The 57,671-nt window shown below is 56.2% G+C and carries 49 protein-coding genes and 1 pseudogene (2 of these 50 only partly in view); 27 read left to right on the forward strand and 23 right to left on the reverse strand.

Features of this window, described 5'->3' with window-relative positions; all coding sequences use genetic code 11:
- Nucleotides 1-51, forward strand: partial view of a glycosyltransferase family 4 protein gene (locus AC2T28_RS12045; protein WP_486749238.1) — the 3' portion only. It extends 993 nt beyond the left edge of the window; 51 of the gene's 1,044 nt are visible here — the last part of the coding sequence; its start codon lies beyond the left edge, outside the window; its stop codon occupies nucleotides 49-51.
- A gap of 91 nt (nucleotides 52-142) precedes the next feature.
- On the opposite strand, the gene AC2T28_RS12050 is transcribed toward AC2T28_RS12045, so the two are convergent.
- The 4 genes from AC2T28_RS12050 to AC2T28_RS12065 form a co-directional block, all read right to left on the reverse strand.
- Nucleotides 143-1,306 (reverse strand): M20 aminoacylase family protein, encoded by a 1,164-nt coding sequence (locus AC2T28_RS12050; RefSeq protein ID WP_486749239.1) that lies wholly within the window; start codon nucleotides 1,304-1,306, stop codon nucleotides 143-145.
- A gap of 16 nt (nucleotides 1,307-1,322) precedes the next feature.
- Nucleotides 1,323-2,489, reverse strand: coding sequence for a M20 aminoacylase family protein (locus AC2T28_RS12055; protein ID WP_486749240.1), 1,167 nt, complete (start codon nucleotides 2,487-2,489; stop codon nucleotides 1,323-1,325).
- Nucleotides 2,490-2,690: 201 nt separating this feature from the next.
- Complete coding sequence (argE, locus tag AC2T28_RS12060; RefSeq protein ID WP_486749241.1) at nucleotides 2,691-3,854, reverse strand: acetylornithine deacetylase; 1,164 nt, start codon at nucleotides 3,852-3,854, stop codon at nucleotides 2,691-2,693.
- A 2-nt stretch (nucleotides 3,855-3,856) separates the two neighbouring features.
- On the reverse strand, nucleotides 3,857-5,677 hold the full coding sequence (locus tag AC2T28_RS12065) for an ABC transporter ATP-binding protein (protein ID WP_486749242.1): 1,821 nt from the start codon (nucleotides 5,675-5,677) through the stop codon (nucleotides 3,857-3,859).
- Nucleotides 5,678-5,985: 308 nt separating this feature from the next.
- Here AC2T28_RS12065 and AC2T28_RS12070 point away from each other — a divergent pair, with 308 nt between their 5' ends.
- From AC2T28_RS12070 to AC2T28_RS12080, 3 genes are all read left to right on the forward strand, one after another.
- A complete protein-coding gene (locus AC2T28_RS12070; protein ID WP_486749243.1) occupies nucleotides 5,986-7,686 on the forward strand; it encodes a peptide ABC transporter substrate-binding protein in 1,701 nt (566 codons plus the stop codon).
- 147 nt (nucleotides 7,687-7,833) lie between these two features.
- Entirely contained in the window at nucleotides 7,834-8,841 is a 1,008-nt protein-coding gene (locus AC2T28_RS12075; RefSeq protein WP_486749244.1) for an ABC transporter permease, read from the forward strand.
- Nucleotides 8,834-9,781 (forward strand): ABC transporter permease, encoded by a 948-nt coding sequence (locus AC2T28_RS12080; RefSeq protein WP_486749245.1) that lies wholly within the window; start codon nucleotides 8,834-8,836, stop codon nucleotides 9,779-9,781. The genes AC2T28_RS12075 and AC2T28_RS12080 overlap by 8 nt, the downstream gene beginning before the upstream one ends.
- A gap of 81 nt (nucleotides 9,782-9,862) precedes the next feature.
- Here the strand turns inward: AC2T28_RS12080 and AC2T28_RS12085 are convergent, their stop codons facing one another.
- The 4 genes from AC2T28_RS12085 to AC2T28_RS12100 all read right to left on the reverse strand — a co-directional run bounded on the left by AC2T28_RS12085 (nucleotide 9,863) and on the right by AC2T28_RS12100 (nucleotide 15,004).
- A complete protein-coding gene (locus tag AC2T28_RS12085) occupies nucleotides 9,863-11,143 on the reverse strand; it encodes a DUF3422 family protein (RefSeq protein WP_486749246.1) in 1,281 nt (426 codons plus the stop codon).
- Between the two features lie 254 nt (nucleotides 11,144-11,397).
- Nucleotides 11,398-12,831, reverse strand: coding sequence for an NAD(P)(+) transhydrogenase (Re/Si-specific) subunit beta (locus AC2T28_RS12090; protein WP_486749247.1), 1,434 nt, complete (start codon nucleotides 12,829-12,831; stop codon nucleotides 11,398-11,400).
- Nucleotides 12,832-12,844: 13 nt separating this feature from the next.
- The gene (locus AC2T28_RS12095) at nucleotides 12,845-14,416 is read right to left on the reverse strand and encodes a Re/Si-specific NAD(P)(+) transhydrogenase subunit alpha (protein WP_486749248.1); all 1,572 of its coding nucleotides are present in this window, start codon (nucleotides 14,414-14,416) and stop codon (nucleotides 12,845-12,847) included.
- Nucleotides 14,417-14,554: 138 nt separating this feature from the next.
- Nucleotides 14,555-15,004, reverse strand: a complete 450-nt coding sequence (locus tag AC2T28_RS12100; RefSeq protein ID WP_486749249.1) for a methyltransferase family protein — start codon at nucleotides 15,002-15,004, stop codon at nucleotides 14,555-14,557.
- Nucleotides 15,005-15,337: 333 nt separating this feature from the next.
- Between AC2T28_RS12100 and AC2T28_RS12105 the strand changes: the two genes are divergently transcribed.
- Together AC2T28_RS12105 and AC2T28_RS12110 are read left to right on the forward strand one after the other, a co-directional pair.
- Entirely contained in the window at nucleotides 15,338-16,090 is a 753-nt protein-coding gene (locus AC2T28_RS12105) for an SDR family NAD(P)-dependent oxidoreductase (protein WP_486749250.1), read from the forward strand.
- Nucleotides 16,090-16,461, forward strand: coding sequence for an MmcQ/YjbR family DNA-binding protein (locus AC2T28_RS12110; protein WP_486749251.1), 372 nt, complete (start codon nucleotides 16,090-16,092; stop codon nucleotides 16,459-16,461). The genes AC2T28_RS12105 and AC2T28_RS12110 overlap by 1 nt, the downstream gene beginning before the upstream one ends.
- 46 nt (nucleotides 16,462-16,507) lie before the next feature.
- Here the strand turns inward: AC2T28_RS12110 and AC2T28_RS12115 are convergent, their stop codons facing one another.
- Nucleotides 16,508-16,726 carry a DUF1059 domain-containing protein gene (locus AC2T28_RS12115; RefSeq protein ID WP_486749252.1) on the reverse strand — a complete coding sequence of 73 codons (219 nt, stop codon included), beginning with the start codon at nucleotides 16,724-16,726 and terminating at the stop codon, nucleotides 16,508-16,510.
- A 145-nt stretch (nucleotides 16,727-16,871) separates the two neighbouring features.
- Here AC2T28_RS12115 and kynU point away from each other — a divergent pair, with 145 nt between their 5' ends.
- From kynU to kynA, 4 genes and pseudogenes are all read left to right on the forward strand, one after another.
- The gene (gene kynU, locus AC2T28_RS12120) at nucleotides 16,872-18,065 is read left to right on the forward strand and encodes a kynureninase (RefSeq protein WP_486749253.1); all 1,194 of its coding nucleotides are present in this window, start codon (nucleotides 16,872-16,874) and stop codon (nucleotides 18,063-18,065) included.
- Nucleotides 18,062-18,208, forward strand: coding sequence for a hypothetical protein (locus tag AC2T28_RS12125; protein WP_486749254.1), 147 nt, complete (start codon nucleotides 18,062-18,064; stop codon nucleotides 18,206-18,208). Before kynU ends, AC2T28_RS12125 begins: the two co-directional genes overlap by 4 nt.
- Before the next feature lie 33 nt (nucleotides 18,209-18,241).
- Nucleotides 18,242-18,553: pseudogene (locus AC2T28_RS12130) on the forward strand (GNAT family N-acetyltransferase); the annotation flags it as partial.
- Nucleotides 18,537-19,370: a tryptophan 2,3-dioxygenase gene (gene kynA / locus AC2T28_RS12135; RefSeq protein WP_486749255.1), complete on the forward strand. Its 834-nt coding sequence runs from the start codon at nucleotides 18,537-18,539 to the stop codon at nucleotides 19,368-19,370. The pseudogene AC2T28_RS12130 and the gene kynA, both read left to right, overlap by 17 nt.
- Nucleotides 19,371-19,521: 151 nt before the next feature.
- Here kynA and AC2T28_RS12140 read toward each other — a convergent pair whose 3' ends face one another.
- Nucleotides 19,522-20,103, reverse strand: coding sequence for a TetR/AcrR family transcriptional regulator (locus AC2T28_RS12140; RefSeq protein WP_486749256.1), 582 nt, complete (start codon nucleotides 20,101-20,103; stop codon nucleotides 19,522-19,524).
- A gap of 98 nt (nucleotides 20,104-20,201) precedes the next feature.
- On the opposite strand from AC2T28_RS12140, the gene AC2T28_RS12145 reads away from it, so the two are divergent.
- The 3 genes from AC2T28_RS12145 (at nucleotide 20,202) to AC2T28_RS12155 (ending at nucleotide 25,188) form a co-directional block, all read left to right on the forward strand.
- Nucleotides 20,202-20,666 carry a (2Fe-2S)-binding protein gene (locus tag AC2T28_RS12145; protein ID WP_486749257.1) on the forward strand — a complete coding sequence of 155 codons (465 nt, stop codon included), beginning with the start codon at nucleotides 20,202-20,204 and terminating at the stop codon, nucleotides 20,664-20,666.
- Between the two features lie 3 nt (nucleotides 20,667-20,669).
- Nucleotides 20,670-22,910: a xanthine dehydrogenase family protein molybdopterin-binding subunit gene (locus tag AC2T28_RS12150; protein WP_486749258.1), complete on the forward strand. Its 2,241-nt coding sequence runs from the start codon at nucleotides 20,670-20,672 to the stop codon at nucleotides 22,908-22,910.
- Between the two features lie 208 nt (nucleotides 22,911-23,118).
- Nucleotides 23,119-25,188 (forward strand): Hint domain-containing protein, encoded by a 2,070-nt coding sequence (locus AC2T28_RS12155; protein ID WP_486749259.1) that lies wholly within the window; start codon nucleotides 23,119-23,121, stop codon nucleotides 25,186-25,188.
- Between the two features lie 64 nt (nucleotides 25,189-25,252).
- On the opposite strand, the gene AC2T28_RS12160 is transcribed toward AC2T28_RS12155, so the two are convergent.
- Nucleotides 25,253-26,287, reverse strand: a complete 1,035-nt coding sequence (locus tag AC2T28_RS12160; RefSeq protein WP_486749260.1) for a fatty acid desaturase — start codon at nucleotides 26,285-26,287, stop codon at nucleotides 25,253-25,255.
- A 256-nt stretch (nucleotides 26,288-26,543) separates the two neighbouring features.
- Between AC2T28_RS12160 and AC2T28_RS12165 the strand changes: the two genes are divergently transcribed.
- Nucleotides 26,544-28,742, forward strand: a complete 2,199-nt coding sequence (locus AC2T28_RS12165; RefSeq protein ID WP_486749261.1) for an adenylate/guanylate cyclase domain-containing protein — start codon at nucleotides 26,544-26,546, stop codon at nucleotides 28,740-28,742.
- Between the two features lie 39 nt (nucleotides 28,743-28,781).
- Here AC2T28_RS12165 and AC2T28_RS12170 read toward each other — a convergent pair whose 3' ends face one another.
- The 4 genes from AC2T28_RS12170 to AC2T28_RS12185 all read right to left on the reverse strand — a co-directional run bounded on the left by AC2T28_RS12170 (nucleotide 28,782) and on the right by AC2T28_RS12185 (nucleotide 35,003).
- Entirely contained in the window at nucleotides 28,782-29,561 is a 780-nt protein-coding gene (locus AC2T28_RS12170) for a gamma-glutamyl-gamma-aminobutyrate hydrolase family protein (RefSeq protein WP_486749262.1), read from the reverse strand.
- Nucleotides 29,562-29,714: 153 nt separating this feature from the next.
- Nucleotides 29,715-32,174 carry an ATP-binding protein gene (locus tag AC2T28_RS12175; RefSeq protein WP_486749263.1) on the reverse strand — a complete coding sequence of 820 codons (2,460 nt, stop codon included), beginning with the start codon at nucleotides 32,172-32,174 and terminating at the stop codon, nucleotides 29,715-29,717.
- A gap of 176 nt (nucleotides 32,175-32,350) precedes the next feature.
- Nucleotides 32,351-32,779: a GlcG/HbpS family heme-binding protein gene (locus AC2T28_RS12180; protein WP_486749264.1), complete on the reverse strand. Its 429-nt coding sequence runs from the start codon at nucleotides 32,777-32,779 to the stop codon at nucleotides 32,351-32,353.
- A gap of 91 nt (nucleotides 32,780-32,870) precedes the next feature.
- Nucleotides 32,871-35,003, reverse strand: a complete 2,133-nt coding sequence (locus AC2T28_RS12185; RefSeq protein ID WP_486749265.1) for a malate synthase G — start codon at nucleotides 35,001-35,003, stop codon at nucleotides 32,871-32,873.
- A 253-nt stretch (nucleotides 35,004-35,256) separates the two neighbouring features.
- Between AC2T28_RS12185 and pepN the strand changes: the two genes are divergently transcribed.
- The 4 genes from pepN (at nucleotide 35,257) to AC2T28_RS12205 (ending at nucleotide 40,315) form a co-directional block, all read left to right on the forward strand.
- Complete coding sequence (gene pepN / locus AC2T28_RS12190) at nucleotides 35,257-37,809, forward strand: aminopeptidase N (protein WP_486749266.1); 2,553 nt, start codon at nucleotides 35,257-35,259, stop codon at nucleotides 37,807-37,809.
- 65 nt (nucleotides 37,810-37,874) lie between these two features.
- Nucleotides 37,875-38,405 carry a hypothetical protein gene (locus AC2T28_RS12195; protein ID WP_486749267.1) on the forward strand — a complete coding sequence of 177 codons (531 nt, stop codon included), beginning with the start codon at nucleotides 37,875-37,877 and terminating at the stop codon, nucleotides 38,403-38,405.
- 36 nt (nucleotides 38,406-38,441) lie between these two features.
- Nucleotides 38,442-38,876, forward strand: coding sequence for a hypothetical protein (locus AC2T28_RS12200; protein WP_486749268.1), 435 nt, complete (start codon nucleotides 38,442-38,444; stop codon nucleotides 38,874-38,876).
- Between the two features lie 146 nt (nucleotides 38,877-39,022).
- Nucleotides 39,023-40,315 (forward strand): hypothetical protein, encoded by a 1,293-nt coding sequence (locus AC2T28_RS12205; protein ID WP_486749269.1) that lies wholly within the window; start codon nucleotides 39,023-39,025, stop codon nucleotides 40,313-40,315.
- Nucleotides 40,316-40,702: 387 nt separating this feature from the next.
- Here the strand turns inward: AC2T28_RS12205 and AC2T28_RS12210 are convergent, their stop codons facing one another.
- Nucleotides 40,703-43,054: a Tex family protein gene (locus AC2T28_RS12210; RefSeq protein ID WP_486749270.1), complete on the reverse strand. Its 2,352-nt coding sequence runs from the start codon at nucleotides 43,052-43,054 to the stop codon at nucleotides 40,703-40,705.
- Nucleotides 43,055-43,164: 110 nt separating this feature from the next.
- Complete coding sequence (locus AC2T28_RS12215; protein ID WP_486749271.1) at nucleotides 43,165-43,605, reverse strand: winged helix-turn-helix transcriptional regulator; 441 nt, start codon at nucleotides 43,603-43,605, stop codon at nucleotides 43,165-43,167.
- Between the two features lie 91 nt (nucleotides 43,606-43,696).
- On the opposite strand from AC2T28_RS12215, the gene AC2T28_RS12220 reads away from it, so the two are divergent.
- Both AC2T28_RS12220 and AC2T28_RS12225 read left to right on the forward strand, forming a co-directional pair.
- Nucleotides 43,697-44,050 (forward strand): VOC family protein, encoded by a 354-nt coding sequence (locus AC2T28_RS12220; RefSeq protein WP_486749272.1) that lies wholly within the window; start codon nucleotides 43,697-43,699, stop codon nucleotides 44,048-44,050.
- Entirely contained in the window at nucleotides 44,047-44,445 is a 399-nt protein-coding gene (locus tag AC2T28_RS12225) for a hypothetical protein (protein WP_486749273.1), read from the forward strand. Before AC2T28_RS12220 ends, AC2T28_RS12225 begins: the two co-directional genes overlap by 4 nt.
- Before the next feature lie 68 nt (nucleotides 44,446-44,513).
- On the opposite strand, the gene AC2T28_RS12230 is transcribed toward AC2T28_RS12225, so the two are convergent.
- Nucleotides 44,514-44,840 carry a winged helix-turn-helix transcriptional regulator gene (locus AC2T28_RS12230; protein ID WP_157022060.1) on the reverse strand — a complete coding sequence of 109 codons (327 nt, stop codon included), beginning with the start codon at nucleotides 44,838-44,840 and terminating at the stop codon, nucleotides 44,514-44,516.
- A 91-nt stretch (nucleotides 44,841-44,931) separates the two neighbouring features.
- On the opposite strand from AC2T28_RS12230, the gene AC2T28_RS12235 reads away from it, so the two are divergent.
- The 3 genes from AC2T28_RS12235 to pepT all read left to right on the forward strand — a co-directional run bounded on the left by AC2T28_RS12235 (nucleotide 44,932) and on the right by pepT (nucleotide 48,630).
- A complete protein-coding gene (locus AC2T28_RS12235; protein ID WP_486749274.1) occupies nucleotides 44,932-45,666 on the forward strand; it encodes a hypothetical protein in 735 nt (244 codons plus the stop codon).
- 95 nt (nucleotides 45,667-45,761) lie between these two features.
- Nucleotides 45,762-47,273, forward strand: a complete 1,512-nt coding sequence (gene gatB / locus AC2T28_RS12240) for an Asp-tRNA(Asn)/Glu-tRNA(Gln) amidotransferase subunit GatB (protein ID WP_486749275.1) — start codon at nucleotides 45,762-45,764, stop codon at nucleotides 47,271-47,273.
- Nucleotides 47,274-47,391: 118 nt separating this feature from the next.
- Nucleotides 47,392-48,630, forward strand: coding sequence for a peptidase T (gene pepT, locus AC2T28_RS12245; RefSeq protein ID WP_486749276.1), 1,239 nt, complete (start codon nucleotides 47,392-47,394; stop codon nucleotides 48,628-48,630).
- A gap of 140 nt (nucleotides 48,631-48,770) precedes the next feature.
- Here pepT and AC2T28_RS12250 read toward each other — a convergent pair whose 3' ends face one another.
- Entirely contained in the window at nucleotides 48,771-50,609 is a 1,839-nt protein-coding gene (locus AC2T28_RS12250) for an amidohydrolase family protein (protein ID WP_486749277.1), read from the reverse strand.
- A 184-nt stretch (nucleotides 50,610-50,793) separates the two neighbouring features.
- Between AC2T28_RS12250 and AC2T28_RS12255 the strand changes: the two genes are divergently transcribed.
- A complete protein-coding gene (locus AC2T28_RS12255) occupies nucleotides 50,794-51,258 on the forward strand; it encodes a DUF4177 domain-containing protein (protein ID WP_486749278.1) in 465 nt (154 codons plus the stop codon).
- A 115-nt stretch (nucleotides 51,259-51,373) separates the two neighbouring features.
- Here AC2T28_RS12255 and AC2T28_RS12260 read toward each other — a convergent pair whose 3' ends face one another.
- The gene (locus AC2T28_RS12260) at nucleotides 51,374-51,628 is read right to left on the reverse strand and encodes a BolA family protein (RefSeq protein WP_486749279.1); all 255 of its coding nucleotides are present in this window, start codon (nucleotides 51,626-51,628) and stop codon (nucleotides 51,374-51,376) included.
- A 105-nt stretch (nucleotides 51,629-51,733) separates the two neighbouring features.
- On the opposite strand from AC2T28_RS12260, the gene AC2T28_RS12265 reads away from it, so the two are divergent.
- Nucleotides 51,734-52,366, forward strand: coding sequence for a DnaJ domain-containing protein (locus tag AC2T28_RS12265; protein WP_486749280.1), 633 nt, complete (start codon nucleotides 51,734-51,736; stop codon nucleotides 52,364-52,366).
- Between the two features lie 81 nt (nucleotides 52,367-52,447).
- Here the strand turns inward: AC2T28_RS12265 and AC2T28_RS12270 are convergent, their stop codons facing one another.
- Nucleotides 52,448-53,182, reverse strand: a complete 735-nt coding sequence (locus tag AC2T28_RS12270) for an antibiotic biosynthesis monooxygenase family protein (protein ID WP_486749281.1) — start codon at nucleotides 53,180-53,182, stop codon at nucleotides 52,448-52,450.
- A 124-nt stretch (nucleotides 53,183-53,306) separates the two neighbouring features.
- Here AC2T28_RS12270 and AC2T28_RS12275 point away from each other — a divergent pair, with 124 nt between their 5' ends.
- Nucleotides 53,307-53,876, forward strand: coding sequence for a TetR/AcrR family transcriptional regulator (locus AC2T28_RS12275; RefSeq protein ID WP_486749282.1), 570 nt, complete (start codon nucleotides 53,307-53,309; stop codon nucleotides 53,874-53,876).
- A 137-nt stretch (nucleotides 53,877-54,013) separates the two neighbouring features.
- Entirely contained in the window at nucleotides 54,014-55,891 is a 1,878-nt protein-coding gene (locus AC2T28_RS12280; RefSeq protein WP_486749283.1) for an adenylate/guanylate cyclase domain-containing protein, read from the forward strand.
- A 140-nt stretch (nucleotides 55,892-56,031) separates the two neighbouring features.
- On the opposite strand, the gene AC2T28_RS12285 is transcribed toward AC2T28_RS12280, so the two are convergent.
- Both AC2T28_RS12285 and AC2T28_RS12290 read right to left on the reverse strand, forming a co-directional pair.
- Nucleotides 56,032-57,219 (reverse strand): Hint domain-containing protein, encoded by a 1,188-nt coding sequence (locus AC2T28_RS12285; RefSeq protein ID WP_486749284.1) that lies wholly within the window; start codon nucleotides 57,217-57,219, stop codon nucleotides 56,032-56,034.
- A 143-nt stretch (nucleotides 57,220-57,362) separates the two neighbouring features.
- Nucleotides 57,363-57,671 carry the 3' portion of a citryl-CoA lyase gene (locus tag AC2T28_RS12290; protein ID WP_486749285.1) on the reverse strand. It continues 528 nt past the right edge of the window, so 309 of the gene's 837 nt are visible here — the last part of the coding sequence; the start codon falls outside the window, past its right edge; the stop codon is at nucleotides 57,363-57,365.

The raw sequence follows: 57,671 nt of genomic DNA on the forward strand, positions 1-57,671 counted from the left end.
GAAGCCGCGGGAATAGAGACTGTCTATCAAGGACTTTGGCAGCCCAACTAAAATCCATTTTCATCCGGCCCGTAATACCCTCGCGGGTGAATTATAGCTCGGGGCAAGAGGGAGCAGACCGCCCCCTCCCTTGATTTTGGATTTATGCAGCAGGCATCCGCTTCTCAACAATCTCGGCCCACCAGCTACAGCCAGCAGGAATTGCTTCGTCATTAAAGTTGTATTCCGGATGGTGCACCGATGCAGTGTCGCCATTACCAACCAGAATATAAGCCCCGGGGCGCTCTTCCAGCATGAATGCAAAGTCTTCGCCGCCCATCACAAGTTCGGCATGTTCACAATCGCCAGAAATCGACTTGGCCACATCTGCCGCAAACTCAGTTTGCTCGTCGTGGTTCACCATTGCTGGGTAGCCGCGAATATAATTCACGTCAGCCGTGCCACCAAAGGTCGCCGCGATACCTGAACAGATCTCGTTGACACGTTTCTCAGCCATATCCCGCATCTCGGCGCTCATGGTGCGCACCGTACCCTTCATCTGAACCGTTTGCGGAATAACGTTGAACGCCTTGGATGAAGTTTCGAACGAGGTTACCGACACAACGATCTGATCAACAGGATCGGCGTTACGGCTTGCAATGGTCTGTAGCGCCAATACCGCCTGTGCTGACATTACCGTGCTGTCCACGGTCTTCTGCGGAACCGCGCCGTGACCGCCTTTGCCTTCAAACGTGATATCAAACTGATCAGTTGCGGCAAAAAAAGCGCCCGGGCGAATGCCAAAGCTACCAACTGGTTTTCCTGGCCAGTTGTGCATGCCATAGACCTCTTGGATGTTCCACCGGTCCATCATACCGTCTTCGCACATTTCTCGACCGCCGCCGCCACCTTCTTCGGCTGGCTGGAAGATCACTACAACAGATCCGTCAAAGTTGCGTGTCTCAGCCAAGTATTTCGCAGCACCCAGCAGCATCGCAGTGTGACCATCGTGCCCACAGGCGTGCATGGCGCCGTCGGTTTTACTTGCATAGTCCAGACCGGTTGCCTCGTGGATCGGCAGAGCATCCATGTCGGCGCGCAGGCCAATCACTTTGCCTGCTGTGTCCGTTTTGCCCTTGATCACACCAACCACACCGGTGCGGCCAATGCCAGTTGTGACCTCATCACAGCCGAATTCCTTGAGTTTTTCCGCCACAAGCGCGCTAGTGCGATGGGTTTCAAACAAGATTTCGGGGTTTTCGTGAATGTCGCGGCGCCATTCGGTAATTTCCGACTGCAACTCGGCAAAACGATTCTTAACGGGCATCTAGGGTCTTCCTTCTTCAGAGTGCGGGCATACGTCGTTCGACCAGTTCGGCGAACCAGCTGCATCCCGCAGGGATGGCGTCATCATTGAAATCAAAGGCGGGGTGATGGCACATGGCGCTGTCACCGTTGCCAATCGAAATATAGGCGCCGGGGCGTTCTTCCAGCATATAGGCAAAATCTTCGGACGGCATGATCGGATCGGCATTGTCATTAACTGTGCCAGCAACCGCGCGCGCCGCATCGGCCGCATAGCCCGTTTCATCCGGAGTATTAATGGTCGCCGGATATCCAGCATCCCAATTTATCTCTGTCGAAGCACCAAAGGCCGAGGCAGTATCGGTCGCAATTCGCCGCACGCGTTCTTCGGCAATGGCGCGATATTCAGGGTCTAGCGTTCGAACGGTTCCCGCCATGCGCACTGAATGCGCAATTACATTTGACGCTTCGCTATCGGTCTCAAACGTGCCAACAGTCAGAACAACCCGTTTGATCGGATCGACGTTACGCGACACAATTGTTTGCAACGAAATCAGGATCTGAGCCGCAACCAGAGTGGTATCAACAGCCTCGTGTGGCATCGCCGCGTGGCCGCCCTTACCGGTGACGACAATCTCAAACTCGTCGGACGAGGCTAGCGAGGCACCACTGCAAATCTCAAATTCACCTACAGCAAGGCCCGGCGCATTGTGCATGCCATAGACTTCTTGAATGCCCCAGCGATCCATCAGACCATCGTCGCACATAGCCTTGCCACCTGCCCCGCCTTCTTCGGCGGGTTGGAAAATCAACACAGCGGTGCCGTCAAAATTGCGGGTCTCGGCCAGATATTTGGCGGCCCCCAACAACATCGAGGTATGACCATCATGGCCGCAGGCATGCATCTTGCCCGGCACTTTTGAGGCGTATTCCGCTCCGGTGGCTTCTTCAATGGGCAGCGCGTCCATATCTGCGCGCAGGCCAACTACACGGCCTTTGGTATCCGTTTTTCCTTTGACAGTTGCCACAACACCGGTTTTGCCGATGCCGGTGGTAATGTCAGTGATGCCAAACTCTTTGAGCCGTTCCACAACAAAGCCGGCTGTTTCGTGCACGTCATACAGCAGTTCAGGGTTTTCATGCAGGTGTCGACGCCAACCTGTGATCTCACCATGCATTTCGGCAAAACTGTTCTTGATCGGCATAACAACCTCCCCCTGGTTCCGCGCACTGTCAAACAAATAAGTTGCCTTATCAAGTATCTCAAGGCGCAGTCATGCAAAGAATTTTGTTGGTCGTATAACGACTTTTGATTTGATACATTGGAGCAGGTACAGGCAGCAAAAAGGGCCGCATTGGCGGCCCCTAAAGGTTTGAATTATATAGTTGGTTAGTCCGAATTAGGACTAACCACCCAATCTCTGGACCAAATGCTTCATGAAATCATGACCGACATTAAACTGCGCAACAGTCACATATTCATTTTGCTGGTGGGCCTGTGCAATATCGCCGGGGCCACAAACCACCGCCGAATACCCAGCCTGCTGAAACTGTCCTGCTTCGGTGCCATAGCTGACCACATGGTTGCCATTGTCACCAGTGATTGCGCGAACAAGCCCCTCTGCTTCGCCGTCATCTTCGGGCTTTAGGCCGGGGACATCAAAAACTTGCTCAACAACGATTCGCGTATCCGGTTGAACGGCCTGCATCTCGGCTTCAACTTCACGCACCTTTTGGATATAGGCCTCAACCCAGTCCGCTGCACGTTCGGTAGGCAATACACGCATATCCAAACTAAACTGGCAGTCCTTGGCGGTAATGTTCTGGGCCGTCCCGCCATTGATCACCCCAACATGCAGGGTGGTCCAGGGTGGTTCAAACATCGCGGCAATCTCATCAGGTTCCTGCGCCCAGGTTTCGGCATTGCGAATATTGATCCAATCAACCAACTTGGCCGCCTGCATGATGGCACTGACACCTGTGTGAATCAACGAGCTGTGAACTTCGAACCCATGAACATGGGTTGCATAGCCATAACCACCTTTGTGCCCAGTCACCGCCTTCATCATCGAAGGCTCGCCCACGATCACCGCTGATCCCTTTGGCAGAATCGGCTGCATGGCCTCGATCATCGGCGGCGCACCGGTGCAGCCCACTTCTTCGTCATAGCTCAGAGCCAGTTGCAATGGTCGTTTAACGCCCTGTTGATGCGCCTCGACCAAAGCCCAGATCGCCAAGGCATCAAAGCCCTTCATGTCACAGGTGCCACGGCCAAAATACTTGCCGTCCCGTTCGACCACGGTGAACGGATCACTATCCCAGGCCTGCCCTTCTACAGGCACCACATCCGTGTGCCCGGACAGAACAACCGCCCCCTCGACCTGCGGGCCCACATGCGCAAACAGCGCTGCTTTGGGCTGGTCAGGATCTGCATAGCGGTGGCTGACAATTCCGTGCGAGGAGAGATAACCTTCAACCCAATTGACCAATGGCAGGTTGCTCTCGCTGCTCACGGTCGGGAACGAGATCAGCTTTTGCATGATCTCGAGAGGTGTGAGCACCGCCGCCACGATCAATAACCGCTATCTGTTAACAGCACAAAATGCCCTGGTTCTACTTCCAGATACTCCGAGGGCTCGGGTTTGTAGTCCAAACCGTGGATTGGCGAAGGAATCGGTTTGAAATTCAGATCCTTCTCAGACTTGCGCTGACGGGGGTCCGCGATAGGAACCGCCTTCATCAATGACTGAGTATAGGCATGCTGTGGGTTCTCAAACACGCGCGCACGTGGCCCCAGTTCAACGATTCGGCCAAGATACATCACGCCAACTTGATGGCTGACACGCTCGACCACGGCCATATCATGGCTGATGAACAGGAATGACAGTCCAAGATCCGCCTGCAATTCCATCATCAGGTTCAAAACCTGCGCTTGCACCGAAACGTCCAACGCCGAAACCGCCTCATCTGCGATGATCAACTTGGGATTCAGCGCTAGGGCACGGGCAATAGCAATTCGTTGACGCTGACCACCGGACATTTCATGTGGATAGCGACGCATGAAGTCACGCGGTAGCTGCACCCGATCAAACAGATTGGCAACGCGGTCTTGCAGCTCGGATCCGCTAGCCAAGCCATAGTTGCGTAGTGGTTCTGCAACCTGATCCATCAGAACCATCTGCGGATTTAGCGATGCAAACGGATCCTGAAAGATCATCTGCATGTCCTGGCGGACTTTGTGCAGCTGGTTCTGGTTCAGGTCCAACACGTTGCAATCGTCAAAATGCACATCACCAGATTGGGGTTCAACCAACCTCAGAATCGCGCGGCCCGTGGTGGACTTACCACAACCAGATTCGCCCACCAACGATAAGGTTTGCCCTTTATTGATGGTGAACGACACGTCCTCGACCGCATGAACTCGCGCCACGGTACGGCGCAGCAAACCACCTTTGACATCAAAACGCGTGGTCAGATTATCAACCTTCAGGATTACCTCATCGGTCCCAGGGATCGGTTCGATCTTCTGATTCTCTACCCCCATCAGCTTCATCGGCTCGGGATAGGCCTTGCCTCGCATTTCACCGAGCTTAGGAACCGCTGCCAGCAATGCCTTGGTGTAATCGTGCTGTGGGTTTTCAAATATATCTTCGACGGTGCCTTCTTCGACCTTGTTACCGCGGAACATCACCACAACGCGGTCGGCCATCTGGGCCACAACTGCCATATCGTGAGTGATAAACATCACCGCAGTTCCGGTTTCCCGTTTCAAGCGGTCCATTAGAGCCAGGATTTCCGCCTGAATAGTCACATCCAAGGCTGTTGTTGGCTCGTCGGCAATCAGCAAACGGGGCTCACAGGCCATCGCCATCGCAATCACCACACGCTGGCGCATACCGCCGGACAATTCATGCGGATATTGGGTCATACGCCGGTCCGGTTCAGGGATTCGAACCTGATGTAACAATTCCAAAGCCCGCTCTTCGGCCTGCTTCTTGTTCATATTTTTGTGAACACGCAGACCTTCAGTGAGCTGTCGGCCAACTGTAAACACCGGATTTAAGGCAGTCATCGGCTCCTGAAAGATCATGCCGATCTCGTCGCCGCGAATCTCTTTCATCCGGTCTTGTTTGGCATTGGCCAGATCGATGGTGCCACCCTCACGGCGGTCAAACATCAGCTCACCAGCCGCAATTTCGCCGCCACCGTATTCAACAAGGCGCATCAAAGACAGTGATGATACCGACTTACCCGAGCCGGATTCACCTACCACACATACGGTTTCGCCTGGATTGACGTCAAAGGAAACGTCCTTAACCCCAACTACAGGTCCATCCTTGGTCTGAAATTCGACACGAAGGCCCTTGATTTGAGCAATTGGTTGATCAAGCACGCTGGCGCTCCCCTTACCATCGTTGTTGTCCGTTTTGCGGACGTTACGCCGGCAAGGCAATGCCGTCAAACCCAGTAACGACTTTTCGCAAGGCAAGGCTTGCAATTTTCTCAGGTTCTGTTTCGATACGCGCAGTGACCGCATCTGGGGAGAATGCAGCGCTGAGTTGTGTTCAGCAAGAATGAGTAGTTTCATTCCAGCCATTGCCCCTTGATCGGAACGACCCTAAACCACGGGGATTGTGGTAAAAAAACCAGGCTATCAATGGCTTGGATCCAGGCACGCAAGTGCCCGACAAGGAGAGTGTAATGAAACTTAAGACCCTATTGCTCGGCGCCATCGCCAGCACGGCTCTGGCCCCAGCGGCCTTTGCTGAGCGCGGTTCGGACGGCCACGTCAACATTATCTATTGGCAAGCGCCTTCGATTCTAAACCCATATCTGTCCAGCGGCACAAAAGATATCGACGCTGCTGCGCTGGTTATCGAGCCTCTTGGTCGCTACGACGAAAACGGTGCTCTGGTTGCCTATCTGGCCGAAGAAATCCCAACCGTCGAAAATGGCGGCGTTGCTGCTGACCTGAAATCGATCACTTGGAAACTAAAGTCTGGCCTGAAATGGTCTGATGGCAGCGACGTGACCTCAGCTGACGTTAAATTCACTGCTGATTACTGCATGAACCCCGAAGGTGGCTGCGCACAGCTGGCCAAGTTCGAAGGTGTTGATTCGGTTGAGATCATTGACGATCTGACAGTCACCGTCACTTTCTCCGAAGCCAAGCCAAACCCATATGGTCCTTTCATGGGCGGTCAGTCTCCGATCATCCAGATGGCTCAGTTCGAAAACTGCACTGGTGCCAAGGCACCTGAGTGTACCGAAGCCAACTTTGGCCCAATCGGCACCGGTCCATTTACTGTCACCGATTTCCGTCCAAATGACGTGATCTCGATGGAAGCAAACCAGAACTACCGTGACGCAGCCAAGCCTGCATTTGCATCGCTGACCTTCAAAGGTGGCGGTAGTGCAATGGCCTCCGGTCGTGCTGTTCTGGAAACCGGCGAGTTTGATTACGCTTGGAACTTGCAGCTGGCACCCGATGTTCTGGCCAAAATGTCCGAAGGCGGCAAAGGCACAGCGGTATCGGCATTTGGTACACTGGTTGAGCGTATCGAAATGAACCTGACAGACACATCGCCAAGCCTGCCCGAAGGCGAGCGCGGCACTGTCATGCACCCGCACCCATTCCTGTCAGACGTTCGCGTGCGTAAAGCGCTGTCGATGGCTATCGACCGCGACCTGCTGGTAGAAATCGGTTATGGTCAGGCTGGTCGCCCAACCTGTAACCTAGTTCCTGCACCGCTGGCATATGCTTCGGATAACACCGACTGTCTGGTTCAGGACATCGAAGGTGCCAAAGCGCTGCTGGACGAAGCTGGTTATACTGTCGGATCAGATGGTGTACGTGAAAAAGACGGTGTTCGTCTTTCCATGCTTTATCAAACTTCAACCAACGCCGTTCGTCAGGACTTCCAGGCTCTGGTCAAACAGTGGTGGGAAGAAATTGGTGTAGAAACCGAACTGCGTAACATCAACGCGTCGGTCTTCTTTGGTGGTGACCCAGGTTCGCCTGACACATTCCAGCGTTTCTATGCAGACGTTGAAATGTATGCCAACAACTTTGACGGCACCGACCCAGAAAGCTATCTGGCACAGCACACTTGTGATAAGGCTCCCAAGCCGGAAACACAGTGGCAGGGTGAAAACATGAACCGTTACTGTGACCCAGCATACGACGAGCTGGTTGCAGAACTGGGACGCACAGGTGAACTGTCCAAGCGTGGCGAAATCGCCAAAAAGCTGAACGACATGCTGACCAAAGAAAGCTATGTTGTTGTGCCTTTGGTTGACCGTGGTCGTGTATCGGCCCACGCCAACTCGCTGGGTGGTGTAATCCTGAACACTTGGGACAGCGAAATGTGGAACGTCGCAGACTGGCACCGCATCAAATAAGAGGTTCACGCCTCTGGAGGCCCCGGTGTTACACCGGGGCCTCTTGCCTTTCGCTGCCGGTAACGTATACGGCGCCTGCGACAGGAACCGAGGCTCACTCACTCTGCTCCTAAAACCTAAGACGCATTCGCAAAGGCGCCCTACCCGATGCTGACCTTTACAATCCGGCGACTGATCCTGTCAGTGCCAACCCTCCTTTTTATCAGTCTGGTGATTTTCTTGCTGCTCGAGCTCGCCCCTGGCGATCCGATGGCACAGGTCCCCTTGACTGTCCCGCCTGAAGTCAAAGAAAAAATGCGCGAGGCCCTGGGTCTTGGCCAACCAATGCACATCCGGTTCTGGAAGTGGCTGGTGCAGTTTTTCTGGATCGAACCTCAGGTGATGATCGATCACTACTTTGGCACCGCCTACTCGGCCGGTGATCTGCGCGTAATCTCGTGGCAGACCCGCTCGCCAGTTATGGACACCGTTGTTCAGCGAATCCCTCAGACTCTGTGGGTTGTTGGAACTGCTTATGTGGTTGGTATCCTGATTGCGCTGCCCATCGGCATCTACTCGGCCTACCGCCAGTATTCGGTGTTTGACCAATGCGGTACCTTTGTCACTATGATCGGTTTCTCGATCCCGCCTTTCTTTACCGGTCCCCTTCTTATCGTGGTCTTCTCGGTGCAGCTTGGCTGGTTCCCGTTCATCTATGACACCACCCATGTGGTCGATGACTGGGACAGCTTTGTGTATCAGCTCAGGCAAATGATCCTCCCGGTGATGGTTCTAGCCCTGCAAACCACCGCGCAGATCAGCCGCTATATGCGTGCCTCGATGCTGGACAACCTAAACCAGGATTACGTCCGCACAGCCCGAGCCAAAGGCCTGAGCGAGTCGATCGTGGTAATGGTGCATGTGCTGCGCAACTCGATGATCCCGGTGGTCACCGTTATTGCGCTGGGTATGCCAGCCATCTTTGGCGGTGCTATCATCACCGAACAGGTGTTCTCGGTAAATGGCATCGGCTCACAGCTGATCACCGCCTTGTTTGCCAATGACCTGCCCACCGTTCAAACGCTGACCTTCATCTTTGCGATGCTGATCGTGTTCTTCAACCTGATTGCAGATATCCTCTACGGCCTGCTCGATCCGAGGATCCGCTATGACTGAGCTATCTAACCCAACCCCGCTTGCCCCACCGCGCAGCCAATGGCTGAACGTCTGGGATCAATTGAAAATGCACAAAGGTGCCGTGATGGGTGGAGGCTTTCTGGTCTTCATCACCCTGGCAGTGCTGTTTGGCCCCTATATCTGGTCGCTTGATCCGCAAAAGATCGACTACCGTGCCCGTGACTTCCGGCCGATATACCACGCGCTGTTTGACGCAGACGCCAAAACGGCCTGGGGTCATCCTCTGGGCACAGATCAATTGGGCCGCGACGGATTGGCTAATATCCTGGCCGGCGGTCGCACCTCGATGGCGGTGGGCTGGGCAGCTATGCTGCTGACCTTGTTCATCGGCACTATGATCGGCGTTGTCGCTGGTTTCTTCAAGAAACTCGACGGCCCGCTGATGCGCTTGACCGACCTCTTCCTGTCCTTGCCAATCCTGCCACTGCTGCTGGTGGCCGTAACATTGTTCCGGGAACCTCTGCACGCCAACTTTGGCCCCGAGGGCGGCATGTTCATCTTGATCGTTGCCATCATCGGCATCACAAGCTGGATGCCAACCGCGCGGATTGTACGCGGTGATGTTCTGGCGCTAAAAGAACGTGAATTTGTTCTGGCAGCCCGGTCCATCGGTACCCGCCCCGGCGCGATGATCTGGCGTCATTTGCTACCAAACGTGATGTCACCGATCATGGTGTCCGCCACACTGGGTCTGGCCGCTGCGATCATCACCGAAAGTGCGCTGTCGTTCCTTGGCGTGGGCTTCCCATCTGACTTCCCCACCTGGGGTAAGATGCTGGCCGACGCTGTACAGCGGATGGAAGAGTTCCCCGAGCGTGTGATGCTGCCGGGTATCGCGATTTCGTTGACTGTTCTGAGTGTGAACTACCTTGGCGATGGTCTGCGCGACGCATTGGATCCACGTATCCGCGGACGCTAATCGTTTAGCGGAATATCCAAAACAAAGACAGCCGCCCATTTTGGGCGGCTGTTTTCTTTTGCACATTTGAAAAGATGACTGTCAGTGAAGCTTCTTGCGGATCAGGCGCACTGCCAGCCAGACCAATGCCACCACCGGCAGCGTAATCGCAGCAGTCAGTGTGCCCTTGCTAACCCCCAACATCTGCGCCATCGGATAGGCCGCATAGGACACCAGAGAGACGCCGTAGTAGCTGATAGCAACCACAGACAGACCCTCAACCGTTGTTTGCAGTCTCAGCGCCTGATCTGCACGCCGATCCATGCTTTCCAGCAGCGCCTGGTTCTGCGCACTGCGTTCCACATCCACGCGGGTTCGAAACAGCTCCCCTGCCCTGCGTGCCCTGTCAGCCAGTGCGGCCAGGCGTTCCTCGGTTGATTTCACCGTTCGCATCGCGGGCTCATAACGGCGCAGCATGAAGTCAGCAAAGGTCTGGTAACCCTCGTATCGCTCCTCGCGCAGCATGTGGATCCGTTGGTTCACCAACGCCTCATAAGCCCCAGTGGCGGCAAAGCGAAACGCCGCACGCACGCCCATCGATTCCAGTTCGGCCGAAATGGTCAGCAACTGCGACAGTGTCTGTTCTGCCGTTTCCTGCCCGGCGGTCATTTCCATCATCATCTCGGTCAGGTGGGTATCGAGCCCGCCAATTGACGGCGACAACCCCCGTGCACGGGAGAATCCCAACATCGACATGGCACGATAAGTTTCAATCTCACAAAGCCGCTGCACCACCCGGCCGATCCGACTGGTTTCGGTGTCTTTGTTGGCAAACAGTGCAAAGCGCATGTGGCCAGCTGGATCAATCCGGAAATCCCCCGCGACCACCGTGCTGTCATCCAGCACGCTAGAGACAGCAAGGCTCTCGGGTACAAACCAATCGTCCAGTGACTTCGCAAGTTTCTTTTCGGCAGGTCGTGGCTCAACCCGAACAATCAGCGAAGTCACCCGTTGACCAGGGGCTTGTTCCAGCCATTCGGACGGGAATACCTCAAAATCAACCGGGTCAAAGGCACGCGCGCTCACCCCAGCCGAATAGACCATGTAACTGACAAACTCGGTATGCTGTTCCCATTTCAGCATATGCCGCCCGATCTGGGCAGAATGATGGGTGGCACCCGGCTTGGGATGCGGTGCGCCATGGCGGTCTAACAGGTCGATCAGATGTTCCAGATCTCTGGCTCGATCCCGGTGCACTGCCTCTTGCGGCTGCTTGATCGCCAGATAGACCACCGTGCTTGGGCTCGACATATTGGGAAAGGGCCGCGCATGCAGCTCGTTGGCAAGCTGATAGCGCAATGGGTGGTCTTGGATCGGTGGCATCTTAGGCTCCTGATTGAACCCGCAGAATAGATGCCCCCCAAATATCTGTACAGAAACCTTTTATTTCAGCATGTTACCGGGATGCGATCGCATACTGAACATTTTTCCAACTAAACTCGACCCTTAGCTTAACTGCGTAGGACCCCCTTATTTATTCCATAAAATATCCAATAGCTTCAAAACGTCGCACATTCCCGTAAAACAGAAAAAGGCGCCCAAACAGAGCGCCTTTTCCAAACTGATTTGCCGAGCGATCAGTTGATCATCGTCAGCAGCGTATCCAGGCTGGCCTTGGCATCGCCATAGAACATCCGGGTGTTGTCTTTAAAGAACAGCGGGTTCTCGATGCCAGAATAACCGGTGCCCTGCCCGCGCTTAGACACAAACACCTGTTTCGCCTTCCAGCACTCCAGAACCGGCATGCCGGCGATGGGGCTGTTGGGGTCTTCCTGTGCGGCCGGGTTCACGATGTCATTGGAGCCAATCACGATGGCAACATCCGTTTCCGGGAAGTCATCGTTGATCTCGTCCATTTCCATCACGATGTCATAAGGCACCTTGGCCTCAGCCAAGAGAACATTCATGTGGCCCGGCAAACGACCCGCCACCGGGTGGATGGCAAAACGCACATTCTTATCCATAGCGCGCAAACGGCGGGTCAGTTCCGCCACGTTCTGCTGCGCCTGTGCTACCGCCATGCCGTAACCCGGGATGATGACAACGCTATCGGCCTCGTTCAGGGCCGTGGCCACGCCATCAGCGTCGATTGCAATCTGCTCGCCGTCAATCTCCATTGCTGGGCCCGATGTGCCACCAAATCCGCCAAGGATAACTGAGACAAACGAGCGGTTCATCGCTTTACACATGATGTAGGACAGGATCGCACCAGACGAGCCGACCAAGGCCCCAACCACGATCAACAGATCATTGCCTAGCGAGAAACCAATCGCCGCTGCAGCCCAGCCGGAATAGCTGTTCAGCATCGACACAACCACCGGCATGTCAGCGCCACCGATACCCATAATCAGGTGATAGCCAATGAACAGGGCCGCCAGTGTCATCAGGAACAGCGGGAAGAAGCCACCGGTGTTGAAGTACCAGATCAATGTGATCAATGACAAACCAGCAGCAGCAGCGTTCAGCGCGTGGCCACCCGGCAGCTTGGTCGCTGTCGAGGTGAGCTTGCCCGCCAGCTTGCCATAGGCCACCACCGAACCAGTAAAGGTAACCGCCCCGATAAAGATGCCAAGGAACAGCTCAACCCGCAGAATGCCGATCTCAACACCGTCTTTTTTAGCCAACAATGCGGCAAAGCCTTCCAGCGCCTTCTTGGCTGTATCGTCCATTGCCAGCACGCGGCCCAGCTCGATATGGGCGATAAAGCCAACAAAGACAGCCGCCAAACCAACCAACGAGTGCATCGCTGCCACCAGTTCCGGCATCTGGGTCATCTGCACCCGAGTGGCCAGATTATAGCCAATAAAGCCACCGGCCGGGATCAGCAGGATCGAAACCCACCACAGGCCAGCACCGGGACCAATCAGGGTGGCAAACACTGCCAGCCCCATGCCAACGATACCGTACCATACGGCACGTTTTGCACTTTCCTGCCCCGACAGACCGCCCAGGCTCAGGATGAAAAGAACAGCCGCAACAACGTAAGCGGCAGTTGTAAATCCAAAATCCATTATCCTCTACTCCTTAGGATTTCTGGAACATGGCGAGCATGCGCCGTGTCACGAGGAAGCCGCCAAAAATGTTGATCCCGGTCATAAAGACCGACAGCGCGGCAAGGAGGATCACCAGGAACGAGCCTGAGCCAATTTGCATCAGCGCGCCCAGAATGATGATCGAGGAAATCGCATTGGTCACCGCCATCAGCGGCGTGTGCAGCGAGTGCGCCACATTCCAGATCACTTGGAAGCCAACAAACACCGCCAAAACAAACACGATGAAGTGCTGCATAAAGCTGGCAGGCGCCACCAGACCAACGCCCAGCAACAGCACCGCACCCACGGTCAGCAATGTCACCTGGTTCTTGGTTTGCTGCTTGAACTCAGCAACTTCCAGCGCGCGTTTTTCTTCCGCCGTCAGCTCCGGAACGGTCTCCTTGGGCTTGGCCGCAATCGCCTGCACCTTGGGTGGTGGCGGCGGGAAAGTGATCTCTTTTTCAAAAGTCACGGTTGCGCCGCGGATCACGTCGTCTTCCATGTCGTGATTGATCTGGCCGTCTTTTTCAGGGGTTAGATCAGTCATCATGTGACGAATGTTGGTCGCGTACAGGGTCGAGGACTGCGCTGCCATACGGGATGGGAAGTCGGTGTAGCCGATGATAGTCACACCGTTTTCGGTGACGATCTTTTCGTCCATCACGGTCAGCTTACAGTTGCCACCCTTTTCCGCCGCCAGATCAACGATAACCGAACCAGGCTTCATCGCAGCGACCATATCTTCGGTCCACAGCTCCGGTGCTTCGCGGTTCGGGATCAGCGCGGTAGTGATGACGATATCCACCTCTGGCGCCAATTCGCGGAACTTGGCCAGCTGTGCTTCGCGGAATTCCGGGCTGGAAACGGACGCATAACCACCCGAGGCCGCTCCATCGGCTTGATCTTCCTCAAAGTCCAGATAGACGAACTCGGCACCCATCGATTCAACCTGCTCGGCCACTTCGGGCCGCACGTCAAACGCCAGGGTAATCGCACCCAGCGAGGTCGAGGTGCCAATGGCGGCCAGACCAGCCACACCAGCGCCAACCACCAGAACCTTGGCTGGTGGTACCTTACCCGCAGCGGTGATTTGCCCGGTAAAGAAGCGGCCAAAGTTGTTGCCCGCCTCGATCACCGCACGGTAACCGGCGATATTGGCCATCGACGACAGCGCATCCATTTTCTGGGCACGGGAAATACGTGGCACCATTTCCATGGCGATCACATTCGCGCCCTTGGATTTAGCCAGCTCCATGCCCTCTTCGTTCCCAGCCGGGTTAAAGAAGGAGATCAGGGTTTTGCCCTTGGTCATCCGTTTCAGCTCAACCACGGTGGGCTGACGGACTTTGGCAACGATATCGACAGACTTCCACAGCGCCGCCGGGGTTTTGATGATCTCAACCCCCGCATCCACATAAGTCGTATCCGAGAACCCAGCAGCCGCACCGGCCCCGGTCTCGATCGCGCAGTCATAGCCCAGTTTTTGCAACTGGCGCGCAGAATCGGGCGTCATCGCAACGCGTGCTTCGCCCTCAAAACTCTCTTTTGGCGTTCCTATTTTCACCGTATCGGTCCCCCTCGGCTTGACCGTGTCCGCACCCAGCAGGTACGGATCGCAATAATTTTCTTTAGCGCGCGCAACATAATTGCGCAAGCGTTTCGCTGCGTCGCGGCATTATTCTCCAGCAACGCCGTAGTTCCGCTACACCCATCGACGGGTGTTCTGCTCGTATCTAGCCCAATCCGCACGAAAAGTGCGCCGCAGTCTGTCTTCTTCCCGAAGGATAAAACCACGTTCCAGGATCCAAACAAAGATCGGAATAAGCGGCAGCGACAGCACCGCATCAAACCGCAGAATCAACCCCGCCAGGATCAGCACGTCGCCCAGATAGATCGGATTGCGCGTCCGGCTAAAGATCCCGCTTTGCACCAGATGTGTCGGCGTTTTGTGTGGCACAACCGTTGTTTGGTTGCGACGCATCTCGTGAATGGCCAACAAAGCAAGGATGATCCCCGCACCAATCAGCAATCCCGCCAGCAAGTCTGCCCAGGCCCCGCCAAAGCTGAGCCCAAAGGGAAACCAGACCGATTGAGTCCAGGACAACATGACGCAGCCCAACAGCCACACAGGTGGTGTGTGTATCCAGCGCATCAACTGCCCGGCCCCAATTGGTTTTTTAAAAACCCCTCAAACATTTCGCCTACATGCCCCTTCTGCAGCCTTCCGGTCCAGAGCCTATCGTCATTTTGCGCCAAATAGGGACATTATGCCCAACATATGCGGAAACGACGAATCTCTTCCCGATTGCGGCATGATCCTGCACATATTGGGAAAAATGCCTACGTATACTTTGGCATGCAGCGTGTGGTTGCGTGTAGCTCGGCTTCAAATTTGCGCCATCCAACCCACTTATGACGGGACGGCCTTGTTGCCACTCCTTGTGGGGTGGCTAGGTTGGTCGCAACTTTGGAGGAGAATGCATTCATGACACTCGACGGCAAACACGCACTGGTTACAGGCGGCGGAACTGGCATTGGCTTGGCAATCGCCCGTGCACTGGCAGATCAAGGGGCCCAAGTAACCATCACTGGTCGACGGGCCGAGGTTCTGGAAAAGGAAGCAGGTAACGGTCTGCACGCAGTTCAGATGGATGTGGCAAATGAAGCCTCGGTTGTTGATGGCGTTGCCCAGGCGGTTGAAGCGCGCGGTCCTATCCAGATCTGTGTGCCCAACGCCGGTATCGCCGAAGGTGGCGCTTTACACCAAACTGACATGGCATTCTGGCGCAATATGATGGCCATCAATGTCGATGGCTGTTTCCTAACCATCCGCGAATGCCTCAAATCCATGCATACCACCGACTGGGGCCGCGTGATTGCGGTGTCTTCAATTGCGGGCCTCAAGGGACTAAGGGGCGGCAGCTGCTACACCGCCAGCAAGCACGCCATGGTTGGCATGATCCGCGCCTTGGCTGCCGATTATGCAGGCAAGCCTTATTCATTTAATGCCATATGCCCAGGCTATGTAGATACAAACATCATACCGCAGAACATCGAAAAAATCATGAAACGGACCGGCAAAAGCGAAGAAGAAGCAATGCAGGTTATGGTTGGCGCCAATCCACATGGTCGGCTGATCACCCCCGAAGAAGTTGCAGATGCTGCACTTTTCCTTTGTGGCCCCAACTCCGGGTCGGTCAATGGCCAGGCCTTGCAGATATCCGGCGGAGAAATGTAATGGACCGCGCCGCCTTCAACATCTTTTGCGCCGCCATGCCCGCCACCAGTCATGTGGTACAATGGGGCAATGCAGATGTGTGGAAGGTCGGCACCAAAGTCTTTGCCATCTGCGGCTGGGCCGATGGGCGCGATGCCTTTACCTTCAAAGTGACCGAAATCGCCTTTGAAGTGCTACAAGAACAGCCTGGCATCCGCCCCGCCCCCTATCTGGCCTCGCGCGGCATGAAATGGCTGCAACACTATGACGACCCGGGCCTGTCAGACACTGAGTTACGCCGCCACATCGAGATTTCCTATGATTTGGTGGCGGTCGGCCTCTCCAAAAAGAAACGGCTTGAACTGGGCATTCCAGATCCCAAGCACAAGTAGCCCGGCCACTCTGCTTTCGCAGCGTCCGCTTGCCAGATAAGTCTGTTCAGGCAGGCTCTGCTACCGGAACATCCACTGGTTTGATCAGAGTCGCCAAATAGGCCCGGGTTTCCTCATCCCAATCCGCAGGGTCTTCCCCGTGCGCAAATTCCGCGTGAAGCTTGACTAATTTCCAGACTTCCGTCTTCGATTCAGCAACCAAACTGGCAGGACAATCTTCCATCCCTTGGCATTCCCGGCAGGCGTAGGAGTAAGCATTAGACATATTCAACTCTCCTCATGTTACTTGTTAAGAGTTAGCGCCGATCCGGAATTTGACGAGTGCTTAGTTTGACTAGACAGCTCACTTTTCCTTGGCTACACAATGGAAAAGCTTTAAGCTTGAAGCATTCAGTATCAGTGAGGCCCCCATGACCGACTTTGCCGCCACCAAGGCCCTGTTCCACTTACCCGAAGGTATGATTTACCTCGACGGCAACTCACTGGGACCACTGCCAGTTGCCGCCAGCAAGCGGGTTGGCGACATGATGCAGAATGAATGGGGCGAAATGCTGATCACCGGCTGGAACAAGGCCGGGTGGATGCAGAAATCGGTCGATCTGGGCAACCGCATTGGCCGCCTGATTGGGGCAGAGCCGGGCCATGTGGTGATGGGGGACACCCTGTCGATCAAGGTCTATCAAGCTGTCGCTGCGGCACTTGAACTGAACCCTACCCGCCAAGTGGTGCTGTCGGACAACGGCAACTTCCCCACCGATCTCTATATGGCCGATGGCTTGCTGCGCTCACTAGGTGACGATTACGAGCTGCGCATAGTGAACCCCGAGGATGTCGCCGCAAACTTGACCGATGACATCGCGGTTCTGATGCTGACCGAGGTCGACTATCGCACCGGCCGCAAACACGACATGAAATCCCTGACCAAACAGGCACAGGCCAAGGGCATTATCACTGTCTGGGATCTCGCCCATACGGCAGGAGCCCTGCCGGTGGATCTGGCAGGTTGCAACGCCGACCTTGCGGTGGGTTGCACCTACAAATACCTCAACGGTGGTCCCGGCGCGCCTGCCTTTATTTATGTCTCACCACGTCACGCTGACACCGTCCGCCCAGCCCTGTCCGGTTGGCTGGGGCACGAATCTCCCTTTGCCTTTGATCTCGACTACCGCCCGGCCCCCGGTGTGGAACGCATGCGGGTCGGCACCCCGCCGGTGTTGCAACTCACCGCGCTCGACGCGGCAATGGACATCTGGGACATGGCTGACATGGCTGACGTGCGCGCCAAGTCCATCGAACTCTGTGATCTGTTCATCGCGGAAGTCGAGACCAAGTGTCCCGAGCTTACACTTGCCAGCCCCCGCGACGGCCAACAGCGCGGCAGCCAAGTGTCGTTCAAATTCCACGAAGGCTATGCCGCGATGCAGGCTGTTATTGCCCGTGGCGTCATCGGTGACTTCCGCGCGCCAGATATCATGCGTTTTGGCTTCACGCCGCTCTACATTGATGAGGCAGACGTGCGCGCCGCCGTAGCCATCATCGCCGATGTGATGAACAGCAATCTCTGGGACCGCCCAGAATACAAAATCCGCGCCGCGGTGACATGAGTGTTACAATACGAGCATATCAGCCTGATGATGCCGAAACGCTCTACTCTATTTTCTTCGAGGCCATCCATGACGGCACCAGCGGTCACTATAGCAAAGCACAACAACAGGCCTGGGCCCCTTGGGCTGACATGCCGGACTGATGGCCCGACCGTCTCGCCGAGCTCGAAGTCTGGGTCGCACAAGCTGACAGCGAGATTGCTGGCTTCATGTGTGCATCCCCCCAAGGCTACATTGACTTTGCCTACGTGCGCTCCCGCTGGATGGGTCGCTCTGTGGCGCAGGCTCTCTATGACATCACCCTTGAACGGGCGCGTGGGCGCAATCTGACCCGATTGACGACCCATGCCAGCCTGATGGCGCGGCCCTTCTTTGCCCGTCAGGGGTGGCAGGTTGATGAAATGGAAATAGTTGACAGAAACGGCGAGCAGCTAAAGCGCTTTGCCATGTCACTGACATTGGAAGCCTCTCATGAGCAAACCCTATGACCCGTCCAAAGACGGCGCTGAAATGAACTTCAAGGATCGCATGTCTTATGGCGACTACCTATCGCTGGACACGATCCTGGAGTCCCAGAAAACCTGGACCGACACCCATGATGAAATGCTCTTCATCATTCAGCACCAGACATCCGAGCTGTGGATGCGGCTTGCCATTCACGAGCTGAACGCCGCCCGCACCTGCCTGCTGGATGGCAAAACACGGCAAGCATTCAAGATGCTGTCTCGCCTGTCACGGATATTCGAACAGCTGAACTCGGCCTGGGACGTTCTGCGCACCATGACGCCCTCCGACTATACTGCCTTTCGCGATGCCCTTGGGCAAAGTTCGGGCTTTCAGTCACACCAGTATCGCCAGATTGAATTCATGCTCGGCAACCGTAACAAGGCGATGCTGAAACCGCATTCCCACCGCCCGGAACTGGTTGACTTACTTCAGGACGAACTGAAACAGCCGTCTATGTATGACGTTGCCCTTCGAGCCCTTTCAACAAGCTTCCCTCTTCCAGATGAAGTGCTAAGCCGCCCACTCGAGGAAACACATCAGCCGCATTCTGCGGTCCAATCCGCCTGGACAGAAGTCTACCGCGACCCGGAAACGCATTGGGAACTCTACGAGCTGGCGGAAAAACTGGTCGATCTCGAAGACTACTTCCGCCGCTGGCGCTTCAACCACGTCACCACGGTGGAACGGGTGATCGGCTTCAAACGAGGCACCGGTGGCACCGGCGGCGTCAGCTATCTGAAACGGATGCTGGCGGTCGAACTGTTCCCAGAACTCTGGCACCTGCGCACTGAACTTTAACTGAGAAAAGATCACCCGAAGTCAAAGAGCTGAGGGCGGTGCCTGACCTTAGGGAGTTGCAAAGCGCCTTCCCACGGGGAAGGTCAGACGCGGCCCGGCGTACCGCCGGACGATGAGATTTTAGTTCAATGGTGCAAGCCAGATTGACACTTTAGTCAGGCCGTAGCGCCGCCCCAAACAACGCCGCCAGCTGTGCCACACCCGAGGCATAGCTGGCGTAGTCCTGTGAGGTATGCTTGATCCCCTTCATGGCCGAACAAAACACACGCGCGATGTTGTCCACCTCTCCGGGCAAAGACACCCGGCCCGCCGCAGCTTCCTCAGCAAGCCACCTTACGTAAAGCTGGCGCAGCGCCGCTTCGCCCTCTTCAATCGCCTCACCCGCTGCACTCATCCCAACCTCGAAAAGCTCCAGCCCATGCGGTGAATCCATCATCGCTTGCATGGCCGACCCGCCTTGCGCCGCAAAAGCCGCGCTCAGACGGTCTTGCAGACTTCCAACCGTCGCCAGCGCCCCGGCCACTGTCTCCAGAGCCAACCCATAGTGGCCCGCCACCAGCCCGGCAAAGATCGCCTCTTTGTTGCGGTAATGCAGATACAGCGCCGGGCGCGACATGCCCGCCCCACGCGCAATGTCATCCATTGATGTCTTGCGAAATCCATAGGTGGAAAACGCCGCCCAGGCGGATTCCAAGATCGCTTGCTGTTTCGGGTCTGTACTTGCCTTGATCATAAATCCGCTTCTGACAGTTTTGCCAAAATTTGTCAATTGACACCCTGACACTTTACATTCATTTTGTCAGAAACGCACAAAGCCGAGAGAGTTCCGCCATGTCGACAAATCTACGCATCAACGGAAAATCCCATCAGGTCGATTTACCTGACGACGTCCCGCTGCTCTGGGTGCTGCGAGATGAGGTTGGCCTGACCGGCACCAAATACGGCTGCGGTGTTGCCGCCTGTGGCGCCTGCACCGTGCATATCAACGGCGATGCGGTGCGGTCCTGTCAGACCACGCTTGGCGACGTTGACGGCGAGATCACCACCATCGAAGGCCTCGGCAAACCCGACAACATGGCCGCAATCCAACAGGCTTGGGTCGACCACCAAGTTGCCCAATGCGGCTACTGCCAATCCGGACAAATCATGCAAGCCGCCAGCCTTTTGGCCGAAAACCCAACACCAACTGACGCAGAGATCGACGAGGCCATGCAAGGCAACCTCTGCCGTTGTGGCACCTACCCCCGTATCCGCGCCGCCGTACACGCCGCCGCACAAAAAATGCAGGAGGCTTGATCCATGGCCAGCATTGGTAAAATCGCCCGCCGCACCTTCCTGATCGGTTCTGCTGCCATCGTTGGCGGCGTCGCCTTTGGCGCTTATTACGTCAGCCGCCCTGCTCCCAACCCTTTGAAACCTGGCGAGGGCGAGGCCGCGCTGAACCCCTTTGTGCTGATCGACCAACAGGGCGTCACCCTCTTTGCGCCGCGCGCAGAAATGGGCCAAGGGGTCAAAACCACCTGGGCCGCGCTGATAGCCGAAGAGCTGGATGTCGAGCTGGAAGACGTGCGCGTCTTACACGGCCCCGCCGCCAGAGCCTATTACAACAGCGCCTTCATGGCCGACGCCCTGCCCAACCGAGGCTATGACGTCAGCGATTTCCAGCATTCCGTTGGCGAAGCCTTGGGCGTGCTGGGCCGGACCCTAAACATGCAGGGCACTGGTGGCTCCACTTCGATGAAGGATGGCTTCAAGCGTATGCGGCAAGCCGGGGCCACCGCCCGCGAAACTCTAAAACAGGCCGCCGCCAACCGCCTTGGCCTCAGCCGCGACCAGCTGACCACAGCCAAGGGCATGGTTCAGGCCCCCGATGGCACCGCTCTCAGCTATTCCGAACTGGCACTTGACGCCGCCAAGCTCGATCCGGTTGAACCCGATCTGCGCCCGCGCAGCAAGTGGCGGTTGCTGGGCAAAAACCAGCCCCGCATCGACATGGTGGAAAAAGCCACAGGTACGGCAGAATTTGGCATCGACGTGCGCCTGCCCGGCATGAAATTCTCCTCGGTCCGCATGAACCCGCGTCTGGGTGGCGGCATGAACAGCTTTGATGCAACCGAAGCCAAGGCCATGCCCGGCGTCGAGCAAATCGTCGACATGGGCGACGGTGTCGCCGTGGTGGCCAGCAATACTTGGATTGCGATGCAGGCGGTCGAGGCAATCCAGATCGACTGGCAAGAGGCCCCCTACCCGCCCGAGACTGATCAGATCTTTGCCGAGATCGCCAAGGCCTTTGACGACTCACCAAACTCAACCATGCGTGATGATGGCGACGTGGACCAACTTCCCCAAGGCGCCGTGGAAATCAGTGCCGAGTATCAGGTCCCCTATCTGGCCCACGCCACCATGGAGCCGATGAACGCCACCGCGCTGTTCGAAGGGGATAAACTCTCGGTCTGGTGTGGCAACCAGATGCCCACTATTCACCAGTGGAAATGCGCGGCCGAGGCTGGGCTGGAAACGGAACAGGTCGACATCCACACCACCTATCTGGGTGGAGGCTTTGGACGCCGGGTTGAGCTGGACTTCTCGATCCTCGCCACCCGACTGGCCAAACAGATGCCCGGCGTTCCGGTGCAGCTCACCTGGTCACGCGAAGAAGACATGCGTCACGACTTCTACCGCCCCGGTGCCATCGCCCGCCTACGTGGTGCGGTCAAAGACGGCTCGGCAGTACTTTTGGATGGCCAGGTCGCCGCCGCCTCACCTGTAACTCAATTTATGGACCGGATCGCTGGCCTGCCCGCTGGCGGCCCCGACAAGGTTCATGTCGAAGGCTTCTTTAACCCACCCTACGCCATCCCCAACTTCCGCATGAGCGGGCATCTGAGTGACATTCAGATCCCAGTTGGCTTCTGGCGCTCGGTTGGCAACTCTTTCAACGGCTTCTTTGTCGAAAGCTTCCTCGATGAAATGGCCCACAAGGCTAGCACCGACCCGATGGAGTTCCGCCTAGAACTCGCGCGTAAGGAATGGGCCCCAGCCGCAAGTGTGCTTGAGGCGGTCAAAGAGATGTCCGGCTGGACGGGTCAAACCCCGGATGGCGTCGGTCGCGGCGTGGCCATGTGTTACAGCTTTGGAACCCCCGTCGCCCAAGTGATCGAGGTGGTTGACGAGGGCGGCACCATCCGTATCAGCAAGGCCTGGATTGCCTGCGACATGGGCCTGGCGCTGGATCCCGACATCGTTAAGGCACAGATGAGCGGCGGCATGGTCTATGGCCTGTCAGCGGCCTGTTTTGGCGAAATCACCTTTGCCGATGGCGAAGTCGAGCAAGGCAACTTCCCCGACTATGACGCCCTGCGGATGCACACCATGCCACAAACCGAGGTTCAGGTGCTGGAGACGCAAAAGCACATGGGTGGCGCAGGTGAACCCGGCACCCCTCCGGCGGCACCGGCCCTCGCCAATGCTCTGTTTGACCTCACCGGCAAACGGGCCCGTCGTCTGCCGCTGATGCATGATTTCGACCTGCTCGTATAAGCACCGAGCCCCATCAACACCCGGCGCGCCTCTCTTGGCGCGCCTTTTTAATGCGCGATCCAAATCCCAGCCCAGCAATTGCGGCATCCCTTGGGCACCCCGCCCTAAACTCTCCATTTTCAACACAAATTTCGGCCATGTGCCTCCTCTAACAAGGTTAACAAATCCCTAATGCCGCTTGTCGGCAGAGATCTGTTGAGGAAGAGCAATGCCAAGCGGCTATCTGGTATCACTGGGCGCGGACAACGCACTTGGGGTCGATGACATCATCGGCGGCCCTTGGACCTCGTTCACCACCGACACTGATTTGGGATCTGGAGAATGGATCTTCACCGGTACCGATGGCGGCTCTAGCTTTACTGACACAGTAGAACCCGGCCAATACCACCTTGCCACAGATGGCAGTGTGTACTTCATTCCAGCTTACGGCGAAGTCGATGTCCTGACGAGCGCCGATGTCGTCAGTGCGCCCAGCTATTCCCTAGTTCCTGACCACCAAGTGGATGGCACCTCTGGCGACGATGTCATCGACGGTAGCTATACCGATGGCGATGGCGACGGCATTAACGACACGGCTGACAATGCTGATCTTGTTTATGGCTACGCCGGTGCAGACGACATCCGCAGCGGCAGTGGAGACGACTGGGTCTACGGCGGTTCGGGCGATGACACGGTGCGGGCCGGCGGTGGCGACGATGTCATCTATGGCGATGGATCCGCCGCGAGCACCGAGTCTTTGAACTGGGACGCCCAGGGCAGCGATGAACAAGACGTCAGCGCAGGCTTTACCCAGACCACCGGACAAGTGGATGTCGCGGTCAGCTTCACAAATACAGGTGACAACAACCCGCAATTTTCGCTTGAAACCAGTGACACAATTTACGTGGCCCCCAGCGAAACCCTCAACGACACCTCGTCCCTTTACTTGTATGGCAATGGCAATGGTGCCACCTCGGCCACTACAATCGACTTTGCGGCCAACAGCAGCTCAGATGTATCAAACGAAGTCGAAAACGTCGTCTTCCGCATCAGCGACATCGACTTTGGTTCGGGCAATCACCGCGACGTGGTCACCGTCAACGCCTATGACGCCAACGGCACCCCGGTGACCGTCACCCTGTCCGTTGTCGACAATGGCTCCAACACTGATGTGGTCAGCGGCAACACTGTCACCGCAGGCGGTGCCGGAGAAAGCTCCTCAGACGCAACTGGCTCGGTACTGGTTGAAATCGCCGGTCCGGTTTCAAGCATCGAAATCATCTATGGAAACCAGCTCAGCGGCACTCAGGCGATTTGGGTCAGCGACATCTTCTTTGACACCATCGCCAATCCTCCCGGCGACGATGTCCTGAACGGAGGGTCGGGCGACGACAGCATTTACGGAGAAGGCGGCAGTGATCTGATCACCGGTGGTCGCGGCAGTGACCTTCTGGATGGCGGCGCTGGCAATGATACTCTGAACGCAGCCGAGGGCGACACAGCCCAAGGCGGCGACGGTGATGATGTGTTTGTCCTGACCGACCACGGCGAAGCTGGATCTGGCACAATCACCATTGTTGGTGGTGAAGGCGACGAAACCAACGGTGATACACTGAATCTGAACGGTCTGGCCGATCGCTCAACACTGAGCCTGACCACCAATGTTCCGGGGGAACTGGCGGGCACGGTTGAGCTGCTTGACGGCACTGTTGTCACCTTCTCGAATATTGAAAACATCATCTGCTTTACGCCCGGCACGCTGATCGATACCGCATATGGCCCGCGCCCGATCGAGTCTCTGGCCGTTGGTGATCTGATCGTCACCCGCGATAATGGCTTGCAGCCCCTGCGTTGGGTTGGCAGCCGCACCGTCGCGGCCAAGGGCAAGTTTGCACCGATTGAGATCGCCCCCTGCCTGCTGCCAGATGCCAATGCCTCGCTGCTGGTGTCGCCCCAGCACCGCATGCTGTGGAACGGCCCGCGCGCGCAAATGCTGTTTGGCACAGATGAGGTTCTGGTCGCAGCGCAGCATTTGCTGTCCAACCCCGCCGTCACCCGCCGGATAGGTGGCGCCGTTACCTATATGCACCTGATGCTGGACCAGCACGAGGTGATCTATGCCAATGGTGCCCCAACCGAGAGCTTCTATCCCGGTGACGAGGCCATGGGGGCGCTGACCGATCAGGGCCGGGATGAAATGTTCACCCTGTTCCCGGAACTGCGCAGCCACACAGGCGCGTTTGGCGACACCGCGCGTCTCTGTCTCAAGTCACACGAAGGCCTGCTGCTCGCGGCCTAAACAAAAACGCCGCAGCCCATCGGGGTTGCGGCGTTTTTTGCAAATTCTAATGTAGCTTTAAGCTCTAGCCGTACATCACTCGTGCTTGCGAGAACGACAGCAGTTGACGACTGTTCTCATCCCACAGGTGCAGCCGTGCGCAGGCCAAGCTTTCGCGGATGGTCATCTTGTTGCTTTCCGCCAGCACCGAATGATCCTTCAGCACCTCGGTCAGGCGGTAAAACGGGATCCGGCTGTACAGGTGATGGACATGGTGAATGCCGATATTGGCGCTAAACCACTGCAACATGGCCGGCAACACATAGTGTGAGCTGCCATGCAGGGCAGCATCGTGTAGTTGCCAGTCGTCATCCTGCTCCCAACGGGTGTCCTCGAACTGGTGCTGGACATAGAACAGCCACATGCCAGCAGTTGCAGCCAGCAAAGTCGACGGTACAAAAATCAAGAACACCGCTGCGAAGCCACCAAAATACCAGATCACCAGCAAAGCAGTGACAATTGCGATATTGGTGCCCATGGCGCTGACCCAGTAGCGAAGGCTGTTCATCAGGCCCAGAGGCACGCGATTCTGTACAAAGAACAGATAGCTGGGGCCAAAGCCAAACAGAGTAACCGGATTGCGGTACACCCGGTACATCAGACGGTTGAAGGTATTCAATTCGTTGTATTCGGTAACGGTGAGTGTGTGGATATCGCCCATGCCCCGCTTGCCTAGATTACCAGCCGCGCTGTGATGCGCTGAATGGGTCCGGCGCCAAACATCATAGGGGGTCAGGGTCAAAACACCGATGACACGACCAACCCAGTCGCTGACATGACGGTTTTTGAAGAACGAGCCATGGCCGCAATCATGCTGGATGGTGAACAAGCGCAGCAGAAACAGCGCATTGACGCACGAAATCGCAAATGTCAGCCAATAGCTAACCGACATCGACCACCAGGCCAGCGCCCACAGCAGTAGGAAAGGCCCAAACGTAACACCCAGTTCAAACACACTTCGCCATTGGTTCGGCTCACGGTATTTGGCCAAAGTTTTTACCCATTCGCGTGCTGTCAACGCGCCGGGTTGCGTCCGGGAATGTTCAGAGGTGTGAGTCATGCGCCTGCTTTTTGTTGTTGCTTGGGGACCGGATAAACTACCCGGCCTGCATAGCAAGTAAAATTTGATCTAAAATGGGCCTTCCGGCGTTCCTTTGCTGACTTAAGGTCACTCCATAGCACGGATTTGTCTACAACTGCGTCAACCCGGCGCAGTTTTCAAAAAACTGTAAAGTGTGTGCTTTTTTCAACGCCATCATCGACCGCATGGATTTTCACCCCATTTCTTGTTACAGTTAGTTTCAGGGAGAGGCACGATGAATCGCCGACTCGCAGCCATATTATTCTACGATGTTGTCGGCTACAGCCGGGCAATGGGGCAGGACGAAGCCGCCACAATTGCCAGTCTGAAGCAAAACTTTACCCAAATTGTCCACCCCCTCGCCAAGCACCACCAGGGCCGCCTGATCAAAGTCATGGGAGATGGCGGGTTCATGGAGTTCACCAGCGCGGTTGAGGCGGTGCATTTTGCGATCTGCATGCAACACGCATTGGGCCTGGCTCAGGATCAACAGGCGGATCACCCGCCCCTCAGCTACCGTATCGGAATTAACATCGGGGATGTCATTGCGGATGGCGACGATCTGCTTGGTGATGGTGTAAATATCGCCGCCCGTCTTGAAGGCCTGGCAGAACCCGGAGGCATCTGCATCCACCAATCGGTACGGGATCAAATCCGGGGCAAGTTCACACTCGACTTTGATGATCTGGGGGCGGTTCAGGTCAAGAACATCGAAAAACCAATTCGGGCTGCCCGGATTGAAATGAATCACTTAGCTGCCGTCGTGGCAGCGCTTCCAGTGGATAGCCAGTCTCTGCCCGCGGCCTCTACAAAGCGCTGGCAGATCGCCGCGTGCTTGGCAATTGCATTGGTCGGCCTCACAAGCCTTGGCTGGTGGCAATTCCCTACCTCTGGCCCAGCACCTGCCTCGGCAGAACATGTGGCACTGCCTCTGCCAGACAAGCCCTCCCTAGCCGTGCTCCCCTTTGCCAACCTATCTAACGACCCTGCGCAAGACGGTTTCTCAGACGGCCTGACCGAGGATCTTATTACAGATCTGTCACGGATCTCAGGCTTGTTCGTCGTCGCCCGCAATTCTACATTTGTGTACAAGGGCCAATCCGTCAATATTCCCTCAGTAGCCAAAGAACTCGGCGTGCAATACGTTCTCGAAGGCAGCGCAAGGCGATCTGGTGATCAGGTCCGCGTCAACGCGCAGCTGATCGACGCCACCACTGGCGGCCATGTCTGGGCCGATCGCTATGATGGTGATGTCACCGATATTTTTGAAGTTCAGGATAGCTTCATCCGCAAAATCGCCAAGGCTCTGGCCATCAACCTGACCGAAGAAGAACAGCAGGAAATCGCCCTGGGCCAAACTTCTGATCTCAAGGCCCGAGAAGTGTTCCAAAGCGGCTGGGAGGACTTTCTGGAATATTCCGCAGAAGACAACGCCAGCGCAGTTGAGCGGTTCAAACAGGCACTGGAAATCGACCCAGACTATGGCCGTGCTCATGCAGCCCTTAGTTTGGCCTACCTGCGTGGTTGCCAACTACGCTGGAATGAACCGCTGGGCCTCAGCGTCGGCGAGGCCAATGCCTATGCGATACGGTCACTCGCCGAGACCACGGAACGCCCCTCTTCCCTGGCTAATGTGGCTGCATCCGGCGTTAATCTATACAACAACCGCTATGAGATCGCCAAAATCGATGCGACCCGCGCGATCACACAGGATCCCAACGACCCCGAAGCCTATATCGCGATGGCCTGGTCTATGGTCACCACCGGTCAGCCCGAGCTTGGGTTGGAATTGATCGATCGGGCCATGCGGCTGAACCCAACCTATCCCAGCTATTATGTTTTCGCCCAAGCGATGGCCCACTATTCTATGGGAGATCTGGAACAAACCGCAATGGTTCTGGAGGCAGCACTGGAGCGCGACCCCAAGGCCGAGGCCTTGGCAATCATCGCCGCGGCGACCTATGCCCACTTACAGCGCTTCGACGAGGCTCATGCCGCTCTGAAATTGGCGGCCCCTGAGGCTGACCAAGCCGAGCTGGGGGCAATCGCCTATATTTATCATTTCCCGTTTGAATGGGAGCAAAGGCCCGAAATGGTCGCCAGCGTCATCGAGGGTCTTCACCTCGCGGCGCTTCCTCCGGACAAGCCGATCGAATATTTGCTAGGCCGCTTGCAAACTGGAGAGACTGCAAAACGTGTAGGTGCTGCGTTGATATTGGGAATTTCCGGCCTTGATGCGGCGGACACAGTCCCACTACTGATCACAGCCTTGTCGGACGAAAGCAAAGCTGTCCAGGGCCAAGCTGCGGTATCGCTAGGGAAAATTGGCACTGCCGCCGAAAGCGCCCTGCCAGCATTAGCCGCGCTGAAAGAAGTACCCATTGTGGGCCGAAAGGCGCAAAAAGCAATCGTTGCGATCTCTGGTAGCGAATAGCTTCTACTCCAACCTCTCACCGCATTTTTGCAGCGTGAGCTACGCTGTTCTCAACGCCTCTTGCGGCCGTTCCCCAGACGCCCAGTCATACACAGCTTTGCCAAACGCCTGAAACAGCGGGCGTGACACCGGGTCATTGGCCGCATCCCATTCCGGATGCCATTGCACCGCCAGCGTGAACCCCGGCGCATCTTTGACATATGTCGCCTCGGGCGTGCCATCCGGAGCATAGCCGTCAATAACGATACGTGCGCCCGGGGTCTTGATCCCCTGCCCGTGCAACGTATTGGTCATTACTTCACGTGCACCCAGAAGTTGGTGAAACACGCCGCCATCAGACATTTCGACCACATGTCGCAGAGCAAACTTCTCTTCCAGCGTGCCGTCCGGCGGCATCCGGTGGTTCATTCGCCCCGGCAGATCGCGAATTTCAGGGTACAGCGTGCCCCCCATCGCCACATTGACCTCTTGAAAGCCCCGGCAGATGCCCAGAAACGGCAACCCGCGTTCGACACAGGCCCGGACCAGCGGCAACGCTATGGCATCGCGGGCCCGATCAAATGCCCCATGCGCTTCGGTCTCGGCCTCGCCATACTCTTGCGGATGCACATTGGGGCGCCCCCCCGTCAGCAGAAAACCATCAAAGGTTTCCAACAACTCTTCAACAGACAAAAACCGGGGATCTGATGGGATCAAAAGCGGCATGCACCCGGCAACCTCGGCGACAGCCTCGGAATTCATCGTTCCCCCAGCGTGGGCGGGGTACTGATCATTGATCAGGTAAGAGTTGCCAATGATACCAACGCGGGGACGTGTCATGCCATAACCTTTTATTTTCAATCCAGATCTATCACCCGCTCGAATTACCTGACAAGCATTAGTCAGCATCTGGCGGAAATATCTTACGACCCAAACGCGCCGCGCCCCAGTCCCCAATTGAATTTGATGCGAATACGAATGCTGGTATGGATATCAACAATACTCACGGATCTTCTCGACCAAGTCGGCGCTGGTCACCGGTTTGGTCAAATGATCATCCATCCCTGCCTCACGGCATTTGAACGCTTCCGACTTGAGCGCATTCGCAGTGATCGCAATAATGGTTGTGGCCTTCAGTTCATGTTGCAGCTCTTCACGCCGGATCAGTTTCGCCATTTCATACCCGTCCATGACTGGCATCTGACAATCTGTCAGCACGATATCATACAATCCATCCCGCCACTTATTGAAGCCTTCGCTACCGTCATTGGCTGTTTCCACCCAATGCCCCATTCGGGTCAGCTGCGCACTCAGCACCTCGCGATTGATCTCGTTGTCCTCGACTAACAATACTTTTGCTATGCGGTTCGCGCTGGACGCAGCAACCTTAGTCCTCTGAGTTTTCACGTCGGCAGGCACGACCATCTTGGCAACAGATTGCAAGAACTCCACAGGTAGGAACGGGCCGGTCAAAAATGTAAACTGCTTCTCGCTTCTCAGCCGCTTGGGAACTTCGTACCCGCCTGGAAAAATCGCTATTACCGGTACAGTTGGCACAATGAACTGCAGGTCAGACGTCGACTTTTCTTGTCCGCGAAAATCAACGATCAGCCCCAACTCCGGATCGAACTTGGTCGTTTCATCCGCGTCCGTTTCTAATTCCACACGGCCTCCAGCCCCCTGCAATAGCTCCTCAGCTCTTTTGACCAATGGACTGGACAAATTGCCCAGCACCATGACCCGCAAGGAACGTAGTTCAGGCCCCTGTTCTGCTTCCTTAACCTCGGTCAGAGGCAGGATCACTTCAAAGCTGCTCCCCAACCCCGCGTTGCTTTCCACGTCAATCGAACCACCCATCAGTTCAATCAGCTCTCGGGTGATGGACAGTCCCAAACCAGTACCGCCAAATCGGCGTGTCGTTGTTTCATCCGCCTGCGTAAACCGATCAAATAAAGCGTTTTTTTTCTCAACTTCGATGCCAATCCCATTATCGCTGACCACAAAACGTGTCCGGCCATCCGTCATCTTGTCCAATGAAACGCTGACCTTCCCCACCACCGATTTTTGCGGGTCGCTACTGAACTTAATCGCATTACCAACGAGATTGACCAAAATCTGTTTAAGGCGCAAACCATCGACCATAACCCAGCGCCCCACATGCTGCGGCGGCCAGTCGAACTCCAACTCGACCTTAGCCTCCCTCGCAATGGCTCCAAGCGTATTCAGCACCTCCTCAAACACCGCACACAGCTGTACCGGCTCCTCATGAATTGACAGCTTTCCGGTTTCAAGCTTTGACACATCAAGAATATCGTCAAGAATTCGCAGCAAGCTAAAGGCAGATCGTTGAATTGTACCCACCATGCGTTCCTGGTCACCTTGCAACATAGTGGTCTTCAACACATCCAGCATCCCGATCACCCCATTCATAGGTGTTCGGATTTCATGACTCATGTTGGCAAGGAACGCTGACTTGGCCTCGTTTTCCAGTTCGGCATTGATCCTGTCAATTTCGTTCTTTTGTGACTCTTCACGCTCGGCCTCGGCAGTGCGTAAAGCCACAGCCACCTGTCTGCGCAATTCTTCAGGCAACCGCAGCCGACCATAAAGAGAGAAGGACACAACACCGGAAACCACAATTCCAACCAGCCAGATCAGAATTTCCAATTGGTGATCATGAAGTGTTTCATCTTCTCGCCGACTACCTGCAATGACCCATGTCCCAACTGGCAAGGTTACCGGTACTGTAAATTCCGCATTCAAAAAATCGCCTGCATCTCCGGCGATCATTCCCCCGCTCAAGCCAAGACCATCTTTGCCGCGCAAGGAAAACCGATAAAACTCGGCACCTTCTAAAAGACCACTGTTTTTGATAATTGGGGTGGGATCCAATAGCACGGTTGCAAACCCCCAAAAACGCTCATTGGGTGTCTCAACATTTGGGCGGTAAATCGGTAATCTCGCGATCACGGCCTGTCCCCCCTGAATGAGGTTCAACGGACCAGCTATGATATATCGGCGTTTTTTGATTGCTTCTTCGACCAAATGGCTCCGATTGGGATCTGCCAGCAAATCATGTCCCAATGCGGCCCGGTTTTGCTCAAGGTTGGTCAAGTAGGTCACAACCGCATCGGGGGCCAATTGCAAACTGCGTATCTCGGGATAGCCGTCCTGCAAAGCCTCGGCGTAGGTTTCAAAATCTTTCTGCGTGAAATCCCACCTGCTCCGAACAAAAGCCGACAATCCATGCGTTAACTCCAACCGTTCGTGCAGTGAGCTTTCCAGATGCGCAGCAACGGTTTGAGCGCGTGCCGTTGCAACCGCAACGGCCTCTCGATGAGCCTGATCATGGACAAGCAGGCTCACCATCCAGGTGCTGGCCAACATAGCCACCCCGGCCAATACCGATATCAACAAAGGTCTTGCGCTTGCCATTCGGATCGCATCCGTCATTTTCACACGCAATTAGATAGACCGATCCTAGCAGAATTCGCGCCGCGTTGTGAGTGAATTACCAGTTGCCCCTTCGCGTGCGCTCGCTGGTGAACATCCACGATGTAGCTTTTGTCAGATCTAGATGTCAGACCTTGGATCTGTTGCAGCAACTAAGTACAGCGTTACAGCTCGCTCTATGCCTCCCCCTTCAACCCAACAGCTTTGATACCCGCCAGTGCGGCCAAAACATCATTGTCCGAGCTGTCACCGGTAACACCAACTGCACCTATCACGTCATCCTTATCATCCCGCAGCAGCACACCACCGGGCACCGGCACCACCTGCCCGCCATAAACGCCATTCACGGCGGCCATAAAATAAGGCTGTTGCTCAGCCCGCGCCATCTGCGCCTGTCCGGCCATCCCCAGCATCACCGCGCCATAGGCCTTGCCATGGGCAATCGCAAAGCGCCCGGGTGCAGCCCCGTCCTCGCGCTCAAACGCCTGCACGTGGCCGCCACGGTCCAGCACCACAACCGACAAGGGGTTCAGCTCCAGTGCCCGCCCCTGTTCCAAGGTTTTGCGAATTAGAGTACGCGCGTCCTGCAATGATATATCCGACATGTGTTTTCCTGACTTCTTCTGGATCAAACAGCACAAACAAAAAGGGAGCCAACCGGCCCCCTTTGCTACCCCTGAAAATCAAGAAACTGCTTCAGCCCGCCGCCTTAAGCTCTAACCGGCGCGCGTGCAGGACGGGCTCGGTATAGCCAGATGGCTGTACCCGCCCCTTGAACACCAGATCGCAGGCCGCCTGAAACGCAACGCCGTCAAAGCCGGGTGCCATCGGCTTGTAGTCCGGATCGCCTGCATTCTGGCCATCCACCACAGCCGCCATTTTCCGCATGGCGGCCATAACCTGTGCCGCGTCGACAAAATCATGGTGCAACCAATTGGCCAGTGCCTGGCTAGAGATCCGACAAGTGGCACGGTCTTCCATCAGGCCCACATCATTGATGTCCGGCACCTTGGAACAACCAACTCCCTGATCGACCCAGCGCACAACGTACCCAAGGATACCCTGCGCGTTGTTCTCAATCTCACGGGTGATCTCGGTATCCGACAGGTTCTCGCCGCTCATCACCGGAATGGTCAACAGATCCGCCAGCGCGCCACGGGGCCCACCCGCCTTCAACTCATCCTGAATGCCATGCACATCGACTTGATGGTAATGCGTTGCGTGCAGTGTGGCGGCAGTCGGAGACGGCACCCAGGCACAGGTTGCGCCCGATTTTGGATGACCGATCTTGGCCTCCAGCATCGCCGCCATCAAATCCGGCATCGCCCACATGCCCTTGCCAATCTGCGCCTTGCCCTTCAGGCCACAGGCCAGACCGATATCAACGTTGCGGTCCTCATAGGCAGCGATCCAGGGGTGAGATTTCATCTCACCTTTGCGCACCATCGGCCCCGCTTCCATTGCGGTGTAAATCTCATCCCCAGTGCGATCCAGGAAACCGGTGTTGATGAATGCTACCCGGTGCCGCGCCGCCCGGATACATTCCTTCAGGTTGGCACTGGTGCGGCGCTCTTCGTCCATGATGCCCAGCTTGACCGTATGGTGCGGCAGGCCCAGCGCCTCTTCGACGTGATCGAAAATCCGGCAGGCAAAGCCTACTTCCTCGGGGCCATGCATCTTGGGCTTCACCACATAGACCGAACCATGCAGCGAATTGCCGCCATCGGATTGCAGATCATGCATCGAAATCAACACCGTGGTCATGGCGTCCAGCAAGCCTTCGCCTGCTTCCAGCCCGTCACGGTCCAGCACCGCTGGGTTACTCATCAGATGCCCAACATTGCGCACCAGCATCAAGGATCGCCCCTTTAGCGAGGCCGCATCACCGCTTGGTGAAGTATATTCAACATCCGCATTCAGCTTGCGGGTAAAGCTGCTTCCACCCTTTTTGACCTCAACCGCCAGATCGCGCTTCATCAGACCCAGCCAGTTGCCATAGGCCAGCACCTTGTCCTCGGCGTCCACTGCGGCGACGCTGTCCTCGCAATCCATGATCGTCGACAGCGCCGATTCTAGGGTGATGTCGTTGATCCCCGCCTGATCCGACTGACCAATGTTGCCAGTCGCATCAATTTCCAGAATGACATGCAGCCCATTGTTCTTCAGCAAGATGCGTGATGGCGCTGCCGTCTCACCGACAAAACCGGCAAACTGTGCCTCATCGCGCAGGCTGACCGACAAAACCCCATCTTGGACAGAGAGCCTGGCAACATCACTCCAAGAACCTGAAGCCAGCGGGAACACCTTGTCCAGCATATCCCGGCCCCAAGCGATCACGCGCGCACCACGGTCAGCATCATAGCCCTTGTTCAGCGGCAGATCGCCCATGGCATCGGTGCCATAGAGCGCATCATACAAAGACCCCCAACGTGCATTTGCGGCGTTCAGCGCAAAGCGGCCATTGGTGATCGGCACCACCAGCTGCGGACCGGGCACATGGGCAATCTCGGGGTCCACATTCTGGGTTTCAATCTCGAAGTCGTCACCTTCGGGCAGCAAATAGCCGATCTCACGCAAAACCGCGCGATAGGCGACTGCGTCATGCGGCTGGCCACGATGTTCAATATGCCATCCATCAATCTGCCCCTGAATCTCCGCCCGCTTGGCCAACAGGTCCCGGTTCTCGGGGCCAAAGTCATGGATCAACTGGCTCAATCCCTGCCAAAAGGCATCTGCCGTAACACCGGTTCCGGGAAGTGCTGATTTCTCAACAAAATCTGCGTATTCAGCTGCCACCTGCAACCCATTTTTTTCAACCCGAATTGTCATTTTTCCTCCACCGGTACACGATCGTATGCCGCGCCTACCTAGTCCATTCAGTGTTAATCAGCAACAAACGCATCTTTTGCAAAAGCCGAAGTCAGTCTCTTGGAAATCCAGAAAATACAAAGTGGGCTTACAAAATCCATACGCGTCTACCCAAGTTAGATCTGCCAGTCAGATTGTAACACCTCTAACCTACCCCTTGCAGTTGCGCGTTCTTGCTCTAAACCAATGGCAAAGTAAGATACAGGAGAGTGACATGGCCGAAGCTGCCCCCCAGACGATCTACCTCAAGGATTATACACCTTTTGGCTATCAGGTGGACTCGGTTCATCTTACCTTTCACCTTGCTGCCAAAACCACACGGGTTGTCAGCCGCATTGAGTTCACACCCAACGCTGATACCAAAGACAAAACCTTCTTTCTACATGGCGAAGAGCTGAAGCTGATCGACGCCAAAATCAACGGCGAGCCGGTCTCACCTGAGCTTACTCCGCAGGGGCTGACCTGCGACACCCCAGCCGAGCCCTTTGTTTGGGAGGCCGAGGTCGAGATCAACCCCGAAGGCAACACCGCACTCGAAGGGCTTTATATGTCGAACGGCATGTATTGCACCCAGTGCGAGGCCGAGGGGTTCCGCAAGATCACCTATTACCCAGATCGCCCCGACGTGATGAGCACCTTTACCGTGCGGGTTGAGGGCGACGAAAAAGTCAAACTGTCCAACGGCAACCCCACCGGTGCGGGCGAAGGCTGGGCTGAATGGCACGACCCTTGGCCAAAACCCGCCTACCTGTTTGCGCTGGTGGCTGGTGATCTGATCAACCATCCCGACCGTTTCACCACCAAGTCCGGCAAGGATGTCGAGCTGAATATCTGGGTCCGTCCCGGTGACGAAGACAAATGCGCCTTTGGTATGGAGGCATTGATCAAGTCGATGAAATGGGACGAGGATGTTTATGGTCTGGAGTATGACCTCGACATCTTCAACATCGTCGCGGTGGATGACTTCAACATGGGCGCGATGGAAAATAAGGGGCTGAACATCTTCAACTCCTCCTGTGTGCTTGCCTCGCCGGAAACCAGCACAGATGCCAATTTCGAACGGATTGAGGCGATCATTGCGCATGAGTATTTCCACAACTGGACCGGCAACCGCATCACCTGTCGTGACTGGTTCCAGCTCTGCCTGAAAGAGGGCCTGACCGTCTTCCGCGACGCTCAGTTCACTTCCGACATGCGCTCGGCTTCGGTGAAACGCATCACCGACGTAATCGACCTGCGCGGTCGCCAATTTGCCGAAGACAACGGCCCATTGGCGCACCAGGTTCGCCCGGAAAGCTTCCAGGAAATCAACAACTTCTACACCTCGACCATCTATGAAAAAGGCGCCGAGGTGATTGGCATGCTGAAGCGTCTGGTGGGCGATGACAACTATGCCAAGGCTGTGGCGTTGTATTTTGAGCGCCACGACGGTCAGGCCTGCACGATTGAGGACTGGCTCAAGGTGTTCGAAGACGCCACAGGCCGTGACCTGAGCCAGTTTAGTAAGTGGTACAGCCAGGCAGGTACCCCGCGCATCAAGGTGACAGATGACTATGCCGACGGCACCTATACTCTGACGCTGGAACAATCGACGCCCCCTACCCCCGGGCAGCCAGACAAGGACCCACGAGTGATACCGGTCGCCGTGGGGCTACTGGGCCAGAACGGAGACGAAGTGCGCGGCACCGAGGTGCTGGAGCTGACCGAGGCCAAGCAGAGCTTCACCTTTGACGGTCTGTCCGCCAAGCCGGTTCCATCGATCCTTCGCGAGTTTTCCGCCCCGGTGATCCTGGAACGCGACACCACTAACGCCGAGCGCGCTTTCCTGCTGGCACATGACAGCGACTCGTTTAACCGGTGGGAGGCAGGCAACACACTAGCCAAGGAAAGCCGCATCGCCATGGTGCTGGACGGTGCTGCCCCTGACGCCGACTATCTGGATGCGCTGACCAAGCTGGTCCGAGATGACAGCCTTGATCCAGCTTTCCGCGCGCTGGTGCTGTCGCCGCCAAGTCAGTCGGATCTGGCGCAAACCCTGTTTGAACGCGGTCACACGCCCGATCCGCAGGCCATCTATGACGCGGCTGAAACCTTTGCCCAGACCCTGGCCGAGGCGCTGACCGACAGCCTACCCCGCCTTTACGCCGATACCACCGTGCAGGGTGCCTATAGCCCCGATGCAGACAGTGCAGGCAAACGCGACCTGAATGCGCGCATCCTGTCTTTGCTCACCCGTCTAGACGGTGGCGAAGCCGCTGCTCGTCAGTTTGAAGCCGCCGACAACATGACCCAGCAGAACGCAGCACTGGCCTGCCTGCTCAAGGCCGAAAATGGCGGCGCGCAGTCAAAGGCCTTCTTTGACCAGTGGCAGGGTGACCGTCTGGTGATGGACAAATGGTTCGGCCTTCAGGTTGGCTGTGCCGCCCCCGCCAAGGCCGCATCTGTTGCTGCAGATCTCACCAAGCATCCCCTGTTCGATATGAAGAATCCCAACCGCTTCCGCGCGGTGATGGGAGCGCTGGCGATGAACCAGGCCGGGTTCCACTATGAAGGCGGCGCGGGTTACACCCTGCTGACCGACAACCTGATCGCCCTGGATGCGCTCAACCCGCAAACAACGGCGCGGATGTGTGCCGCCTATCAGACCTGGAAGCGCTATGACCAGCCGCGTCAGGATCTAATCCGCACCCAGCTAGAGCGTATTTTGGCCACCGAAAACCTCAGCCGTGACACCAACGAGATGATCACCCGCATTCTAAACGGTTGATAAACACGACAAACTAAGATCATCTGGAAGGGCATTTTACGCATCTCATACTTGGAGTTCTTGCCTTGCCCTTCCTAATTGCCGTCGTCGGCGCCATCGTCGCGGCCTATTTCTTTGTGAACCGTGCCCGGAACGCCGCCCATATGGCCGGGGACATTGTCGATATGGCCAACGACGTACGGCTGGCCGCCCGCCGCTTTGGCTTTCGCCGCCGGACTAACGTGCATCCGGTCGAAGACATCGATGATGCCAATCTCGCCATCGCCGCTCTCACCATGGCGTTTCAAGAACTGGATGGATTACCCACACAGGACCAACGAGACGACTTGAGTTTTCAGTTGCAAAAACAGCTGCACATGGATCGCCCCACGGCCGAAGAGGCACTGGTTCTGGGCCGCTGGCTCATTTCGCAATGTGGCGGAGCAGATACTGCTGTGTCCCGACTGGCCCGCAAGACCTATAAACTTGGCAGTGCGGAAATGTTTCCACCACTGATGGAGGTGATCAAAGGCAGCCTACCGCCATCTGGACTAAGTCAACGCCAAAAAGAAGCGCTGGAAGATCTTCGCATCGCTTTTAAGATTACCGGGCGATAAGCCCCCTCCCCGACACCGTTACAGCATAGCGTATCCTTGACCAAAGTCCCCAGCCACTTCACCAGACAAGCACGCACAGTAAGGCTCTGTGTGGTGTTGGTAGGGATCTATGTGACTTTGTTGTGTGCTGTCATTGTGTTGCAGGCAAGTTGGTGGGTCGTCGCGTTTCTGGCGCTGCCCACCTTGCCTGCCCTTTGGGATCTATGGCGCAACACCCGCTCGGATCTGACGCTAGACGCCAACCAGATCACCTGGCGTAGCGGGCAGCTTGCGGACAGCGTGGCGCTGGATCAGATAGACTATGTCCGGTTCGATACCCGCTGGGACTTTTCAGTTCGGATTACCTTTGTTCTGCGGGATGGCAGCAAACGACGTCTGCCCCCACAGGTTCTGCCGCCACACCAGCAGTTTGAGACCGCACTACGGGCTCAGGGTCTGAATACGCAGCGCCACCACTTTCGCATTTTCTAGACCATCGCGGTCATAAACCAGCCCGCACATGGTCACGCGAATACCCTAATTCGAAACACGAAATCCCAATCCTCGCCCTTTTTGCGCCCCATTGCCCCGTGATGTTGGCAAAACGATTTTTGCTGCCACACAATCGGATGCTGCTAATGCTCAATACCTATCGACAGGCGCGGGATGCCTTTACTCAGATGATCCATTCGTTTGGGGATCGCCTGAATTTAAGGCAACCATCAGTGCCAGTTGCGCGCGCTGTTCCGGTTGCGACGACATTTCCTGTGACCCGCCCCGAAGACAGCCTGTCTATTCCTGTTCGGGAAATTGGGGCAGACGATAACGCTTGTCGCACAGCGCAGGAGCACGGCCAATTCCTGGCCCGTCAGGACCGCTGGGAAGAGCTGACATCGGCAATTCAGGCTGCAGATACAGCGCGCGACAAGACCCCAGGCGGTATGCCCGTGGCCGAGTTGCTCGCCTTTGGTGCACGCACCGATGTGGTCAGCGCCGTTGAACACGCCCTGGCCGAGGGTCACAAGCCAGACTCCCGCCCGCTGATTGATGGCATTATGGCGCTCGAAGCGATCCGGCTTAGCGATCGCAACAATCCCTATATGGCCATTATTATTGCATTGGCCCATATCGACATCGCCTGGGTCTGGCGGGGCACCGGCTTGGAAAACACCCTGCCCGCCGATCACCGCCAGCGCTGTGCCGCACATTTCGACCGCGCCGCCGCCTTGCTTGCGATGATCGACAATACCGAATTGCGCAGCCCGATGGTGGCAGCCGCCTCCTGCTCGCTGCTGTCTGGCCGTTGCCATGACACCGTTAGCCTTGCCAACGATTATGAAACACTGATCGACCTTGACCCTTACAACAGCCGCTACATGCGCGCCCTTGGCAACCATATGCTGCCACGTTGGTTCGGATCCTATCCCGCGCTCGAGCTCGAAGCCCGTCGCACTGCATCGCGCACCGAACATATCTGGGGCGCAGGTGGCTACACCTGGGTCTACTTCGATGCCATCGCCAACGACGAAGACGCCTGTGCTCAGGTTGACGTTGGCTTCTTTCTCGACGGATTGCAGGACATCATTGAAACCGATCCATCACAGGAAATGGTCAACCTGCTCGCCTCCTACTGCGCTGTGGCCCTCACCAACGGGCTGGGCCTGAACGAACAGTCCGACCTGCCCCGCCTGCAAATCGCCGAAGCCGCTGAATGGCTGATCCGCGACCACCTGTGTGAATTGCACCCACTGGTCTGGGCCCATGCGGCGGATGGGTTTGACAACAATGCCCGCGTGACCTCCTCCAGTCGCTTTGCCGCCCGCGGTCGCGCCGATGCCTTGCAAATTATTGCGGATTTGTTTCGGGATGAGATCGACAAGGGCCACAAGGTGACGTTTACCACCGAAGGTCCGCAGCTCAGCCTGTCTTGACCCTCTCAATGCAAACAGAGCGCGCCCCCGGCGCAACACGTTTGGGTTTTGAGACTTCAGAGCAAAAAGAGGCACTTACCCCGTTCAATTCGGTGTGTTGCGCAGACACCGTACGGCCCTGTAACGCAGAATTACTGTTTCCCGCGCATAGTGTGCCCTGATCGCGATCACCGCCGGGCCTCATCACCCCGGCATCAGGAACCGGGCCCCCTTGTGAAAGGGGCGCTATCGAGATGCATTTACGCTCGGAGGATAAAGTCCCCGACCAAATCCGCTTTTGGCGACGTCGCCACTTGTAACCAACTGTGCAAAACAAGCGCTTAGAAATGAAAAACTGGCAGGACATATGCCCCGCCGGAGCAATCGCTCGCGCGATGGTCCCAGCGCCTATCGCTTTTTCATCGCATCCATCAGTGCCGCTCCCAATGCGCCGCCAGTATTGCCGCTTGGCTGACCCTTTGGTCCGGATGACATCTGCTGTTTGCCGCGTCCGCCCCGCTGGTTCTGACCAGGTTTGCCGCCAGGGCGTCCGCCACCCCCACCCCGCGCATTGCGATCTTCCTTCGCCGAGGCCCCACCATCCTTGCGCATGGTCAGCCCAATTCGTTTGCGCGGCGCATCCACTTCGGTCACCGTCACCTTAACCACGGCACCAGTTTTCACCACCTCATGCGGGTCTTTGACAAACTTGTCAGCCAATTGGCTCACATGCACCAACCCGTCTTGATGCACGCCAATATCCACAAAGGCACCGAAAGCGGCGACATTGGTCACGGTGCCCTCCAGTACCATACCGGGTTTTAGGTCTTTGATGTCCTCGACCCCGTCAGCAAATGTCGCAGTAACAAAGCTAGGGCGCGGATCACGGCCTGGCTTCTCCAGCTCGCTCAGAATATCGCGCACCGTGGGCAAACCCACGTCACCAGCAACAAATTCTTCGGCCCGCAGCCCTTTTAGCGCAGTGTCATCACCCATGATCTGACGAATATCCCGTCCACAGGCCGCCACGATCTGGCGCGCGACCTTGTAGCTTTCGGGGTGTACCGATGAGGCATCCAACGGCTCCTTGCCGTCACGTATCCGCAGGAATCCGGCACATTGCTCAAACGCCTTGGGCCCCAGACGGGCCACCTTCAATAACTCCCTGCGCGAGGCAAAGGCCCCATTCATATCCCGGTGCGCAACAATCGCCTCAGCCAATCCAGGCCCCAGCCCGGACACATGCGCCAGCAGCGGGGCCGAGGCCATGTTCAGATCCACACCAACCCCGTTCACTACATCCTCGATCACCGCCTCCAGCGACTTCGACAGCTGATGCTGGTCCACATCATGCTGATACTGGCCGACGCCAATCGACTTGGGTTCGATCTTGACCAATTCGGCCAGAGGATCCTGCAAGCGCCGCGCAATTGAAACCGCTCCACGCAAAGACACATCCAGATCCGGAAATTCCCGAGCCGCCAGTTCCGAGGCGGAATAGACCGAGGCCCCAGCTTCAGATACCACAACCTTTGTGGGTTTCTTCACCTTAGCAGGCAGGTGTTTGATCACCTCTGCGACCATGCGCTCGGTCTCGCGGCTGGCGGTGCCATTGCCGATGGCAACCAGCTCGACCCCGTGTTCTGCGATCAGCTTCAGGATCGACACCTGTGCGCCGCGCAGATCATTCTTGGGCTGAAACGGATACAAGGTCTCTGTGGCCACCAGTTTCCCGGTTGCATCAACCACTGCCGCCTTGACGCCGGTGCGAATGCCCGGGTCCAACCCAAGGGTTGGTCGCGCACCGGCAGGGGCTGCAAACAGCAGGTCCTTCAGATTGCGGGCAAATACCTTGATTGCCTCATCCTGCGAACGCGAACGCAGCTCACTCATCAGCTCCAGCATCATCGACAGGCTCAGTTTCACCCGCCAGGCCCAACCCGCAATCTTGCGCAGCCAGACATCTCCTGGCCCATTACCGCCAGCCTGCAACTGCGCAGCGACCATGTTTTCAGCCCTTAGTGCTCCCTCCTCGGGCTCGGGGCCGATATCCAGCGTCAGCACCCCCTCGTTCGATCCGCGCAACATTGCCAAGGCCCTGTGTGACGGCACATCCGCCCAGCGCTCACGGTGGTCAAAATAGTCGGAAAACTTGGCGCCCTTTTCTTGCTGCCCATCAATGACCCGCGCTGTCAGCAGGGCCTCTTTCTGCATGAAACCACGCAGGTCACCCAGCAGAACAGCATTCTCCGTCAGCCCCTCCACCAGAATATCCCGCGCCCCGTTCAGGGCGTCTTTGACTGTCTCAACTGCTTCAGTCAGATACCCCTCAGCCAATACCTCTGGTGAAGTCACGCGATCAGCCAAGATCGCTTCGGCCAGCGCCTCCAACCCGTTTTCGCGCGCGATCATCGCCTTGGTGCGGCGTTTTTTCTTGTACGGCAGATAGATGTCTTCCAGCTGCGCCTTGGTTTCAGCCCCAGCGATGGAGGTTGCCAGATCTGCAGTCAGTTTGTCCTGAGATTTGATCGCATCGAGAATTGAAACCCGTCGCGCCTCAAGCTCGCGCAGGTAAGTCAGTCGCTCATCCAGTGTCCGCAACTGGGTATCGTCCAAACCCCCAGTCGCCTCTTTGCGGTAACGTGCAATGAAAGGAACCGTAGACCCCTCGTCCAGCAGCGTCACAGCTGAGCTGACCTGTTTTGGGGTGGCGCTGATTTCGCGGGCGATGGTTTGGGCTATGCGGGCGACGGTGTCCACGGCGGCCTCCTGTAGGGCTGTTGGGACACCCTTCTTAGCCTTGCCGCGAACCATCGCCAAGTGGTCACGGTATCAAGAGCGAAAAATAGCACCGCCCTGCGCGTTCTTCATCAGGACAGCAGATCCAACCCCGTATTCACGCGATCGATTTCAGCCTCGTACCATGCGATTGCGGCCTTGGGGTCCTCTCGAAAAGCATTGGCAAAGGACGCAGGTGCTTCGGTCTTTTCATCATACTCCGTGGACCAAACCATCATGCCAAGAAATGCAGGCAGCAGCGCCCGTGCTTTACGTGTTGGAAGATAGAAAACCTTACTGCGTTTGTTTGGGTCCACGTGGCGTGTCACCATGTCCTCAGCTTCCAGCCGGGACAGACGATCTGCCAGAATATTCGTCGATATCCCCTCTTCCGAGGCGGCGAACTCTCCGTAGTACCGCTTACCATGCAGCAAGATGTCTCTCAGCAAGACAAAGCACCATTTGTCGCCAAAAACTCCAGCTGCATAGCGAACCGGGCATCCGGACCACATGGTTTTATCTGACTTTTTCATGGCCTCAGAGTAGCAGGAAAATTTTCACTTGCAATTTGAAAGCTCCCAGCCAACAATTCACTTGCATAACGCAAGTGAATTGGAGTACGACATGCCCTCACCCTTTGTATGGTTCGACAATATCGGAGCAAGCCGAGACGAAACGACTGACTTTCTTGGCAAAACGTTTGGCTGGTCGGCCAATGACATCGGCCCAATGACCTTTCTGACGGATGAGGGTGAACTGCCCTTTGCGGCAACCTGTGACAGTATGGACGGTGTCAGCGGATGGGTGCCTTACATTGAGGTCGATGATCTGGAACCAGCCGTGGCCAATGCCGTAACAAATGGCGCAAAAGTCATTGCAGAAAATCTGATAGGCCCTGCCGGAACAGCGACTTTCATGCAAGATCCGGGTGGCGCACCGCTGGCGCTGTGGAAACGGGGTGAAATGGCCAAGCCATGACCAAGCACCTGATTTCCGTTCTTGCCTTTATGGCGGTCACTTTTGCAGTGCAGGGGTTTTCGCACTTTGTGCTGAATGCAGACCACTTTGCCGCAATGGGGTTCCTGCGAGAGGCACCCATAATGCCGATGGGGTTTACCGTGATGATTATTCAGGGATTGATATTAAGCCTTGCTCTGTCGCGACTGGCCCCATCACAGCCAAGCCTGCGTGATGCGATGATCATTTCTTTGGCATTTGGCCTGTTTCTGGCGTCCTATATCGTCCTGACGGAACCGGCCAAATACACCGTGCCGTCTATCATGGCCTGGATTAGGGTTGAGGCGACTGCCAGTACGGTCCAATTTTTAGTGTTTGGCGCCTTGCTGGGATTGATTCACCGAAAGTTTGCCTAGAACGCAAACTCAAATTCCGATGCGCCGCCGTCAACGGTTGTGCATCGGGCAAACGAAATTCAGTCACTTCAATCCAGCAGGTCAGGCGTGTGCTCCGCGCCCCAAACCCTAAGCGCCGACATCATTGGGCCAAGCGCCTGCCCACTATCGGTTAAGTGATATTCCCAGCGCGGCGGGTTTTGCGAATAATTGCGCCGCTCCAGCACGCCACCCTCTTCCAGTTTACGCAGCCGACCAGACAGCGTGTTGGGCGACACCCCCAGCACATCCTGCAAATCCTGAAACCTTCGCGACCCTTCCAAAAAAAACTCGCGCAGGATCAGCAGTGACCACTGATCCCCCATCACATTCGACGCCCGCTGTATCGGGCAGTTTCGGCGTTTGTCATCGTCCATGCAGTTTATTTAGGAACGTGCCTTGCAAATGTGAAGTCACTTCATATTTCATAGTCACTATCAAAAGTGAACCATCAAGGTGAAACACATCATGTTTGAGACTATCGCAACCTTCTATGTCCTGATTTTCACGGCAGTCCTTCCTGCCATGGTCGTGGGCGTTCTGGGCGTCGGAGCCATGCGCGCAAAACTCCCCCTCGGTCAGGCCGCCTGGGTTTTGGGCGGCATTGCCCTGTTCTTGGGCCTGTGGCACGCAACATCTGTCACACTGGCCAAATCCGGTATGCTTATGCCGCCCCCGGATGTAACTGACCCGCCCATCGCCCTCCTTCCCCTGATCGGTGGGTCGCTGTTCCTCTGGGCCTTGATCAGTTTCTCATCGACTGGGCGCAGCATGTTGGGAGGCTTGAACCAAAAGCTGCTCATCGGGTTCCAAATCCCGCGCGTATTGGGTGGATTTTTCCTGCTGGGTTGGGCAATGGGCGATATCCCATGGCAATTCGCCCTGCCTGCCGGATTGGGCGACATCTGGGCGGGCGTTGCCGCTTATCAGGCTGTGAAGGCTCTGGATCGCGGCGATGCAAACGCCGAAGCCCTGGTTCGGCGCGCCAATGTCATCGGGATGGTTGATTTTGTGTTCGCCGTATCACTGGGCCTGATCACCTCGGCAGGCTTCTTGCACCTGCTAGCCCATGACACGCCAAACATCGTCAACGCCTATCCGCTGGCATTGTTCCCTGGCTACTTTGTGCCGATCTTTATCGCCTTTCACCTGTTCTCACTTGGCGCGCTGCGCCGTCGCGGCACTCAAATAGCCGCTGCATAACCTCCACAAGTGGCCAGACACTGCTCTGGCCACTTGCCCCGCTCCGCTGGCTGGCCTAGAACGCTGACAAACGTGATAAAAGGAGCCGGTGCGAGATGCTCGACCTGACATATGAACTGCCCAAACCCAAGGTGATCTCGGGTGCCAAGCATGACTGGGAACTGGTCATCGGTCTGGAAGTCCACGCCCAGGTGAGCTCAAACGCCAAGCTATTCTCGGGTGCCTCTACCCAGTTTGGTGCCGAGCCGAACTCAAACGTGGCCTTTGTGGATTCGGCGATGCCCGGCATGCTGCCCGTCATCAACGAATATTGCATCGAACAGGCTGTGCGCACAGGTCTGGGCCTGAAGGCGCAGATCAACCTGAACTCGGCCTTTGACCGCAAGAACTATTTCTACCCGGATCTGCCGCAGGGCTATCAGATTTCGCAGCTGTATCACCCCATCGTGGGCGAAGGCGAAGTGCTGGTGGAACTGGGCAACGGCACCGCGCGCAACGTGCGCATCGAACGTATCCACATGGAGCAGGACGCCGGCAAGTCGATCCACGATATGGATCCGAACATGTCATTTGTTGACCTGAACCGTGTTGGCGTCTGCCTGATGGAGATCGTGTCGCGCCCTGACATCCGTGGCCCAGAAGAGGCGGCCGCCTTTGTTGGCAAGTTGCGCCAAATCATGCGGTACCTGGGCACCTGTGACGGCAACATGCAGAACGGCAACATGCGTGCCGATGTGAACGTGTCGATCTGCCGTCCTGGCCAGTACGAAAAGTATCAGGAAACCCAGGACTTCTCACACCTCGGCACCCGCTGTGAAATCAAGAACATGAACTCGATGCGGTTCATCCAGCAGGCGATTGAAGTCGAGGCCCGCCGCCAGATCGCGATTGTCGAGGCTGGTGGCAAAGTCGATCAGGAAACCCGCCTGTATGACGTTGAAAAGGGCGAGACCCGGTCGATGCGATCGAAAGAAGAAGCGCATGACTACCGCTACTTCCCCGACCCCGATCTGTTGCCTCTGGAAATCGAACAGGAGTGGGTAGACCAGATTGCCGCCACCCTACCCGAGCTGCCAGACGCTAAAAAGCTTCGCTTCATCAGCGACTTTGGCCTGTCCGACTATGACGCTTCGGTTCTTACGGCAGACGTGGAATCAGCGGCTTATTTCGAAGCAGTCGCCGAAGGCCGCAACGGCAAGCTGGCCGCCAACTGGGTGATCAACGAGCTGTTTGGCCGCCTGAAAGCCGACGACAAAGACATCTCTAACTGTCCAGTCACCCCGGCGCAGTTGGGTGGGATCATCGAGTTGATCTCGGCCGATACCATTTCCGGCAAGATCGCCAAGGACCTGTTTGAAATCGTCTATACCGAAGGCGGCGACCCGGCTGAAATCGTAGAATCCCGCGGCATGAAGCAGGTGACAGACACCGGTGCGATTGAAGCCGCCCTTGACCAGATCATCGCCGACAACCCGGCACAGGTGGAAAAAGCCAAGGTGAACCCAAAATTGGCAGGTTGGTTTGTTGGTCAGGTGATGAAGGCCACCGGTGGCAAGGCCAATCCAAAGGCTGTGAACCAATTGGTGGCACAAAAATTGGGAGAGTAACCCACAGGTTACATCAAGGAATTCAGGGCGGCCTTCGGGTCGCCCTTTTCTTTTGCGCTGCTCAACTTGACACTCTGCCGCGCGGGGCGTTCTGTAAGCAAAATTTTGAGGAGAGATCATGTCCAACCACTTTACCCAGGAACTGCAGGAACGCCTTGTCCGCTATGCGGCCATCGACAGCCAGAGCGACGAGGACTCGCCCACCGCCCCCAGCACCGAGATCCAGTTCGACATGCTGAACTTGCTGAAGGAAGAGTTGACCGAGATCGGCGCGAAGGATGTCGAGCTGACCGACTATGGCGTGGTGCTGGCCACCATTCCCGGCACCGTGCCCGGCCCCACCATCGGTTTCCTCGCCCATGTGGACACCGCGCCGCAGTTCAATGCCACCGGCGTCAAACCGCGTGTGATCAAAGGCTACAATGGCGGTGACATCACATTCCCGGACAATCCCGACCTGGTGCTTTCCCCGGCCGAGCATCCCTATCTGGCGACCAAACAGGGCCATGACCTGATCACCGCATCGGGCACCACCCTGCTGGGCGCGGACGACAAGGCTGGCGTGGCGATCATCATGACCATGGCGCGGCATTTGTTGAATAATCCGGATATCCAGCGCGGCCCAATCCGTATCGCATTCACCCCGGACGAGGAAATCGGCCGTGGTGTTGGCCCTGAGCTACCCAAAGATTTTGGCGCAGACTTTGCCTATACGCTGGATGGCAGCGACGTAGGTGAGATCGAATACGAAAGCTTCTCGGCCGATGGCGCGGTGGTCACCATCACCGGCGTGTCGATCCACCCCGGCTGGGCCAAAGAAAAACTGGTCAACGCCATCCACCTGGCCTCCAAGATCGTGCAGACGCTGCCGCAAGCCACGATGACCCCTGAGACAACCGATGGGCGCGAGGGGTTCATCCACGCCACCGACATGACTGGCGGATCCTCCGAGATGAAGTTGAAATTCATCCTGCGTGACTTTGAGATGGAGGGGCTGGAAGCCAAGGGCGAGTTGCTGCGTCAGGTTTGTGCCGCCGTTCAGGCCTCGGAGCCCCGCGCCAGCATCACCTGCGAGATCACGCCGCAATACCGTAACATGCGTTACTGGCTGGAGAAAAACATGGCCCCGGTTAAACTCGCCCATGCCGCTACCAAGGCGCAGGGGATCGAGCCAGTCTCGATCCCGATCCGAGGCGGCACGGATGGCTCACGCTTGACCGAATTCGGCGTGCCGACGCCAAACATCTTTACCGGTATGCAGTGCATTCACGGCCCCAAAGAATGGATCTCGGTGCAGGACATGGCGACAGCAACGGATGTGTGCCTGTCGGTTGTGCAACTGGCAGCGGAGAAGTAAGGGCGTAAATTCTTTCGGTTCGTAAGACCCCTGAGAAAAGCACCTGGAAGCGAGTGGGGGGAGGCAAAGCCCCCGCCCTTTTTTTGAATAGCCCCCTTTGGTTTGAGGGAGCGATCGGGCGTCACTAGGTCCCCTGCCCCTTATCCGGCGTTTTTGCGGAAGTATTCCCAGGCATCGACCTCACTACCATCGGCCAGCGTACAATAGCCAACCTTGCCGCCCTCTCCATCGCGAATGTCGTAGGCCCCGCCGCTTTCGATGCAAAAGGTGGCCGAAGGGTTGGCAAGCTTTGGATTGGAACTGTAGATCACCCGACCCTCCTTGATAGTCTCGATAACCTCGGTTTCTCGCAGCGAGTCGATATCTGTGGTCATCGGATTCTGTGAAAGCACAACAAAATCGGCCTTTAGCCCGGTTCGGATCATACCCTTTTCACCCTCTTCAAAGATCTGCCAGGCCGGGCCAGTCGTCAATCCCTGTAGGGCCGTATAGGCATCGGCCCGTTCATCGGCCCCCAGGATCACACCGGAACGGGTTTGCCGCGCCCGCGCAGACCACATCACAAACATCGGATCCAGAGGCGTGACATTGAAATCTGTATGGTTGGAATAGGTCAACCCCTTGGCTTTGGATGACATCACCGGACTAATGAACTCAGCCGCTTCTTGTCCAATATTCCGAACATGCACATCCCCCCAAAAGAAGGTGTGGTTGGTGAAATAGGATGGGCTGAGCCCCAGCTCGACATAGGCATCCAATTGATCAGGTCGCTGAAATTGTGAATGTACAACAATTGTGCGACGATCATCCGCTGCCGTGACACCAGCCCCGCGTACCGCTTCGATCACCTGATCAATGGTTGCATCTCCATTTGCGTGAACGAAGACTTGCAACCCTGCCTCAATCGCCATTTTTACCTGCGCCTCGAAATCTTCGCGCGGCTGAGTGGTTTCCCCTGTCCAGCCCTCTTCACCGTTGGGACCACCGGTCAGATAGGGGTGGCTCACATGCGCGGTCTTGCCCTGTGGAGAGCCATCTTGGGTAAACTTGATCCCCTGCAGTTTCAGGCCACCGTTATATTCGCCGAACACATAATTCGGATTGCCGACAAATTCTCGCGCTTCCACAAAAGCAGGCAGCGAAACGATGTCGAGAAAAATCCGCCCTTCATCTGCCGCCTTCTGCAAGAAAGCCAAATCCTTGAGGTAGGTGAACCCTTCCTGCGCGTGGGTGTAGCCCTCGGAGGCATACATCATTTGCGCTTTGTCCATGAGATCGAGCATTTCGCTTTCTGTAGGCTGAGGCAGTTTTTCCATGACCGGGATATAGGCGGTCTCCATGAGCAGGCCCGCAGGTTCGTTCGACCCATCCACTCGCGCGATTATGCCCCCCGCCGGGGTTTCTGTGCTTGCGTCAATCCCTGCCCAATCCAGTGCCGCCGAGTTCAACACCGCTCCGTGACCAGACACATGGATGAGCATGATCTTGTTATCTGGAAAGGCTGCATCCAGATCTGACTTGATGATGTGGCGGCCTTCGGCCAAACCGTCCTGATCATATCCCCAACCGACAATCCATTCCCCTGGTTGGATATCTCTTTCCTGTTGAAAGGCTTTCAGGTTCTCGACTAGATCAGCGATCTTGGTCACTGTTCCAACCGGTGGGATCGCCACATTGACCTGATTGACCATGTTCAACGCAAACATGAAATGCCCATGTGGGTCTAGGAACCCCGGCAACATGGTCTGCCCCTCCAAATCGCGCGGGACAGCATCGGGATAGGCAATCAGGGCCTCCGATTTGCTTCCGACAAAGGCAATTCGTCCATCTTTTTCAACCACCGCCTCGACGTAGGACGGTTCTGGTCCATCCATCGTCAAGATCTCGCCATTGAAATAAAGCGTATCTGCCAGTGCTGGTGCCACCATAAGGCCGACAACTGCAGTTGTTGAAGTTATTGCTTGAATCAAATTGGGCACGTCAAAAAACTCCATAAGAACAAACTATAACAGCCAATATAACACCTTTAAAGTGCACCGAACAAGCTGGGTGCTCCAAAAGATTGCAACACTGGCAAAGGTTTGCCGCCCCAACTGGGTTTACGTCTCTTGGCCTCTCCTTCCTCTCTTGCTAAACACCCGTAACCAACAAGAGATCCGGATCATGATGCAGTTCGAGTACAAGGTTGTTCCCGCCCCCGCCAAGGGCACCAAGGCCAAGGGGGTGAAAACCCCGCATGGGCGCTTTGCCGTGTCGATTGAGCAGTTGCTGAACGATATGGCAGCCGATGGTTGGGAGTTTCAACGCGCGGAACTGCTGCCGAGCGAGGAACGGTCAGGCCTGACGGGCTCAGCTACCAACTGGCGCAATGTGATGATCTTTCGCCGTGCACTTGTCGAAGATGTGGTTGAGGAAGATGTTTCCCCCGCCGCAGCGTCGGTGCAGATGCCACAAGAACCAGTGCTGACCGCGACGGCTGGAGATCCGATGGCCTCGCCCGACGCAACTCCGGTACCCGGCCCAGGTGCGCGCGAGATGTTGTCGGACAATGGTGTTGAAGAGCTGAGCCCAGTGTCCGGCATGACCTCCGCGCTAAAAAACCGCGCTAAGCAGCAGAGTGAAGAGTAAGCAGCTTGGCTGTTAGCTCTTAGTTCTCGTTTTTATTAGGTCGGGTCGCGCAGAGGCTCGACCCGCGCCTGATGGAAAGGCAAGGACACACGCAGCGCCCTAAGTCCCTCCCCCTTCAAACATCGACATCCAGCGCCAGGGCGTGGATCTTCGGCACGATTTCGCCGAGCGCCTTGTGCACCATGCGGTGGCGCTGCACCCGGTTCTTGCCCTCGAAGCCAGCCGCCCGAATACGTACGTTAAAGTGGCTTTCGCCCTTGCCGTCATGGCCCGCATGGCCGCGATGGCTGTCGCTGTCATCCACCACCTGCAACTCGGACGGGTCAAATGCCGCTGTTAGTCTGCTCTCGATTTCATCTCTGACACTCATTGCCACATTTTCCATATTATTTGCATTCGCCTCTTCTATCTGGCGCTGGGTAGATTAGAATGTTTGCTCCGAGTCGAATAGATGCGTCGTAGAAGGTGCACCCCCATGAGCAAGTCAGATCCTTTCGGTTTCGATATGTCGGTCCGATCCGCAAAGAAAAAGAACCCGCGCGGGCGGCGCAGTATGTCCGGTGCCTCCGAGACCTCTGTCCGTGAATGCCACCACGAAGGCTGTACGGAATCCGGTAAGTTCCGCGCCCCCAAGGCCCCAGATGTGCTGGATGATTTCTTCTGGTTCTGCCAGGAGCACGTGCGTGAGTATAACGCCAAGTGGAGCTTCTTTGATGGCACCACCGAGGCGGAACTGAACGCGCAGTCGTCCAAGGACAAGGTCTGGGAACGTGAAACCCGCCCGATGGGTGACCCAGAAGCGCGTGCCTGGGCCCGTTTGGGCATCGAGGACCCACATCAGGTACTGGGCGCCAACGCTACCCAGAACCCTGGCAAGGCCAACGGCAGCACCGGCCGCCGACTGCCTGCGACTGAGCGTCGTGCGATTGAGATTTTGGAGGCCAATGATGGTTGGACCAAGGTTGAAATCCGCAAGGCCTACAAGAAGCTGATCAAGGTGCTGCACCCCGACATGAACGGTGGGGACCGCAGCCAGGAAGAGCAGCTGCAAGAGGTTATGTGGGCCTGGGACCAGATCAAGGACAGCCGTAGTTTCAAGGAAAAGTAGTTTTCTTGAACAGCATTGAAATCAGGGCGGCCTAGGCCGCCCTTTTTGTTGTCATGAGTTACCACGCGGTTAGGATCGAACTCACCAAACGCGTTTCTGGTTCATGTTGAAGGTCTTGACGCTTTTGGGGTCGATCTTGGTCATAAACTTGAACGCTGCAGACTCCATATCAGCCATTTCTGCCATGATCGTTGCCTTTACCGCGTCTGCCGCTTCCTTTGATGTCCAGTGCACAAGGTCCAACCACCAGCCATCACCGGTCCGGAACAATTCACGATCGGTGAACCCCGGCTGAGCAGCCAGCTCTTTCTGGATGTCTTCGGCAGCTGTCAGGAACTCTGGTTCTGTTGTCGGATATAGAAACTCCAGCTCTGATCCGGGCTCGATCAAGCGAAATACCTGAAGCTCGGTGTATCCATCCCCCTGCGGAATGTCTGCGACTTGCCAGTGGCGGATGCGGTCTGCATGGAACCAAGCCATCGATGAGATATCGATCAATTCCATGATGGGTGCCCCATCCGGGTCGACCAAGATCTCTGCTGCGGCTTCGGCAAAATCGCCAACCGAGCGCCAGTGGATTGAGTCGATCCAGTAATCCCCCCCCTCTTCAGCCATCAGCTCGCGGTAAATCCGACCGTCAAAGCGTGGCAAGAATTTATCCTGAACATGCTGAGCGCCGTCCAACATCCGTGTCTCTTCGGTGCCCGGTATCAGCTTGAACCAAGCGATTTCGAGGATCGTCTTATCCTCGGCAAATGCCATCTGAGCAGTAAGGGAAAGTGCCACAGCACCAGCGGAGATGATTGATTTGAACATTGTCGATTCCTTTTTCTGAACGATAGGTGGGAAATAAATTGAAACGATCAGCCGCGTCAATATTTTTCTGAACGATAGGTGAGGAAAGCTTGCGTCCTGGCTTCTGATGCGTCAGAAAGGATGCATGGGAAGACACAAAAGCTATAACCGCGACGAAGTTCTGGAGAAGGCGATGACCCTGTTCTGGGCCAAAGGGTTCGAAGGGGCGCATCTGTCCGAACTGGTCGAAGTGACCGGCATCAAGCGCTTTAGCCTGTATGCTGAGTTTGGCGGCAAGGACGGGCTGTTCCAGGAGGCTCTGGAGCTCTACCTACAACGTGCGCTTGCCGTGTATGATGCGACGCTCAAAATGGAGCCCTATGGGCTCGACAATCTTCGTAATTATTTCGAAGAGATGAGTTATGGAGACGACTATCACGGGTGCTTCCTGATCAACACACTGACCGAGCAGAACATTGTTACCTCAACCGCCTTTGATGCCGCCCGCCAGGTTATGCAAAGAGCACGGGCATTGTTCTTGATGAATCTTCAGGCGGCTCAGGACAATGGAGAGCTCGAACCCAACAAAGACATCGAAGCGCTCGCCAACCTTTTGTCGACGCTTGATAGCGGACTTTCGATCTACGGCATTGTTTCACCAAGCGATGCGGAAAAGGACGCCATTGTTGCACAGACTCTGTACTTGCTCAGTTAGAAGTCCCGGTTAGGAACGTGAAACCCAGTTATCGGGCCTCTACAAGGCTTACATCTACATCCTAAGGGCCCATTTCTAGACTCTGCTGCGACCCGCTCTACTGTTTAGTAATCTGCACCAAGGATGGTGGATCTCCCGTGGAACAGCGAAGCGACGAGCGCAGGCTTACAACCATTGTTACCGCTGATGTTGTTGGGTTTACTCGACTAATGAGCGAGGATGAGACTGGCACTCTGGCCACTCTTAAAACGCATCGGAAAGAGCTGATCGAACCCAAGATTGCCCAGTATAATGGGCGTACAGTCAAGCTCATGGGCGACGGTGCGTTGATGGAGTTTGGCAGCGTTGTCGACGCTGTTCATTTTGCCGTCGAAGTGCAGATTGCCATGCGAGACAGAAACGCCCATGTCCCAGATAACAGGCAGATCGTGTATCGTATTGGCACCAACATTGGTGACATCATTGTCGAAGGTAGCGATATCTACGGCGAAGGCGTAAACCTTGCCGCCCGGTTGGAGGCGCTGGCTGAACCCGGTGGTATCTGTGTTGCCCGCAGCGTCTATACCCAAGTGAAAGGCAAGCTTGATATCAATCTTGAGTATCAGGGCGAAAAAACGGTCAAAAACATCCCCGATCCCGTTCCAGTTTATCAAGTAGTGATGGATGCAAAGGCAGAACGTTTGGTTACTGACCTACGACCAGACGTTTCCCCTCGCCGCTCACGCCTGTCGCTTGCAGTTGCCTCGGTTGTTTTTCTTACAGTGATCGGTGCTGGTATTTGGTGGCAACCCTGGGGAGCTGGGGTTGAAACTGCAGCTATGGAAGAACTGCCACTTCAATTGCCCGACAAGCCCTCAATCGCCGTGCTGCCGTTTGACAACATAAGCAACGACCCCGACCAAGAGTATTTTAGTGACGGCATCACAGAGGACATAATTACCGATCTCTCCAAGATATCAGGACTGTTTGTCGTCGCCCGCACGTCGACCTTCACCTACAAGAATAAGCCCGTAAAGGTGCAGAAAATTGCCAGAGAACTGGGCGTTCGCTACGTGCTCGAAGGCAGTGTTCGCCGGGTTGAAAATCAGGTTCGCATCACCGCCCAGCTAATCGATGCCACCACCGGGGGCCACCTGTGGGCCGAGCGCTATGACAGGGATCTGAATGACATCTTCGCTCTACAAGACGAAATCACCAAGAACATAGTGGATGAGCTGGAGGTGAACCTGACCGAGACAGAGCGCGCGCCACGACAATATACCACCAACCTAGAAGCCTATGATCTCTTCCTGCAAGGGCGGGAGTATCAGCTCTTTAGATCAAAAGAAGGCAATCAGCAGGCTAAAGAACTGTTTGAGAGAGCCATTGATCTGGATCCGAATTTTGCCGCGGCCTATGCTGAATTGTCGGCAACTTATTGGGAAATCAATAAGATGAAGGGGCTAGAACAAGCCATAGTACTGGCGCAAAGGGCAAAAGCTTTGGATCCCTCGCTCCCTTTGGCCCACACGCGGCTGGGGTATTTGTACACAAGAAACCGGCAATATGAATTGGGTATTGCCGAGGCCAGACGAGCGATTGAATTGGAACCCAATTTTGCCGAAGGTCATGCACGGTTGGGAGAAGTTCTGAACCTTTCCGGCAATCCACAAGAAGGCCTGGAGCGGGTCAAGGCAGCGATGCGCCTTAACCCTCATTATCCGGGCGAGTTCCTCTATAACTTGGGACAATCCTATTACTTGCTGCGTCACGACGAAGAGGCCATCGCTGTGTTAAAGCGTGCCTCGGCCCGAAACCCCAAGAGTAAAGGACCGCGCCGCCATTTGGCCGCTCTGTATGCAAACGCTGACAGAATGGAAGAGGCCCAAGCTCAGGTGGCTGAACTGCTTGCGATCAGCTCCAAGGAATCGATCAAGATGCAGTTCCAAGACTGCGCCTATGTGCCAGAGTTTCTGGACCGTTTCATAAGTGAACTTCGTAAGGCGGGTTACCCTGAAAAGCCAGAAGCGACCTAGAGCGGGACAGATTGCTAAAGGGTCCAGCCTTTGCTGAACCCTTTCCATTCATTTCCCTTTGCGTGACCAGGACTTACGGCAAACTCCACCGAGTTTGGTGACTTTAAGCAACCGTCTCGTATGAAGCTAAGCGATTTTCTTCATTCCCTCGGCCGGTACATAGGCTTCTGGTTTCTCAGATGACGAATTACAAACCTTTTCTGAGCTTTGTTTCCGGGCGCAAGGAAAGCCGTAGGTTGGCCCTGATCCCTGCGCTTCAGCTCTGGAAACAGGTCAAACAGTTCCGCTCGGGTTGCTTTATCGAGTGTCGCTAGGGCCACTGGCCCGGTATGAAAGCTCTCCGATGGCGCGCCCTCGGCCCAGATCACCTCGTGCTGATCAAAGATCAGATGGAAGTACTCAGTCCGTTTTACCGCATCATCAATGAAAATCCCTGGCAGGGCTGTCAGTTTGATCGCCGGCAGCAAGATTTCGCGTCTGCCAAACATCCGTTTAGCAACTGGAGAAGATACCAACATGCGATGCTGACGCGAGACCCAGAGATCCCGAGTGGGCATCCCACCGCCAATCGCTCCTGCGGTGATTTTCACTGGCCGCGTATTTGGGTTTTGTGCAATGTCCTGCGGCGTCACATCCCGCCTGAGACAGGCACGCAGCGGCTTACAGGATCCATCAAGCCCAAGAACTCTGTCCCCGACTGCGAGATCTTCGACTTTGACCAGCCCATCTGCAGTTGCGATGTGGGTGCCTCGGCAAAAGCACAGCGTCCCCGGCCCGCCACCAGGGTCACCTCCCGGTCCGCCTGAGGTGCCACCTGAACCGGACCCATTGGTACCGCCAGAACCGGAGCCTTTGGTGCCGCCAGAACCAGAGCCCTTGGTTCCGCCAGAACCAGACCCCTTGGTTCCTCCCGACCCGGACCCTTTGGTACCGCCAGAACCGGAGCCTTTGGTGCCGCCTGAACCAGAACCCTTGGTCCCGCCAGAGCCAGACCCTTTGGTTCCGCCAGAGCCGGAACCCTTGGTGCCACCAGAGCCGGAACCCTTGGTGCCACCAGAGCCGGAACCCTTGGTGCCACCAGAGCCGAAACCCTTGGTGCCACCAGAGCCGAAACCCTTGGTGCCACCAGAGCCGGAACCCTGGGTTCCACCCGACCCAGAGCCACCGCTACCGCCGCCTTCAAAGTTTTCAGCTAAGTTTTCTTCGTACCAGTTGCTGTGGCTTTCACCTTCAACGCCACCGTTGTGATACGAGCTGGAGCTACTTGCCCCCGAGCCTGATCCACCAGATCCCGATCCGCTTTCACTGCCCGCAGTACTTCCCGACATGATGACGCTACCCTAGAAACCAATTAACACACCGGGGTAGTTTTGACGGAAAGGGTAAACACTCCGTCGATATTGGTTGATTTGCGGAATTTTAACTCAACACATAGGTGTGGGCTACTGAAAAAGGGTTAATGCGAACCGACCTAGTCCGTATCCTTTGCTTGCGATTGTTCAATCGGGTTTTTCCCGGTGTAGGTCCACCTGTAACCCGGAGGAGTTGGCCCCTTGTTACGCCCGCCCTGGTTCATTTGTTCCCAGGCATGGGCAATAACCCCAACAGAGCGCGACAGGCAGAACAGGCCGCGAGCCAGTGGACCAGCAAAGCCAAGCTCGGCATAGACCACTGCGGTTGCGCCATCGATGTTCATCGGCACCGGTTCACCCTTGCGCGCGTTGAGTTCTTGCTGCAGCGCTCGACCGATGGCGGCGAAGCGTCCTGAAACCATGCCGGT

This window comes from Parasedimentitalea nitratireducens (assembly GCF_057444295.1).

Excerpts from the sequence above, each read along its gene's own strand:
- AC2T28_RS12050 (WP_486749239.1), bottom strand. The coding sequence starts at position 1,306 with ATGCCCGTTAAGAATCGTTTTGCCGAGTTGCAGTCGGAAATTACCGAA.
- AC2T28_RS12055 (WP_486749240.1), bottom strand. The coding sequence starts at position 2,489 with ATGCCGATCAAGAACAGTTTTGCCGAAATGCATGGTGAGATCACAGGT.
- AC2T28_RS12070 (WP_486749243.1), top strand. The coding sequence starts at position 5,986 with ATGAAACTTAAGACCCTATTGCTCGGCGCCATCGCCAGCACGGCTCTG.
- AC2T28_RS12075 (WP_486749244.1), top strand. The coding sequence starts at position 7,834 with ATGCTGACCTTTACAATCCGGCGACTGATCCTGTCAGTGCCAACCCTC.
- AC2T28_RS12080 (WP_486749245.1), top strand. The coding sequence starts at position 8,834 with ATGACTGAGCTATCTAACCCAACCCCGCTTGCCCCACCGCGCAGCCAA.
- AC2T28_RS12085 (WP_486749246.1), bottom strand. The coding sequence starts at position 11,143 with ATGCCACCGATCCAAGACCACCCATTGCGCTATCAGCTTGCCAACGAG.
- AC2T28_RS12090 (WP_486749247.1), bottom strand. The coding sequence starts at position 12,831 with ATGGATTTTGGATTTACAACTGCCGCTTACGTTGTTGCGGCTGTTCTT.
- AC2T28_RS12100 (WP_486749249.1), bottom strand. The coding sequence starts at position 15,004 with ATGCGCTGGATACACACACCACCTGTGTGGCTGTTGGGCTGCGTCATG.
- AC2T28_RS12105 (WP_486749250.1), top strand. The coding sequence starts at position 15,338 with ATGACACTCGACGGCAAACACGCACTGGTTACAGGCGGCGGAACTGGC.
- AC2T28_RS12110 (WP_486749251.1), top strand. The coding sequence starts at position 16,090 with ATGGACCGCGCCGCCTTCAACATCTTTTGCGCCGCCATGCCCGCCACC.
- AC2T28_RS12115 (WP_486749252.1), bottom strand. The coding sequence starts at position 16,726 with ATGTCTAATGCTTACTCCTACGCCTGCCGGGAATGCCAAGGGATGGAA.
- kynU (WP_486749253.1), top strand. The coding sequence starts at position 16,872 with ATGACCGACTTTGCCGCCACCAAGGCCCTGTTCCACTTACCCGAAGGT.
- AC2T28_RS12125 (WP_486749254.1), top strand. The coding sequence starts at position 18,062 with ATGAGTGTTACAATACGAGCATATCAGCCTGATGATGCCGAAACGCTC.
- kynA (WP_486749255.1), top strand. The coding sequence starts at position 18,537 with ATGAGCAAACCCTATGACCCGTCCAAAGACGGCGCTGAAATGAACTTC.
- AC2T28_RS12140 (WP_486749256.1), bottom strand. The coding sequence starts at position 20,103 with ATGATCAAGGCAAGTACAGACCCGAAACAGCAAGCGATCTTGGAATCC.
- AC2T28_RS12145 (WP_486749257.1), top strand. The coding sequence starts at position 20,202 with ATGTCGACAAATCTACGCATCAACGGAAAATCCCATCAGGTCGATTTA.
- AC2T28_RS12150 (WP_486749258.1), top strand. The coding sequence starts at position 20,670 with ATGGCCAGCATTGGTAAAATCGCCCGCCGCACCTTCCTGATCGGTTCT.
- AC2T28_RS12155 (WP_486749259.1), top strand. The coding sequence starts at position 23,119 with ATGCCAAGCGGCTATCTGGTATCACTGGGCGCGGACAACGCACTTGGG.
- AC2T28_RS12160 (WP_486749260.1), bottom strand. The coding sequence starts at position 26,287 with ATGACTCACACCTCTGAACATTCCCGGACGCAACCCGGCGCGTTGACA.
- AC2T28_RS12165 (WP_486749261.1), top strand. The coding sequence starts at position 26,544 with ATGAATCGCCGACTCGCAGCCATATTATTCTACGATGTTGTCGGCTAC.
- AC2T28_RS12170 (WP_486749262.1), bottom strand. The coding sequence starts at position 29,561 with ATGACACGTCCCCGCGTTGGTATCATTGGCAACTCTTACCTGATCAAT.
- AC2T28_RS12175 (WP_486749263.1), bottom strand. The coding sequence starts at position 32,174 with ATGACGGATGCGATCCGAATGGCAAGCGCAAGACCTTTGTTGATATCG.
- AC2T28_RS12180 (WP_486749264.1), bottom strand. The coding sequence starts at position 32,779 with ATGTCGGATATATCATTGCAGGACGCGCGTACTCTAATTCGCAAAACC.
- AC2T28_RS12185 (WP_486749265.1), bottom strand. The coding sequence starts at position 35,003 with ATGACAATTCGGGTTGAAAAAAATGGGTTGCAGGTGGCAGCTGAATAC.
- pepN (WP_486749266.1), top strand. The coding sequence starts at position 35,257 with ATGGCCGAAGCTGCCCCCCAGACGATCTACCTCAAGGATTATACACCT.
- AC2T28_RS12205 (WP_486749269.1), top strand. The coding sequence starts at position 39,023 with ATGCTCAATACCTATCGACAGGCGCGGGATGCCTTTACTCAGATGATC.
- AC2T28_RS12215 (WP_486749271.1), bottom strand. The coding sequence starts at position 43,605 with ATGAAAAAGTCAGATAAAACCATGTGGTCCGGATGCCCGGTTCGCTAT.
- AC2T28_RS12220 (WP_486749272.1), top strand. The coding sequence starts at position 43,697 with ATGCCCTCACCCTTTGTATGGTTCGACAATATCGGAGCAAGCCGAGAC.
- AC2T28_RS12225 (WP_486749273.1), top strand. The coding sequence starts at position 44,047 with ATGACCAAGCACCTGATTTCCGTTCTTGCCTTTATGGCGGTCACTTTT.
- AC2T28_RS12230 (WP_157022060.1), bottom strand. The coding sequence starts at position 44,840 with ATGGACGATGACAAACGCCGAAACTGCCCGATACAGCGGGCGTCGAAT.
- AC2T28_RS12235 (WP_486749274.1), top strand. The coding sequence starts at position 44,932 with ATGTTTGAGACTATCGCAACCTTCTATGTCCTGATTTTCACGGCAGTC.
- gatB (WP_486749275.1), top strand. The coding sequence starts at position 45,762 with ATGCTCGACCTGACATATGAACTGCCCAAACCCAAGGTGATCTCGGGT.
- pepT (WP_486749276.1), top strand. The coding sequence starts at position 47,392 with ATGTCCAACCACTTTACCCAGGAACTGCAGGAACGCCTTGTCCGCTAT.
- AC2T28_RS12255 (WP_486749278.1), top strand. The coding sequence starts at position 50,794 with ATGATGCAGTTCGAGTACAAGGTTGTTCCCGCCCCCGCCAAGGGCACC.
- AC2T28_RS12260 (WP_486749279.1), bottom strand. The coding sequence starts at position 51,628 with ATGAGTGTCAGAGATGAAATCGAGAGCAGACTAACAGCGGCATTTGAC.
- AC2T28_RS12265 (WP_486749280.1), top strand. The coding sequence starts at position 51,734 with ATGAGCAAGTCAGATCCTTTCGGTTTCGATATGTCGGTCCGATCCGCA.
- AC2T28_RS12270 (WP_486749281.1), bottom strand. The coding sequence starts at position 53,182 with ATGTTCAAATCAATCATCTCCGCTGGTGCTGTGGCACTTTCCCTTACT.
- AC2T28_RS12275 (WP_486749282.1), top strand. The coding sequence starts at position 53,307 with ATGGGAAGACACAAAAGCTATAACCGCGACGAAGTTCTGGAGAAGGCG.
- AC2T28_RS12285 (WP_486749284.1), bottom strand. The coding sequence starts at position 57,219 with ATGTCGGGAAGTACTGCGGGCAGTGAAAGCGGATCGGGATCTGGTGGA.